Source organism: Arcobacter sp. ISO1 (genome assembly GCF_058105185.1).
This window is the reverse complement of the sequence record NZ_CM176573.1, coordinates 2,537,417-2,595,087: the sequence shown is the minus strand read 5'-3', so window position 1 is coordinate 2,595,087 and position 57,671 is coordinate 2,537,417. Positions and strand designations below refer to the sequence as shown.

Sequence of the window (57,671 nt, the reverse complement as noted above, 5' to 3'; positions counted from 1 at the left end):
GAGGTTTTTGAAAAAAGATTAGACTTAGAAGAGATAGAAAACAAAGAGTTTAAAGAGCAATTATCACAAACTTTTAATGAAGTAGTTTCAAATCTTCATGAAGAGCCAAAAAGTGAGCAGGTCTAATGAAGATACTAAAAGTAAAACTACTAAATATAAACTCCCTAAAAGGTGAGTTTGAAATAGACTTTCAAGCATTTTTAAAAGATGAATCTCTTTTTGCCATAACAGGACCAACAGGAGCAGGGAAAAGTACAATCCTAGATGTAATCACTTGTGCTTTATATGGAAGAACAGCCAGACTAACAAACCCAAATGATCTGATGAGTAGACACACAGGTGAGTGTTTATGTGAAGTGGAGTTTGAAATAAAAGGCAAAGTTTACAGAAGCTCTTGGGCGCAAAAAAGAGCAAGAAAAAATCCAAATGGAAACTTCCAATCTGCAAAGATGGAGATAGTAGAACTAGACACAAACAAAATACTAGAATCATATCTTTCAAAAGTGCCAAAGGTAGTAGAAGAGATATCAGGGCTTGATTTTGATAGATTTGTTCAATCTATGATGTTAGCCCAAGGAAGTTTTGATGCCTTTTTAAAAGCCAAAGAAAACGAGCGTTCAAACCTACTAGAAAAGATTACGGGAACATATATCTATAAACAGATCTCACAAAGTATCTATGAGACATACTCACACAAGAAAAAAGAGATAGAAGCAGATGAGATAGCACTAGGAAGTATAGAACTACTAGAGCCAAACATAGTAGAAGAAAAAACAAAACAACTAGAAACAAACAAAAAAGAAAAACAAGAATTAGATAAAAAAGAGAGTGAACTAAAAAAACTATCAAACTACCTAGAAACTCTAACTAAACTAGAAGCAGATAGCCAAAAATACAACCAAGAGTTTGAGCAAATAAGCAAAGAAAAAGAGGACAACAAAGAGCAGTTTACAAAACTAGAACTTGCAAACAAAGCCATAAGAATACAAGCCCTAAACCAAGAGAAAAACCAACTAACAAATACAATCACAAATGATAAACAAAGCTTAGAATCTTTGCAAAAAGAAGACAAAGAGTTAAAAGAACAAATCCAAACAAAAGAGCAAGAATTCAAACTCGCTAAACAAAGCCTTGAAAAAGAGCAAACAACATACAACGAAAACTACAAAAAACTAAAAGAGTTAAGAACTATAAAAACACAAAGTGATGGTAAAAACTCTTTATATGTAGAAAAAAGTAAAAAAATCTCACAACACCTACAAGAGTTGGCAAAGTATTTTGAGATAGCTTTTGAAACACTAATAAATGACGAATCACAGATAGACAATCTATACAAAAACTTCTCATCAAATCTAGACACAAAAAAAGAGCAGTTAGAAACACTAATAGAACAATACAAAGTACTAGAAACCCAAACAAAAGATATAACCCAAAAAGAGCAAAACACAAGAGCAAAACTAAAAGAGATAGAAGCTCTTCTAAAAGCCCTAAGTGATTATGAAACACTACAAGAGCAAATAACACAAGAGCAAAACAAGATAAAAGAATACAATACACAAATAGAAACACAAACAAAACTAAACCAAGAAAAAACAAAACTAATAAACCAAATAAACGAAACTCTAAACTCACTAAAACAAACAAGAGAAAAAGAGCTTCTTATCAAAAACTACGAGCAAGACAGAGCCAAACTAAAAGATGGACAAGAGTGCTTTTTATGTGGCTCGAAAGAGCATCCATATATAAACCACTCTTTAAATATAGATACAGAGATAAGCCAAACACTAGCCAAAATAAAAGAGCAAGAAAGCTATTTACAAGAGCAAAATAGCGAACTACACAACTCTCAAATAAACCTAGCCAAACTCAGCTCAAAACTTGAAAGCTCAAACCTAGAAATACAAAAACAACAAACTACAAAAGAGCAAATAGAAGAGTTCTTTAAAACAAGTGATTTCAAAGTACAAGAAGACTCAAAAGCCACACTACAAGAGCAAATGCAATTTTGCGAAAATGAGTTAAAAGAGTATGTAACTTTAAGAGAGCAAAAAGAGTCTTTACAAGCAAAAAAAGAGTCTCTACAATCATCTGTAAATATAGAGCTGCAAAAGCAACAGCAGATAAACACAAGCATAAAAACAATAAAAGAGTTAAAAGAGGAACAATCAAAACTAAAAGAAGAGATAACAAAGCTTCAAACCCAAAGTAAAAATATCTTAGATATAGAAGATTTAGACCTTTTTGAGAAAAATATCCAAGAGAGTTTAGACACTGTTTCAAAGCACTTTAATAGTTTGCAAAACCATCTTTCAAGCCTAAAATCAAAAGATGAGTCCCTATCAAAACAGATAATCCAACTAAACAAAAAACAAGAAGATGACAAACAAAACCTAGAACTCATAAAAGAGAAGTTTGAAAAAGCTTTAGTAGAGTATGGCTTTAGTTCACAAGAGGAGTTTGAAAAAGCAAACTTACCAAAAGAAGAGTTTGAAAGCTTAACAAATCTATGCAAAACCATAGAAGAGAAATACACACAAATACAAACTCTAAAAGCAGACACAAACAAAAAACTAAAGGAACACAAACTCTTAGAAAAAGAGATAAACCCTACAAATCAAAACAAAGATGATATAAACAAAGAGTTACAAAACCTACAAAGCACAATAGACCAACTTCAAGAAACCATAGGAAGTATCTCAAAAGAGTTAGAGATAAATACCCAAAATATAAAAAAATCAGAAGACAAAATCAAACAACTTGAAAAGAAAAAACAAGCCTTCCAAGTATGGGTAAAACTAAATGATATGATAGGTTCAAGCCAAGGGGACAAGTTCGCCAAATTTGCCCAAGGTATCACACTAGACCAACTAATCTACCTAGCAAACAAGCACTTAGAAATACTAAGCCCAAGATACGAACTACAAAGAAACACAGAATCAAACAAACTCTTAGATATAGAGATAATAGATGGCTTCCAAGGTGATGCAATAAGAGGTGTAAACACACTATCAGGGGGAGAAAGCTTCATAGTAAGTCTCTCTTTAGCCTTAGGACTTTCAAGTCTAGCAAGCCAAAAGATAAGTATAGACTCACTTTTCCTAGATGAAGGGTTTGGAACTCTAGATAGTGATAGCCTAGAACTAGCACTAAATGCACTAAATCAGTTACAAAGTTCAGGAAAAATGGTAGGTGTGATTTCTCATGTGGAAGCACTAAAAGAGAGAATTCCATTGCAGATAAAGGTTGAGCCTAAGGGTGATGGGACTAGTGGTTTGGATTTAAATTAAAAGGAAAATAATGTGGGCAGATAATGAAACAACAGAAGATTTTTTAAATTATGATATTCATTGTAATTTAATAAAAGAGTATGTAACAAGTCCAAAGCTTTTACCCCTTACAATTGGTGTATTTGGTGACTGGGGAAGTGGTAAATCAAGTATTATGAAAATGCTTGAACTAAAACTAAAAGACGAACCAAAAATATTAACAATATATTTCAACAGTTGGTTATTTGAGAGTTATGAAGATGCAAAAATTTCTTTACTTGAAAATATATTATTGGAACTATCTAAAAATGAAACTTTAAGTGAAACTGCTAAGAAAAAAGTTTTAAGTTTAATTTCAAGAGTAGACTATATGAAACTTGCAAAAGATGGTATTAGTAAATACGGTAAAAATATTTTTGATATTGTATCAACAGGTGGAGTAGGTACTGCAATTGAAATTGGTATAAATTCATTGACGACTAAATTATCTCAAATATCAACGGCTGATGTCTCTGGATTAAATGATTATATAAAAAAAGAGCAGAATGATGTAACAAAAAATTCAATTAAAACATTTAGAAAAGATTTTCAAGAATTAATTACGGCAACTGATTATGATAGTGTGGTTATATTTGTAGATGATTTAGATAGATGTATGCCTGAAAGAGTGATTGAAACTCTTGAGGCAATAAAACTATTTCTATCAGTACCAAATACTGCGTTTATAATTGGTGCTGATGAGAGAATAATTAAACATTCAATTTCAATGCATTTACAGTTACAAACATTTAATAAAGATTCTGACTATTTGCAAGATACTCAACAAATAGTAACAGATTATATTGAGAAACTTATTCAAATACCATATAGAATACCTAAGTTATCACCCTCTGAAATAGAAAGTTATAATAACCTTCTATTTAGTTCTAGTTCATTAAATGAAGAAGATTTTAAAAAAGTATATGAGAAATATTTAGAGTTTAGAATTTCTGATTTTTATAGTCCATTTTCATTTGGGAATATTCAAGATATTGTATCTTTAGATGAGAAACCAGAATTAAATAATCTATTAAATATTTCACATTTTATGAGTCAAATGATTACAAATGTTTTAAAAGGTAATCCTAGACAAACAAAAAGATTTCTAAATACTTTTATTCTAAGACAAAAATTGGCAAAAGTTGCAAATCTAAATATTGATATTTTTATACTTGTCAAATTAATGTTATTAGAATATCTAAATCCTATATTATTTAAAAAATTAAATGAATTGCAATCACCTGATACAGGATTAATTAATGAATTAATGTTATTAGAATCTATTTTTATTGATGATAAAGAAAATACATTAGGAGATACTTTCCAAGAATGGCAAACTCCACAAATTCAGAATTGGGTAAAAATTAATCCAAGAATTGGTGAAATTGACTTAAGAAATTATTTTTGGTTAGTACGAGATAAAACAGACTCAACATTATCTAATATTCATATGGTTAGTCCTATAGTTCAAAAAATATATGCGTCAATTATAGATAATGATAAACACAAGCGTTCTTTAGGTTTTGTAGAATTAAATAAACTTGATGAAGAAATTCATCTTGAAGTATTTAATTTGTTAAAGACTGAGCTTTATAATAATCCATCAAAAACAAGCGATTTGATTATTTCTATATTTGAATTTGTGGAAAAAATTGAAAATGAATATTTTGCAAATGAAACAATTACTATATTTAGTGAGATTAATTTTTCTTTAATTAAAGGAGAGCGAGTAGTTATTAGTATTTTAAAATATATAAAAACAAAATATAAAAAATATTTATCTGCTGTTGATTCTTTAATATTAAGCTTTTCCGAAAAACAAGCTTCTATACTTCAAAAAACAGCAAAAAAAGAAATAAAGGATTAATATGGGAACCTCAAAAGGACAAATACCACCATCAAATGGAGATTGGAGCCCCCTAAAATCAGATATAACTGATTTAGCAAATAATATTGATATTAGTGACCAAGAAAAGAAACAAGAATTAACAAGCAAAGTTGTTAGTGATTTTGTAACAGCAATAGGTGGTTCGAGGGGATTCTCCAGTGCATCTAGATCTAGTAAAAGTGGTGGACGAACAACATTTAGTTCAAAAGTAGGAAGATTAACCGCTTCAAAACTTGGAGGTTTTTTTTGGTCTGTAGGCACAAGTGGCTTACAATCAAGTTTCGAAAAACTCGAAATTGACTTTTCTAATCTAACAATAGATGAGATTGAAGATAAGTTAATTGAAATATTTTCTGAAACTACTAATAGTGATGATGCAAATGCTGCAAATAAAGCAATGTCTGAAGTTATAGATGACTTATTTTTAGGAGTTGAAAATATTGAAGATTTAGAAAGTAAAATATTAACTTCAATTGAGACAGAAAATATTTTATGTAGCTTTTATGAAAAATATATTTTTAAAAGATTTGAACGTAATCTAGATGAATATGATATTCAACGTTATGATAATGATATAGCTCTTAAAATAATGAGAGATATTGAAAATTATATAAATATAAGACTTAAGACTTACCAATGTGATAATAAGCTTACCGATATTGATTTTAATTCTAGTGCAGGAGAAGATTTTGTTCAAGCCATTTTACAAGAAATACTTGAACAACTGGAGGTTTATAATGACTAATTTAGAAGTTTACATAAAAAACGGTTCTAGAGATATAAATGGTTTATTAAATATGGCAATTAAAGATGTTGATACAAATGTATCAAGTGACGTAATAATAAACACTAAACAGCTATTTAAAAGTTTAAAACTAATACCAGAACAAAAAAGTTTAGATATATGGTTTTTTTCTGTATATATTCATTTAGTTGATAATTTATTACCTAGAAATGAAATTGCAGTTGACAATTGGTTAAGAGAAATAAATGTTAAAATCCCAGTATCGGATCCCTTAGTTTGGAATAGTAATAGCAATGCAATTATTGATGCTTTAAATTTTTTAACAGGAGATGAATGGAATATAGAATTTTATCAATTAGGGAATAAGTATTTTTGTAATGATGAACTTGAATTAGAAGAAGATATAAATATTGAAAAAGTATGTTTGCTTTCTGGTGGATTAGATTCATTAGCTGGTGCAATTAATTTAATTAATAGTGACAATGATATTTTATTTGTTTCTCACTTTGATGGTGCAGGAGCTATTGATGGTGAACAGGAAAATATTTTTGAAGAACTAGAAACAAGTGTAAATGACAAAAAATTATATTTATCACAATTTCATGTATATCCATCAAAAAATTTATTTTATAGTGCAGATTCCAATCAAAGAGCAAGGTCTATATTGTTTTTAGGTTTTGCTTTATTTCATGCAATAAATTTTAATGTAAATAAAATAGTTTTACCCGAAAATGGATTAATTAGTATAAACCTTCCTTTAAATGAATCAAGAACATCATCAAATAGTACTAGAACAACTCATCCCTATTTTATTAAAAAGTTAGAACAATTCATTTTTCAAATTGGTATTAATATTAGTATTGTAAATCCATATCAATATAAAACAAAAGGTGAGATGTTAGATGAATGTCTTGATAAAAACTTATTAAATCTTTTAATAAACAAAACTATATCATGCTCTCATTATAAAAGAAGAGGACCTTGGACTAGGAAAGTTGGAATAAACAATTGTGGCTATTGTATACCTTGTTTAATAAGACGAGCTTCTATATATCGTTATAATAATTTAGCTATAATAGAGAGATATGGTGTTGATTTAAATGCTATAGAATTGAAACTAGATACTACGAGTAAAATAGCTACAGACATATTTGCACTTATTAATTTTTTAAATAAAAAATATGATATCAAAAAATATGAAAGAGAAATATTACTTGTTGCAAGTACTGAAAATAAAAAGGAAATTGCTCAAATGTTATATCGTGGATATAATGAACTTAGAAAATATATTGAAGATAATGCTTCAACGGAAATAAAAAGACTTTTAACTTGATTAATAATTTAATAGACACACATTGTCATATAAATTTTTTTAAAAATGCAGGAGATATTGCATTAGAATGTGAAAAAACAAGAACACATACAATTTATGTGACAACTTTACCTTCACAATTTAATGAAACTTTTGAGTATGTTAAACAACTTAAATATATATATCCATCTTTAGGTTTTCATTGTTTAGAAAGTGATTATGATTTAAAAAAAGAAAAAAAACTTTTTTTGAGAAATATTGATAAAACAAAATTTATTGGAGAAGTTGGTTTAGATTTTTCTAAAAGAGCTAGCAAATCAAAAGAAGAACAGATTGAAGTCTTTGAATTTATTTTAGAAAATGTAAGAAATCAAAATAAAATCCTGAATTTACATAGTGCTCAAGCAGAAGATGAAGTTCTTAAGATGCTAATTCAATATGATATTAAAAAAGCTATTTTTCATTGGTATAGTGGAAAAATTGGTACACTAAATAAAATCTTAGATAATGGATATTATTTTTCGATTAATAGTAATATGTGTAAAAGTAAAAAGGGACAAAATATTATTTTAAAACTCCCTAAAAATAAAATATTAGTTGAAACAGATGCACCTTTTATTAATGATTTACCCTATAAAAATTTAAATGTTTATTATTATTTAAGTGAATTATGGAATCTATCATTAGATGAAGTAAGAAATATTATATTAAGAAACTTTTTTAATTTACAAAATTCTTATGATAAATTATTTTAAAATGTCTCTCTCAAAATCCCTCTACACAAAAGGCATCCAATGCCCCAAAGCACTTTGGCTTAAAAAATACAAGCCAAGTGTTTTAACACCACCAGATGAACAAGCATAGGTTACATTTAAATAGGAGTATGTAAAAAAAATAATGAATGATATATTGAGAAATAATGGATAAAAACAGATATTTAATACTTATAGATAATAAAGATAAAACAGAAGATATAGAGCAACTAGATTTTCAAAGTGATTATGTAAATATTAAATTTATAACTAATGATACAGTTTATAAATATAAAAAAGATAGAGTATTACAACTTGAATTATTAGAAGAATTAAACCCATCTGATTATATATTGCATTTAGATGGGAAACTCCTTTCAAATATAATTAAAATTCAAAGTTTCAAGCTATATTTTAGGATTTTTTATCAAAATGGAAGAAAAAATACTTATAAATCTTCTCGTTTAACTTTTGAAAAAAATTGCTTGACAAATAAAAATTCAAAAAACATTTTAGAGTATCTAAAAGAATTATCAAAAAGTGTTGATGAAGAAAATGATTTTTTATTTAATAGCTATGATAAAATGACATTTATTAGTGAAAAAAGTGTTTTATCTAAATATCTAAATGCTTCAGAAATAGATACTAATGAAAATAAAGAAAGTGTAATATTTCCTTTTGGTTTTAATCTAAGTCAAGAAAAAGCTGTTCAAAAAGCTTTGTTAAATCAAATAAGTGTGATAGAAGGTCCACCTGGTACAGGAAAGACTCAAACTATCCTTAATATTATTGCAAATCTTATTATGAGAAATAAAACTATAGCAATAGTATCGAATAATAATGCCGCTACGAAAAATGTATTTGAAAAATTAGAAAAATATGATTTGTCTTTTATCTCTGCTTTTTTAGGAAATAAAGATAATAAAGAAGAATTTTTTTCAAATCAAAATACAAAATATCCAGAGTTTATAAAAAATAAAAAAGATATAGATTTAAATAATGTTGCAGAAACAATAATTGATGAAATAGAATCTTTAAAAGTGATGTTAGAACAGAATAATGAATTATCAAAATTAAAACAGCTTCAAATGGAACTTGAAGTAGAAAAAAACCATTTTTTAGATTTATATGAAAAAAGAGAAGATAAAATAGATAGTTATCATAAATTTAATAGATTTAATACAGAAAATATTTTGTCATTGTGGGCTGATTTTGAGAAAAGACAAAAATTAAATAAGAAAATATCATTTTTATTTAAATTTAAAATTTTAATAAAATATCGAATTCTTTTAACTTCATTATATAAGAACTCCATAGATTCTATTATTTTACTTTTACAAAGGTATTTTTATATACAAAAAGAAAAAGAGGTATTAAAACAGATAAAAAAACTAGAAGCTAATTTAAAAGACTTTGATTTTGATAATAGTATGAAATCATTTAGTGAAAAATCAATGCTTTTATTTAAAGCTTTCTTATCAAATAAATATGGTTTTAAAACCCAAAGAGATAACTTTAAAGATGATATTTTATGGAAAAGTGATAAGTTTGATAACTTTATTGAAGAGTATCCTGTTGTTTTAAGTACAACACACTCCTTAAGAAACTGTATAGCCAATGGAAAGTTATATGATTATTTGATTATTGATGAAGCTTCACAAGTAGATATTGTAGCTGGTTCATTAGCATTGTCTTGTGCAAAAAATGTTGTAGTTGTTGGAGATTTAAAGCAATTACCTCATGTAATAAAAGATGAGACAAAAGAAATCGTTAATAATATATATAATAACTACAAAGTTGGCAATCCTTATAATTATGAAGAAAGTTTATTATCTTCTATTTCAAAAATTTATAAAGATATTCCTAAAACATTGTTAAGAGAGCATTATAGGTGTCATCCTAGAATTATAGGGTTTTGTAATAAAAAGTTTTATAATAATGAGTTAATAGTTCTAACAAAACAAAATGATGAAGATATTCCTCTTACTTTATATAATACAGTTGAAGGTAATCATGCAAGAGGGACATATAATCAACGTCAGATAGATGTAATTGAAAAAGAGATATTACCAAATATAGACAGAATAAATATAGGGATTGCATCACCTTTTAGAAAACAAGTTTCTAAATTAAATGATTTATTTGAAAATGATGAAGAGATTGTTATAGATACAGTTCATAAATATCAAGGCAGAGAAAAAAATATAATGATTTTATCAACTGTCGTAGATAAAGAAAATGACTTTGTTGATAATGAAAATCTTCTAAATGTCGCTATTTCAAGAGCAATTGATAAGCTTTTTGTTGTTGTCTCTGATAGAGAAAAAAATAAAAATATGAAAGATTTAGTAAATTATATTAAATATAACAACTTAGATATAAAAGAAAGTAAAATATATTCAATTTTTGATTTATTATATCAAAGTTATTCCCCATACTTAGAAAAATATTTACTAAAATATAAAAGTTTGAGCGAGCATAAATCAGAAAATTTAATGAATATTGTTATTGAACAAATATTAAGTGAAGAGATATTCTCTCACTTAACTAGAGTTATTCATATACCATTAAATAGAATAATTAGAAATTTAAATATACTGACTGAAAGAGAACAGAAATTTGTTCTTAATCCTAACTCACACATTGACTTTGTAATTTATAATAAGATTAATAATAGCATTGTACTAGCTATAGAAGTTGATGGGTATGAATATCATGAAAATAATCATGAACAATTAGAAAGAGATAGAATAAAAGACTCTATTCTAAATAAAAGTGAAATAGCCATTATGAGGTTTAAAACCAATGATAGTGAAGAAGAAAAAAGATTAAAAAAATGTTTGATTAATTTGTTATGAATAGATAGAAAGATAATTACAAAATGCAATATTTTAAAACAAAAATATTTTTTAATGTTATCATTTTAATGATTTTTTAGGCATAAAAAAACCCAAGCTTAAACTCAAAGGTTTAAGTCTTACTGGGCGCCGTGACAAGATTATATAAAAATCATTAAAATAAGTCAAATGAGGACTATAAGATGAATGAATTAGTAATTGATGAGGATATAAAAAATAAAATATACACCGTCAGAGATATGCAAGTTATGTTTGATAGAGACTTAGCTAAACTTTATGGTATAGAAACAAAAGTATTTAATCAAGCAGTAAAAAGAAATATTGCAAGATTTCCTGAAAACTTTAGATTTCAATTAACAGAGATAGAAAAAGATGAACTGGTCACAATTTGTGACCGGTTCAATACCTTGAAGCACTCTAGTTCGAATCCCTATGCATTCACAGAACAAGGTGTTTCTATGTTAAGTGCTGTTTTAAAAAGTAAAGTTGCTATAGATATAAGTATAAAAATCATAAATAGTTTTGTAAATATGAGAAAAGTCATTTCAACTAATAATTTACTTTACCAAAGATTGGATAATCTAGAAAAGAAACAGATGTCAAATGATGAAAGGTTTGAAGAACTTTTTGATGCTCTTGAGAATAAATCTCTAAAACCAAAGCAAGGAATATTTTACGATGGACAAATGTTTGCTGCTTATACTTTTGTATCTGATTTGATAAGAAGTGCAAAAAGTAAAATAATACTTATAGACAATTATGTGGATGATAGTGTTTTAACATTATTTTCAAAAAATCAAAATGTAGATGTAATCATACATACAAAAAGCATATCAAAACAACTAAGCTTAGACCTTAAAAAATACAATTCACAATATAAAAAAATAGAGATAAAAAAGTTTGAAAATTCACATGATAGATTTTTGATAATTGATGATAAAGAGTTTTACCATATAGGAGCTAGTTTGAAAGACTTGGGTAAAAAGTGGTTTGCTTTTTCAAAGATGGATTTAAAAAGTTTTGATGTTTTAGAAAAGTTGGATAACTGTCGTTCAGTAGGAATTTAAAGTATGATTATAACACAAATTATAAAAAACTAAAGGTAAAAGACAATGAACCTATCCAAATCCCTCTACACAAAAGGCATCCAATGTCCCAAAGCACTTTGGCTTAAAAAATACAAGCCAAGTGTTTTAACACCACCAGATGAACAAGCACAGGTTATATTTGAAACGGGAAATATAGTGGGGGACTTAGCTTGCGAGCTTTTCCCTAGAGGTAGGGAAGTACCATACACTACAAACTATGATGAGATGATAACTACTACAAAAGAGTGGATAAAAGAGGGTGTATCAAATATCTACGAAGCTACTTTTAACTGTGAGGGGATACTTATTATGGTAGATATTTTAACTGTAGATAGTGATGGTGTATCTATCTATGAAGTTAAAAGCTCGTCTTCGGTAAAAGATATATATCTTCATGATGTATCTATTCAGTATTATGTTTTAGAAAACTTAGGCTTTAGTATAAAAAGTGCAAGTGTAGTACATATAAACAATGAGTATGTAAGAGGTGAGAGTTTAGAGCTAGACAAACTATTTAAAATAGTTGATGTCACAAGTGAAGTACAAAACCTACAGTCAAATATCCCAAGCATATTAAAAGAGTTTGAAAGCTATTTAGAAGATAAAGTAAATGAGCCAGATATAGATATAGGAAAACATTGTAACAAACCTTATGAATGTGATGCTAAAAACTATTGTTGGAAAGTACAAAGAGAGATACCTGAGTACTCTATCTTTAATATTTTCAATCTAGGAAGTAAAAAGCAAGTAGAACTATACAATCAAGGTATCATAGATATAGAAGATATCCCAGAAGATTTTGATATGACGGCAAATCAAAAGCAAGCAGTAGAAAACTACAAATCAAAAGTAAGCTACATAGACAAAGAAAATATCAAAACCTTTTTAGAAAACCTTACATACCCAATCTATCACTTAGACTTTGAAACCTACCAACAAGCCATACCACAATACAAAGGAATAAAACCCTTCGAGCAAATCCCTTTTCAATACTCACTTCATATAGAGTATGAAGATGGAACATTAATTCATAAAGAGTATTTGGCACAAGATGGAGTTGATAGTAGATATGAGTTAGCATTAAAACTATGTGCAGATATCCCAAGTGATGTTACAGTATTAGCTTACAATATGAGTTTTGAAAAAGGTGTGATAAAAAGGCTAGCAAATCTTTTCCTTGACCTAAGTAATCACTTGTTATCCATAAATGAAAATATGCAAGACCTAATGGTACCTTTCCAAAAGAAATGGTATGTAACACCAAGTATGAGAGGAAGCTACTCTATTAAATATGTATTGCCAGCACTTGTCCCAGAGTTTGAAAAAGCATACAAAGAGTTAGATGGTGTACAAAATGGAAGCCAAGCTATGAATACCTTTGCAAATCTTAGTAAACTTGATGAGGTGAGTAAAGAGAAAATGAGAACTTCACTTTTAGAGTATTGTAAACTTGATACTTTGGCTATGGTGAAGATATTGGAAAAGTTAAAGGGTATAAAGTGATATTAAAAGAGATTGATAAACAAAAAGAAGAAGATATTAAACTTTTAAAAGAAAAGCTAAATTTATCAAAAAATGAAAAGCAAAAATATTTAATAAAACAAGAACTATCCAAATTAGAAACTGGTTTAATTGGAGAGAAAGAGACAGCTTATTTTATAGATTTTAATTTAAAAGATAGTGAAAATTATATAATTATTCATGATTTAAGACTTGAAATAGATGGTTTAACTGCACAAATTGATCATTTACTTATAAATAAAGCAATAGGAATAATACTACTTGAAACTAAAAATACTAAAGCAGAAGTTATGATAAATGACGATGGAACTATGTTATATGAGTATGGAAAAAATAAGAGTTTCAATCAAGCAAATCCTTTAGAACAATCTAAAAGGCATGAATTAGTTGTAGAAAAGATACTAGATAAATACAATATGAAATTAAACATTTTATCTTATGTAGTATTTTTACCAAATGTAATTATAAAAAATAAAACTCTTCCAAAGAACTTTTTAAGATCAGATACTTTTTATGATTCTATTTATAATGAATTTTCACATAGTCCTAAAAAGGTATTAACTGTTGCTGCAAAGTTAATTATGAATAAAATACCATCTACAAAAGAGATTAAAAATATAGGGAATATCTTAATATCAGAACATAAGCCTGTAAATATTGATTATAACACTAAGTATAAAATAAAAAATGATATAGAACAAAAAGTAGAAGAAGTTATTATTGAAAATAGTATTTACAATGAAAAAAATATGAAAAAATTTAAAAATATTAAAAACTCAAAAAAATATATGGGAAATGAAATGTTAAGTTTTGTTTGTATTAGTTGTGGAAAAGAACAACGAAAAGGATTGAAAACTTTTAGTGAGAAAGAGGTTTTTTGTAATCATTGTAAAATGTAATTATTTACTATATAAATGAAAAGGAGAAATTTAAATTGGAAGAAAAAGAAGAAGAGAATAAAAATATTTTAGAAATAGAATGTCCTCATTGTAGTGAGGAAAATACAATAAAACTGTCAAATGAAATTAAATGTAAAAAATGTGATAAAATATTACAAGGATTCAAATATAAAAGTATTATATTAAGTGGATTAACAACTTTAATTATAGGATCAGGAATAGGGATCACAGCAGATGCTTATCTAAATATAAATAGAGCATCAGTTAAAACTGAATATAAGATGATGAAAACATGTATTAGTAATCATGGAAATTATAAAAGTGTAAGAGATAATTGTGCTTGTGCAGTTGAATCAATGCTTGGAGTTATAGATGCACAAAAAGCTAGACTTTATTCAGGTGAATGGTTAGAAGATATTTTAAATGAAAAATATAAAGATTGTAGAGATTAATCAAACCAATGTTCTGGTTTTTCATCATCTAAAAGTTCTTGAAGAAAATATGTTTCATTTAAGAACTTATATAAATCATTAAGTTGATTTATTGTTTCTCTTTGGAAATTTCTATTTTCTTTTATACCTTCTTTCCAACGTTCGATTTTTCTTTTTAAATTTTTTACTGTTGTATCTTCTTCTGGATGGATACTTAAATAAAATTTTGCAAAACCATATATATTTTTTGGTTCAAATTTATCTGTTTCTTGTATCTCTTTTTCAAATAAATTCCATAGATTTACAAACTCTTCATAATTAGAATTTTTTGTCCCCATTTTTGTCCCCATAATAATTGTTAATATTCTAAATAGTTATTTAAATAATAACTAAAAAATCAAAAGGAGAAGATTATGTCAAACAATAATCATAAAGCAAATCAAGGAAATTCAAACAAAGGTACAAGTGGAACCAATAATGCTAATGCTAAAGTTCATGGAAATAGAGGTGCTCAAATGAACCCAAATAATACAAAGGTTCAAGGGGTAAATAATGGACTTAAATAAAGAGTTAGAAACATTATTTGAAAAGTTTAAAAGAATCGAACAAGAATCATTAAAAATTGATATGGTTCCAGATAATAAATTTTTAGTTGTAAGGCTTGATGGATTTAAAGTTACAAAAAATTATTTAAAAGATGTTATTGTAAATGAAAAACTTACGAATGCAATGAATTGTTCAATTAATGAACTTTTTAAAAGATTTAGAACTTATTTTACTAATGAGTATTCTTCTTCAATAATAGGGACATTTTATGCAAATGATGAAGTTTCAATAGTCCTCTCTAACAAAATGAATTTATCAAAAGATACATATGGCAGAAACTTAGAAATAAAAAGAGTTATGAAAATATGCACAATATTTGCAGGAGCAATATCATCATTTATTACAAAAAACATGGATGAACCTTTATACTTTGATGGAAGACCAATAATATTAAGTCAAAATGAACTTGGAGAATATATTTATTCAAGACAATTAGTAGCTATTAGATATGCTTATTGGAAAATATTAAGATTAAATAATATAAAAGGATGGGAAAAAGATTTTTATAAAAAAAATTTATTGAATTCTAAAAATAAAGTTAAAGATATAGGTAAATTCCTTGATGCGAATGAAATTATTAATTCATATTCTTATAATTTGATTGATAATAATATTAAACCTTCTTTAGTTTCATATCATCTATTCAACAAGTATAACAATAGTGATGAAATTCAGAAATCAATTGATGAAAAAATTAATCAAATTATAATATCAAGAGATAAGATAATTAAAACTTGATACTTTGGCTATGGTAAAGATATTGGATAGATTGAAAAGTATTATATAAAAGTTTGAATTTAGTTTTTTTAGTCCTTTATAGAAAAAGGGAGATTGTTCTTTCTCCCTTAGTCTTGTAGTTGATTTGTAAAATTCTAAATACTGATTATTTTACTTGAAATGATAAAGTTGTTTTATCACCAATATGTTCGCAATCTTGATTTCCACTTTTTTGTTTGTATGAAGATTTTAAGTACCAAAGACCACTTTTCAAAGGTTTAAATGTAAATTCACCTCTTAAGTCAGTTTTTGCATAAAATGCCATGCTCATATCATTTTCAGAATAGTTTTCTAAAGTTCCATAAACATCAATCAATTTTGCAGGTTTACCATTACGAGTAACTTTGAATTTTGCAGGTTTATCTTTTTTAATTTCTGTTGCTTTAACCAAAGGAGTGATTTCGAAACCTTTTCCAACTACTTTTGTGGCAAGTGCTCCATCACTTTTTCCTACAACCATAATATATTTTGCAAACATAGAATAAAAACCACAATGTTTTACCTTTTTTTGAGTATCTTTTCTAGTTTTATTCATTTCCCATTTTCCATCTTCCGTTTCAATCCATGGAGTTTGTTTATAAGTGGCCTTTATAATATATGTCCCCTCTTTCAAAGCCTCTTTACCAACATATCTATAGCTTTCACCTTTTTGAGAAAGAACAATATTGTTTGTTTCTCCAACGATTTCGACAGGTTCAAAAATCGATTGACGCTCTTGTGCAATTGGTTCAGGGGTTGGAAAATGATGACCATAAATCATATCTGCTTTTATAACATTATTGTTAGATGCCTTCACCCAAAGATTATGTGCGAATGCTGATGAACCAATTAAGGCGACAAATACTAATGTTGAAATTTTTTTCATTTCATACTCCTATTTAAAATTTGAACGAATTATATCAATAATGATAATAAATGTCAATATTAATTATAGAGTTGAAAATCAAGCTTAGAAAATAACGATAACTACATTTTTTTAATTAGCATAATAAAAGTTATACTATCAAAATAACTGAAATTTTCAATTTATATTTTTAGGTAATGTTTGATAGAGACTTAGCTAAACTTTATGGTATAGAAACAAAAGTATTAATCAAGCAGTAAAAAGAAATATAGAAAGGTTTCCAGAAGAGTTTCGTTTTCAACTTACTGAAGAAGAATATCAAAACTTGAGGTCGCAAATTGCTACCTCAAGTTCAAATGATCCTTTAAGGTCGCAAATTGCGACCTTAGAAAATATGAGAGGAAAGCATATGAAATATTTACCATATGTATTTACAGAGCAGGGCGTTTCTATGCTTTCAGCAGTACTTAAAAGTGATAAAGCTATTGAGATAAGTATACATATCATAAATAGTTTTGTAAAGATGAGAAAGTTTTTATCTCAAAATGGTGATGTATTTAAAAGACTTGATTTAGTTGAAAAAAGACAAATATCTTATGAGATAAAAACAGATGAAAAGTTTGAAAAACTTTTTGATGCATTAGAAGATAAAACAATCAAACCAAAACAAGGGATATTTTACGACGGACAAATGTTTGATGCTTATACTTTTGTATCTGATTTAATAAGAAGTGCAAAAGATAAAATAATACTTATAGATAATTATGTTGATGATAGTGTCTTAACTCTATTTTCAAAAAATCAAAATATAGATGTAATCATATATACAAAAAATATCTCAAAACAATTGAACCTAGACTTAAAAAAATACAATTCACAATATAAAAAAATAGAGATAAAAAAGTTTAAATAAGACTTTTATGTAATTAAGTAAAATTATTCTAAAACTTTCTCAAATTTATATTTTAAGTCTTCATTTTTATTTTATTATTATAATAAGATGCAGAGAAAATGAAACTTAGGACTGCACTTTTAGAGTATTGAAAACTTGATAATTTGGCTTGGTCAAAGTGTTGGAGAGATTGATTTCATATTTTATGTGAAACTCTTAGGTCAGAAAATTTATTTAAAAACTGAAGAGAACATTATCTTGGATAATTGTTTGGTTGATTCTTTCTTATAATTAAGAAAAAAAGATTATTATAATGCCACTAAATGAACACTAAAAATCAATAAAATAAATAGAAATACAAAGGGTTAAAAATATGTTAAAAGGGATTACCACCTTATTGATATTTCAATTTATAGGTGAGTGTATAAGTAAACTATTTTCACTACTTGTTCCTGGAGCTGTGATAGGAATGATTTTGTTGTTGGTATTTTTAATTATTAGAAAGAAAAGTTTTCATAGCTTGGATACAACTGTGTCATTTTTTCTTAAATACTTGCCACTTCTTTTTATTCCTGCTGCGATGGGGATTATTACGCAAGTTGACACTATATCAAAAGAGTTTCTTGCTATTAGTATCTCTTTGTTTATTGGAACTGTCTTATCTTTGGCTCTTAGTGCGAAGATTTTAGATTATTTTGCAAATAAAGAAAGTGTTAAAAATGAATTTTGAATCACTAATACAATATATACATACTACACCCTTGACTTGGTTGATAGTTACTCTTAGTTCTTTTAAACTTGGAATTATTATTTATAATAAGTTTAATAAAAATACACTTTTACAACCTATAATTGTAGCTTATATTATCATTCTTGCCCTTGTATATATTACAAATACTTCTTATGAAGAGTACTTCAAAGGTGTAGAAATCATTCACTTCTTTTTAGGTGCGGCTACTGTAGCTTTGGCACTGCCTTTATATAAAAATCTAGTCTATATCAAGTCTTTATTTTTTCCTATATTTATAACTTTATTTATTGGAAGTTTTTCTACTGTAATTATTACGATAACTATATTGTGGCTTTTTGATGCGAATATACTTACAATCTTATCTATGACTATCAAATCTATAACTGCACCGATTGCTATTATCACATCAAAAGAGATTGGAGCAATACCATCTTTGGCAATAGGTTTTGTAATTATCACAGGTATTATTGGAGCAGTATTTGGTACAACTGTTTTCAAAATGATTAAAGTCAAAAATGATACTTCTCAAGGCTTTGCACTTGGGTTAATTTCCCATGGAATAGGTACAGCAAAAGCTGTAGAGATATCAGAAAAAGCAGCTGCATTTTTCAGCACTTGCTATGGGATTAAATGGGATATTTACGGCTATTCTTTTACCGATTATTTTGAGTTTTTTCAAATAAGAAGAGAGAATATCTCTTCTTATTTACTTAAGTTTACTTCATTTAGATACTCTTTAAATGAAGATTTATTTAAATTATCAGTTTTATATGAAGTAATTAAATCACCAATAAAACCTACTAAATTATCAGCTGTCACTTTTACACCAGTTTTATGTGCAAATCTACTTCCTTCTACTCCACATACTTGTCCACCAAGAATTACATCATAACCTTCAACTCTATTGTTATTTTCATCTCTTACTTTTGTTCCTACAAAACCTATATCAGAGATTTGAGGGTGAGAACATGAATTTCCACATCCAGATATTGCAATAGTCACATTTTCTTTAAAATCAGGATGATTCTCTTCCAATTGTCTTACTACAACTTTTGAGAATTCTTTTGTTTCTGTGATACCAAATTTACAAAACTCATTACCTGTACATGATTGTAGCCTTGCTCTAAATGGCGTAGGAGAATAAGGGTATCCTAGTGCATCTATTTCATCTGCAACTGTTTTGGCATCTTGTGTTTTTACTCCATATAAGATAAAGTTTTGAGTTGGAGTAAGTGCTATACCTTTTGCACCATATTTTTTACATATATTACTTATACTTTGGAAATCTTCTCCTGCGATTCTTCCTGAGTTTGTTGCAAATCCTATAAATGATTCACCCTCTTGTTTTGCTTTATAAATACCAAAATGATTTCTATTTTCATGGGGTGTGATTTGTGGCTCTTCAAAACCATCTTGTAGTTTATAGCCAAGTCTAGTCTCTATCTCTTCTACAAACTTTTCTAAGCCCCAGTCATTTACCAAGTGTCTTACTCTTGCTTTGTTTCTGTTTTCTCTATTCCCATGGTCTCTGAAAATCTCAGCACATACTGCAGCTACATCTTTTACTTGTTCTTCTTTTACATATTTGTTTGTTCTATATGCTATTTGCTTAGATTTTGATAATCCGCCTGCGATTGTAAAATCAAATAATATATCGCCATCTTCTGTTTTAAATGCAGTAAATGCTACATCTTGAACTTCATGATTTGCAGTATGTCTTCCACACCCTGAGATTCCTAATTTATATTTTCTACCAAAATTAGAAAATCTATCATCATTTTTATCAAAGTATGAGTCAACTTCTTTTACTAAGTGTGATACATCATAAATCTCTTCTGGATCTATTCCTGCTATTGGTGAAGTCATAATTGGTCTTGGTCCATCACCTGATGCCATTCTTGATGTCAAACCTACCGAATCCAATAACTTAAATATCTCTGGTAAATCTTTTATCTCAATATAATGAAATTGAACATTTTGTCTAGTAGTAAAATCCACCAATCCTTTTGCATATTTTTGTCCGATTTTTGCTAATACTTCTAGTTGTTCTAAATTTATCTTTGCATCAACTATTTTGATTCTTTTCATAAAGTATTTTTTATCTTCTAAATTCTGTGAATTGATATGAGGATACATACCATACCATTTTAATAATCCAATATATTCCTCACTTAAAGGAATGCCTTCTTGTGCTTCTTTATATATATCGTCTATAACTCTTAATGGATTTCTAGATGCTTTTAATTTTTCTAATGGTGATAACTCTTTTTTATTATTCAAATTTTTTCCTTAGCTATTTAGTTTAATTCTATTTTATCAAAGTTTAGTGTTTATTTAGTGGCATTTTATTAATCTTATTGAATAGGCGAAACTAATAGTTTTTTGATATTATTATAATTTATCGTTTTAGCAATATCAGGAAAATGATAATCTATTTATTTCAAATAAGGGATATATATATGAATGATATAATTATTTATAATGAGGGTGAAATTGAAATTAATGTATCTGTAGATAAAGAAACAATTTGGCTTACTCAAAAACAAATATCGGAACTTTTTGAAGTTTCAATACCTAATATTAATATGCATATTAAAACAATATATAAAGATGAAGAACTTTTTGAAAATCGAACTATTCAGAAATACTTAATAGTTCAACAAGAGGGGAAAAGAAAAGTAAAAAGAGAAGTTGACCATTATAATCTAGATGTAGTTATATCTGTGGGATATAGAGTTAACTCAAAAAAAGCCACAAAGTTTAGACAATGGGCGAGTTCTATTTTGAAAGACTATATACTAAATGGCTATTCTATAAACTCAGAAAAAATAACATATAAGCGTTTCATGGAGTTAAAAAATGATGTATCTAGTTTAAAACTACAAGTGAAATCTATTTCAGAAGGTTTAGAAGATAAATCTATACAAGAAAAGCAAGGAATCTTTTATGACGGACAAATGTTTGATGATTATACTTTTGTATCTGATTTAATAAGAAGTGCAAAAAGTAAAATTATTTTGATAGATAATTATGTGGATGATAGTGTCTTAACTCTATTTTCAAAAAATCAAAATGTAGATGTAGTCATACATACAAAAAGCATATCAAAACAACTAAGCTTAGACCTTAAAAAATACAATTCACAATATAAAAAAATAGAGATAAAAAAGTTTGAAAATTCACATGATAGATTTTTGATAATTGATGATATAGAGCTTTACCATATAGGAGCTAGTTTGAAAGACTTGGGTAAAAAGTGGTTTGCTTTTTCAAAGATGGATTTAAAAAGTTTTGATGTTTTAGAAAGGTTGGAAAAATAAGGTTAGGTATGACTTCCTCTATTGAATTTCAAGGGCGTTAGAACGAGTAATGATGTATCACTTTTAGTGTATTGTAAACTTGATACTTTGGCTATGGTGAAGGTATTGGAGAAGTTGAAAATTGAAATTTTCAACTTACATTTTTAGGTAATGTTATTATAATCTTCTTTTACTATAGTGCAAATATTATATTATGCTTTATATGGAGAAAAAAATGAATAATAAGAAAATACCATTATCTGTATTAGATTTAATTCCAGTAGGTGAGGGCTTTACTATACCACAAGCTATTGAAAACAGCACAAAATTAGCCCAAGGGGTTGAAGAGTTTGGATTTACTCGTTATTGGGTGGCTGAACATCACAATTTCGCAGGAATTGCTAGTGCTGCTACTTCTGTAGTATTGAGTTATATTGGGGCAAAAACAAAAAAGATAAGAATAGGTTCAGGTGGAATCATGTTGCCAAATCACTCCCCTTTAGTTATTGCAGAGCAATTTGGTACTTTAGAGTCTTTATATCCAAATAGAATAGATTTAGGACTAGGTAGAGCACCTGGTACTGATAGACAGACAATGATGGCATTAAGACGAGATACCAATAATGACGATTTTCCTTCTATGCTTAAATACTTACAATACTATTTATCTGATGAAGCAGGGAAAAAAGGGATAAAAGCAATACCCGGATTCGGATTAGATATTCCTATTTGGTTGCTTGGTTCTAGTACCTTTAGTGCACAATTATCTGCGCAAAAAGGTTTACCTTTTGTTTTTGCTTCACACTTTGCACCTGATTTGATGGATGATGCCATAAGAATATATCACGAAAACTTTAAACCATCTGCTCAGCTAAAAGAGCCTTATGTAGTGGTTTGTATCAATATTGTATGTGCGAATACAAATGAAGAAGCTCAATATTTAGCCACAACAGAACTTCAAAAATTTCTTTATCTTCATAGAGGAGATAACAAACAATTATCAAAACCAACAGAAGATATGAATAGCTTATGGGAAGATTGGGAAGAACGAGGTATAAGACACAAAACAAGAGAATCTATTTGGGGAACACCTGATTATGTTAAAGAAAGACTTGAACGTCTTATTGAAAGAACAGATGCAAATGAAATCATGATAAACTCAATGATACATGACCCAGATAAAAGAATAAAATCCTATGAACTCATCTCAAAAGTTTGGTTTGACTAATCTATTTAAAGTTTATTTGAAACTTTTTTTATAGATATTTAAAACTGTATCTAAAAGTGCGGCTATTACTGGACCTAGGATAATACCCACAGGACCAAAGGTTATTATCCCTCCAAGTATTGATACAAGTATCACAAGGTCAGGTAGTTTTGCGTCATTTCCTACAATCCATGGTCTAAGAATATTATCTACTAATCCTACCACTACAAGTCCCCATATAGCAAGAGCAATTCCCCATCCAATACTGCCAGTTATCATCAAGTATATAACGGCTGGTACCCAAACTATAGGAGCTCCCAATCCAGGTACGGCAGAAAGAATAAAAACCACACTTCCCCAAAATACTGGTCCATTAAGTCCTATAAGCCAAAAACTCAAAGAAATTAATAAACCTTGAATAAAGCCAATTATTACAATACCTTTTAGGGATGCCTTAGTTACCATAAGCCCACGATTCATAAGTTCTTCATAATCTTTTTTTGAAAGAGGGACTAAAGAAGAGAAAGAATCGAGTAATTTTTGTCCATTTATCAAAAAATAAAACATAGCATAAAGCATAATAAACAAACTCATTAAAAAACCAGCGGTTCCTTTTGTAGCACTAGATAAACTTGATACTAGCCAACTACCTATTGCACTAGTTGCATCAGAGGCTTTTTTAAGAAGAGTTTCATTTATAGAACTAAACTTATCTTGTAATGGCAACCAACTAGGTAATTGTTCTTTCAATGAAATTTTTTCATCTAAAATCTCTTTTACTATAGGAGTTGTTTTTTCACTAAATTGTATTGCTTCATTTGTTACCATACCTGTAAGTATTGTCAATGGTAAACCTACAGCTAAAATTGATATCATTAGAACACTAAAGGCTGCTAGAACTGATTTGTTTTTTAGATATAAAAGAATTTTGATATAAAGAGGGTGCAATATACCTGCAAATATTGCCGCAAGTACAAGAGCTATCAGAAACTCTTTAATCATTCCAATAAAACCTATAAGAGCCGTAAACAATAATATTAATATAAAGGCTTGTTGAAATTTATCGTTTTTTTTGCCGTCCATTGCTAGGCTCCTTAGATATAACTGTTAAAATAGAAAAACTATATCTATTTTCTAATTAAATTCTATAATAAATAGATAATAAAAAATATTTTATTTTTACCCAATTATCTTTTTTTTCATAAGCTTATTCTACTTAGATAAAATATTTATTTAAATCTTGATTTAGCTGAATTTACCGCATCTCCAAGGGAATTCCAAGCACTATCAATACCTGATTTTAAATCTTCCCATGCCTCATCACTTGAATTTTGTAGTTCAGTTAGTTTTTCATTTGCACTTGCTTTCATAGATTTTAATTTATCTATTTGCTCATAGTATTCAATTTTTTTATCAGCTTTTTCACCTTCAGCTTGTGCTTTTAATTTATCTATCTCTGCACTCCATTCGTCTAGTTGTGCTTGTAGTTTTTTTTCATATTCTTTTTTCATACTCATAATTTTCTCCTTTAGGTTTATTTAGTGTTCACATAAAATGTCTTTAATCTTTTTATTTGACTATTCTCTTGAATAAAATAAATTTATAGATATAAGTTTAAAAGTATTACTATTAATATATAGTTTTATAGACTTATATTTCATAATAACCCTCCTTATTTGTCTAAACAATAACAAAAGCTATTGAAATGATTCTTAAATCCTATTAGTAAAATTGTTATAAAAGTAAGAGTAATAAAAAGTTTAAATCTCTATAAGTACCAAAATTTATATGTTTAAAACTAATTATAATATACTTCCATAAAAAAGGATTTAGATGGCAAAAGCGACAGCTAGACATATCTTATTAAACAACGAAAAACTAGCCAGAAAGCTAAAAAAAGAGATTATCAAAAATGAAATCACTTTTGAAAAAGCTGCTAAAAAATTCTCAAAATGCCCTTCAAAAAAAAGTGGTGGAAACTTAGGTACTTTTTCAAAAGGTGAGATGGTAAAAGAGTTTGACACTATAGTTTTTAAAGAGGATTTACACAGAGTTCATGGACCTATCAAAACAGAGTTTGGGTTTCACTTGATTGAGATTTTAGCTAGATACTAATCATAAAATATAGTATATTTTAGATAAGATACAAAAAAATTTAGGAGCATTTTATGGCAAAATTTATAAAACTAAAACTTGAAGAGACTTATCAAATCCCAGATGAATGGGAACTTGTTACAAATGAAGAAGGAATAACTAAAATAAAAGTATCAGAAAATGAATATTATGACTTTGGAACTATTCCTTATTGTTCACCTTCTTTAGAATCTGAAGAAGAGATGATGTTATTACCAGACGAATACCTTGAGTTTCAAAGTAAAGGTTTAGATTTGATTATGGCTGATGGTAATGTATCTGTAATTGAAGATGAAAATGAAATAAAAGAGATACTTGATTCTGATGATGAAGAGCTTTAATATTTAGAAAATAGATAAAGAAGAAAACATAAAATAGGAAAATCCTATTTTATCTCTTTTGAGTTTGTGCTTCTTTTCGTAGTTTTTTTAACTTTACCAACGTGCTTTTTGTTTTTTACTAGGAATTAGATATGGAAGTATTAATCCAAAAATAAGACCAGCTCCTGCAACAATACCACCATATGTGAACCAACGCATCAATAGTTCATTTTGTTCTTTATCTAGCTTCTCATTTAACTTTTCATTTTTTTGTTGAACTTGTTTTAGTTCTTTGCTCAAAGATGAATTTAACTTTTTTAATTCTTGCACTTGGTTGATATTAGTGGCTAACTCTTTTTCTAAAGTTATTTTATTTTTATCCATTTTTGAATATGAGATTTTTAGTTCTTCTAACTGTTTTTTTAATCCTGGTTGCTTCGAAATATATTTTGAGTCCATCCAAACCTTACGACCTTTTGAATCTATTATTTGAGTATATTCTGCATTTTCACTTGTACTTACTATTTTGATTTTTTCACCTGCATTTACTATTCCTACAATTTTATATTTTGTTCCTGGCCCTGAATGGGTATATGTAAATAATTCGTCTGAAACATAATAGTTCGCTGCAAATGCTGATGTGCTTAGACAGACAGTGGTAAATAGTATTGAAAATCTTTTTTTGATCATTTTTAACCTTTATAGTAAATAATTATTTTTAAATTTTACAATTATAACCTATAAAGTTATTAATATTCCTTAGTGATATTATTGGTATAATAATTTTATGAATATTAGATTTTGAAACAAACACAATGAATTCCCAAGACCTTATTGAAGTAGCTCCTAAAAGTTCTCAAAATGTACTTCTAAAAAAAGTGGTGGTAACTTAGGTACTTTTTCAAAAGGTTAGATGGTAAAAGAATTTGACACTATTGTATTCAAAGAGGATTTAAATAGAGTTCATTGACCCATCAAAACAGAATTTGGTTTTCATCTAATTGAGATTTTAGCTAGATATTAATCACAAAAGTTATTTGTGAATTTAATCTTAATTTTAGTACATTACTTTTTATTTAATTTTACATGAAGATAAATCACTAATAAGAAAGGAGTTTTATGACTCTATATAAAATCGATGATTATGGAATAAAAGAATGGCACCCAGTAAGTAAAATAGTATTGGGATTTGTGATTCTTTATACTTATATCTCAATAGCTTCTATCCCTTTATATTATGCAGAGATAGAATCAAACAATGCAAATATTTCATCATATAGAGATGCTTTTTGGTTATTACAAATGGCAGCTAGTACAATAGGTTTTGGAGATGTTTATCCTACTACTGAAATAGGAAGAGCAATTGTGGCTTTTTCATTTTATGTTGGTGTTGGAATAGCAGGTTTCATTGGTGCGACTATTGCTGGTTTTTTTACAGATTTTACAGATAAATCAGTTCAAAATAGAGAGTTAAGAAGACAAAATGAACAAATAATTGAATTATTAAAGAAGCAAGAAAAAAGCTTTGGCTATAAAGAAGTATAAAAAATATAAGGAATCAAAAATGAAAATTGGATTCATAGGATTAGGTATTATGGGAAAACCTATGGCAAAAAACCTATTAAAAGCAGGGCATGACCTAGTTGTTACAAATAGAAGTAAAAATTCTGTTGAGGAGTTAGTATCTGCTGGTGCTATTGGGGCAAATAGTGCTAAAGAAGTTGCTCAATCTTGTGATATGATTATTACTATGCTTCCAAACTCTCCACAAGTAAAAGAGGTGATTTTAGGTGAAGATGGTGTTATTGACGGGATAAAAGCTGGTAGTATAGTTATAGATATGAGCTCTATTGCTCCTTTATCTTCACAAGAGATTGCTCAAGAATTAGCAAAAAAAGATGTAGAGTTGTTAGATGCTCCTGTAAGTGGTGGTGAGCCTAAGGCTATTGAAGGAACTCTTTCTGTTATGGTTGGTGGCAAAAAAGAGGTCTTTGATAAGTGTTATGATATTTTAATGGCTGTGGCAAGTTCAGTAGTCTACACTGGTAAAGTTGGCGCTGGGAACACTACAAAACTAGCAAATCAAATTATTGTTGCACTTAATATTGCTGGTATGTGTGAAGCTTTGGTGTTAGCTACAAAAGCAGGAGTTGAACCTGAGTTAGTTTATGAGGCGATTAGGGGAGGGTTAGCTGGAAGTACTGTTTTAGATGCAAAAGCTCCTTTAGCAATGGATAGAAAATTTGATCCAGGATTCAAAATAAACTTACATATAAAAGATTTACAAAATGCACTTGATACAGCCCATGAAATTGGAGCTCCTGTTCATTTAACAGCAAGTGTTATGGAGATTATGCAAGCAATGAAAGCTGAAGGAGAAGACCATTTAGACCATGGTGCTTTAATTAGATATTATGAAAGATTAGCAAAAGTAGAAGTAAGAAGATAACTTCAATTTAACTAAAAATTAATTACATAGGATGATGATTATGAACAAAATAGTTCTAAAACCAAAAAAACAAAAAAAATTTAGTTTATATTGCCCATTTACAAATGAAAAATTATATAACGATGATAGTTCATTTGAAATATACGAAGGTGCTGGAAATTATCTTTTCTCTATATGTGAAGATTGTCTTTTTGTTGATGCAGGAAACAATGAAGAGATTGAAAACTATTGGAAAAATACTGCTATTGAAGCAATTGAAAAGTTTGTTGGAAATCATAAAGAAGATAATATTTTAGTTATTGAAGTTCAAGATGATGAAGATACTTATTGGTTTGGTTTTTTAAATGAAGAAAATATTGAATTAGAAGCAGAAGAGATAGAAAAAAGATTTATCAAATAGCTGAAACTGAACATAAAATAGGAAAATCCTATTTTATGACATTTAATTTTGTGTAGATCTTTCGTAGTTTTCTATAACTTCTAAGTTTTGAAGTTGAATTACTTTATGTAAATTTATTGCATCTATAATCCACCAGATAAATAATCCCAATAAAATAATATAACCTATAAGTATAAAAAGAGTAATAGCCCCAATTAAACCTAATACTGGATATAGCCACCATTTTGACATTCCAGCATATAATCTATGAATACCTAACCAACCAAGAAACCACCAAAATAAATAAGCAAGCAGAACACTTTTTTGTTGTGTTTTTGCTTTCTCTAATCCAAAGTCTGTTGCCACTTTTTTTATCCTTTATTTTTCAATAAATCAAATTATTAATTATGGAAATTATATCGAATAATTTATTATTATTTCTTTTGAGTCAAATAATCAGTAGTAATCAAATCTTAATTATGTTAGAATTTAAATTCCAAAAAGAAATACTTCTCAAGGGATTATTAATATGGAATATCAAATCTCCAACAATTTTATTACTGCATGTGTAAACGACCATGGTGCTGAACTTTTCAGTTTAAAAAGAAATGGTGTAGACCTTGAATATATGTGGCAAGCTGATGAAAGTTATTGGGGCAGACACTCTCCTATTTTATTTCCAATAGTTGGAAAACTTTTGGATGATGAGTATGTTTATAAAGGCAAAACTTACAATATGAGCCAACATGGTTTTGCAAGAGATTGTAAGTTTGAACTTTTTGAAGGCAAGAAAAATTATCTATGTTTTAAACTCAAATCCAACGAACAAACCCTTGAAAAATATCCCTTTGAATTTGAACTTTTTATCTCCTATGTACTTCTTGAAAACAAATTAAAAATCATTTACAAAGTTGTTAATTTATCAGAAAATACAATGCCTTTTTCTATTGGGGCACATCCAGCTTTTAATTGGCCTTTAGATGATGAAAGAAGAAGTGAATGTTATTTTAGATTTGATGAAACCAATGAACTTGAAAGACTACCTTTAACAAAAGATGGTATCTCATCAAGGAAAGAGTATATTGAGCTTTTTGATGAAAGATTATATTTAAACAAAAAAATATTCAAACATGATGCTTTAGTTATAGAAAATTTAAAAAATAAATCAGTTATTTATAAAAATTGCATAAACGACAAGTTTGTTCAACTTGATTTTGAAGGTTTTGAATACCTAGGATTATGGTCAAAACCATGTGGTGCGCCATTTATTTGTATTGAGCCTTGGCATGGAATTGCAGACTTTACAGATCATAATAAAAATATTGAAGAAAAAAAAGGTATAAAATTTTTAGAAAAAAATGAATTCTTTGAAAGTTTTTACACAATTGAAATTTAAAAACTAATCTATAAACCCCATTATAAGGCTTTTTTTAGCTGTTATTTGATATTTTATTAAATAATTTTAATTTATGGATTTTTTATGATTGTAAACATTACTTTACCCGACAATACTTCTTACGATATTACAATAGATACTTTAAAGAATATGACCTTTGATAGAAAAGTTGTAGTAGTAACCAACCCAACTATTAGTGCCTTGCATTTAGATTATTTAACTTCTAAAATCGATGCAAAAGAGCTTTCTATTGTTACAATTCCTGATGGGGAAGAGTACAAAAGAATGAACACACTAGAAACTATACTTGAACACTGTTTTGAACAAAAACTAAATAGAAGCTCACTATTAATTGCATTTGGTGGTGGAGTTATTGGTGATATGACAGGTTTTGCTGCTTCGATTTACCAAAGAGGAATTGATTTTATTCAAATTCCAACTACTTTACTTTCACAAGTTGATGCAAGTGTTGGTGGTAAAACTGGGATAAATAACAAATATGGAAAAAATTTACTTGGTGCCTTTTATCAACCAATTGCTGTAAATATTGACCCACATTTTTTAACAACTTTACCAAAAAGAGAGTTTGGTGCAGGGGTTGCAGAGATAGTTAAGATGGCAGTAACTTTTAACAGTGACTTTTTTAAATGGCTTGAAGAAAATGATTTAAATGATAAAGAAAATATCAAAGTTGCCATTGCAAAATCAGTTGAGACAAAAGCTTGGGTTGTTTCTCAAGATGAAAAAGAAAGAGGATTAAGGGCAGCTTTAAATTATGGACACACCTTTGGTCATGTAATTGAAAATGAAACAAATTATGATACTTATTTACATGGTGAAGCTGTGGGGATTGGTATGTGTATGGCAAATGCACTTGCAGTTAAAATTGGATATATGTCACAAGAAGATTCAAATAGAGTTACAGCATTGCTTGAAAAATATGATATTCCAACAACATACAATATCAAAGATGTAGAAGATTTTTATGAACATTTTTTCTTAGATAAAAAATCTTTAGATAATAAAATCAAATTTATAGTTCCAAAAGGAATCGGTGATTGTGAAATTACTGCAAAAATATCAAAAGATGATGTAATAGATATTCTAAAAGGGTTTAACTCGTGAAAATTTTAAAAACTCTTTTTATCTCTTCATTATTTGCTATTAGTTTATATTCTCAAGAAAATGAAAATATCATTGAGAAAGCAGGGAATTTAGTTAATAGTGTAGTTAATGATGCAAAAGAGATTGTAGTAAATAATCTTGATGATATTAAAAAAATCGAAGAAGAAAAAAAGCTACAAGAAGAAGCCGAACGAATCAAAAAAGAGGAAGAGGAAAAGAGATTATTAAAAGAGGTTAAAATCAATGATATACAAAAAAGAATTGCCTTAATTGATGAAAAATTAAAAGATAATATCTTACTAAAAAGATACAACAACTATGATGCATATAGAAAAATCTCTGAAGAATTAATTCAGTTAAAAAAGAGTTTAACTAGTTTAGATGATAGAAGTGCAGATCAGATTTATCACCTGAAAAATAAAATTAGAATTAAAAAAAATGAATTAGAGCTTATCTCAGAATACAAGGGTTCTCCAATTGGTTCTTTAATTGACCCTCCTGAAATCGATAATTATGAAGTTATTTCAAATCCATTTGGGATATTAAATGCCTTATCTTATATCAAAAAATTAGAAAACAACAAAAAAGACTTTTTATCTGTTGAAACTAGGGTTAAAGAGCTTACAAACCTTTTAGAGGAAAAGGTTTTTGCATATTTAGACTTATATAATATTGATCCAAAACCAGAATATAAAGAAGAGTTAGAGTTTTTAGAAAAAGAGAAAAAAGACTTTAATATGGTTTTAGAAATTGTATCAACAACTGAAGAGGTTTATACAAGAAAGATAGAACAAGTTATTTTAGAAACAAAAGGTCAAATTTCAGAACAAATTGAAAAAATATTTAATCTTGGACTGATAATAGTAATTTTATTTTTTACTGCTTTTTTAATCAAACTTGCACTAAAAAAATATTTTTCTCAAAATGAAAACTATTATATGACAAACAAAATTATTAACTTCACAGTTGTCTTTTTTGTTTTGATGGTTCTACTTTTTTCTTATATCGATAATGTTTCATATATCGTTACAATTCTTGGATTTGCATCTGCTGGTATTGCTATTGCCTTAAAAGACTGGTTTATGTCTATTTTTGGATGGCTTGTTATTGTAACTTCTGGTTCAATTTCAGTAGGTGATAGAATCAAAGTAACAAGAGATGGGCAACAAGTTGTAGGTGATGTACTTGATATTTCATTATTTAAGATGACTATTAGAGAAGATATTACTTATACTTCATATAGAGTAAATAGAAGAACAGGAAGAATTTTCTTTATACCAAATAACTATATTTTTTCTGAGATGATTGCAAACTATACACACTCAGGATTAAGAACCGTTTGGGACGGAATTGATATTGCTATTACTTTTGATTCAAATCATAAAAAAGCACAAAATATTGTAAAAAATATCTTAAAACACTATTCAAAAGGTTATACAGACATAACAAGAAAACAGCTTTCAAAAATGAGAAGTAAATATCAGTTAAGAGCAACAGGGGTAGAACCTAGGGTTTACACCTTTGCAGAACCATACGGTATAGTTATTTCAGGATGGTATTTAACAAACTCATATTCTGCATTAGTTTTAAGAAGTACAATGTCTCCTGAGATTATTGAAGCATTTTTAAAAGAAGATGATATAACAATTGCATACCCAACTCAAACAGTAAATACTTCAGGTGGTAATCAAAATTTTAGAGTTCCACCTGCTGACTTTCCAGAGGCACCATAAATGAATTTTTCAACAGAAATAAAAACAAACAAACAAAAGGTTTTTTTTAAAACCTTCGGATGTAGAACAAATGTATTTGATACTCAAGTTATGATGAGTAATCTAAAAGATTTTGAAGTAACACAAGATGAAAAAGAAGCTGATATAGTTGTAATTAACTCTTGTACTGTAACAAATAGTGCAGATAGTACTGCCCGTGGTTATATCAACTCATTAAACAAATCTAACAAAGCCCCAAGGGTTGTTTTTACAGGATGTGGAGTTTGGACAAAAGGTGAAGGACTTTTTAAAGAAAACAAAGTTGATTCACTTTTTGGACACTCTGAAAAAGAAAAAATCAATGACTTATTGAAAAATGAAGAAAGATTTTTTGATGCCGGTGATTTAGAACATATTGATGATACTATTGTTGAAGAGTTTATTGGAAAAAGTAGGGCATTTATTAAAATCCAAGAGGGATGTGATTTTAGATGTTCATATTGTATTATTCCTTATGTAAGAGGTGATGCAAGAAGTTATAAAGAGGATAAAATACTTGAACAAATTGAAAAATTAGCTTCAAATGGTTTTGGTGAATTTATCTTAACAGGAACAAATGTAGGAAGTTATGGTAAAAAACAACACACATCATTAGCCAAACTTCTTAAAAAAATGTCACAAATTAAGGGTGTTAGAAGAATTAGAATGGGAAGTATTGAACCTATTCAAATAGATGATGAATTTAAAGAAATTATTAATGAGCCATTTATGGCAAAACATCTTCACATAGCACTTCAACATACTTCAAAAGAGATGTTAAAAATCATGAATAGAAGAAATAAAGTTTTATCTGACTTAGAACTTTTTGAGTTTTTAAGGGATAATGGCTATGCCTTAGGAACTGATTTTATTGTTGGACATCCAGGGGAAACAGACAAGTTATGGAAAGAAGCAGTTGAAAATCTCCATAGATTTCCTTTAACCCATGTTCATGCCTTTACTTACTCAAAAAGAGATGGAACTCCTAGTGCAACTATGAAAGATATTGTAAGGGGAGATATTGCAAAAGAGCGATACAATGAATTAGTATCTATAATTGATGAAAAAAACTATCAGTTTAGAAAGAATAATAAAGCCACTTTAGAAGTTTTAATTGAATCACAAAAAAATGGTAAATATGTAGGCTTAGATCAACATTTCAATCAAATAGAAGTAGAATCATCTGCTGATTTAGTAGGGGATTGGATTTTTATTGATGACTATGAAGCAAGGCAGGATAAAAATGTCGCAGAATTTAGATAAAAACAAACTTGATAAAAATATAAAACTAATGGGAATTTCAGCCGTAGTTTTATTGGTACTTTTTTTATATACACTTTATAAAAGTAGTGAACATATCCAACAAAGTTCTTACTACTTTGGAATAATCTTTTTGCTATTTCTTTTGGCCTTTGCAATATTTGCAAGACTAAAACAAGATAAAATTCAAAAATTTTTAAATAAAACAAAAACAAATAACAATACTTTTTCAACACAACTTGAAACTGCCCAAGAATCAAAAGAGGAGTTTAGCTCAACTATAAGTGCAGTTAGTTCAAATACAACGTTCAAGGATGTAGCTGGAATTTCTGAGGTTAAAGGTGAGCTTGAAGAGATTGTTGATTTTTTAAATAATCCAAGTAAATATATGCAATTTGGAGTAAAGTTACCAAAGGGTGTTTTATTGGTTGGACCTCCAGGTGTTGGTAAAACACTTATAGCAAGAGCAGTTGCAGGGGAAGCTGATGTTCCATTTTTTTATCAAAGTGGTGCTTCTTTTGTACAAATTTATGTTGGGATGGGTGCAAAAAAGGTAAGAGAACTTTTCATGAAAGCAAAAGCTTCTGCTCCTGCAATTATATTTATTGATGAGATTGATGCTATTGGTAAACAAAGAGGTGGTAAATCAAATGATGAAAGGGAATCTACATTAAATGAACTTCTAACTCAAATGGATGGTTTTGATGGAGAGTCTGGAGTTATTGTAATTGCTGCAACAAATAAAATAGAAGTATTAGATGAAGCTCTTTTAAGAGCAGGTAGATTTGATAGACGAGTTTTTATTAACCTACCAAATAAAAACGATAGAAAAAAGATTTTAGAGCTATATTTAAAAAATAAACACTATGAATTTGATTTAGAAAAACTTGCTATAGATACTGCTGGATTTAATTCTGCTGCACTTTCAACACTTATAAATGAAGCCCTTTTAAATATGATAAAAAGAGATTCAAAAAACTTAGAATTAGAAGATATTGAAATTGCAAAAAGAAAAATTGAGTTTGGTAAAAAAGAGACTCTACTTTTAGATGAAAAACAAAAAGAGATTTTAGCTATTTATCAAGCTAGTAAAGCCTTTGTTTCTAAATCAAAAATTGCATTATTTGAAGAGGGGATTTCTAAAATTGACTCAGTTTATCCTTCTTATAATGAACTACTAGAAAACATAAAAAGATATCTTGCTGGAACAATTGGTGTTGAAGTTATAAAAAAACAAAGATATGCAATTAATGATGAAGATATTAAAAGTGCTTACTCTTTAGCTGATTCAATCGTTACAAACCATAAAATGGCAAAAGATGCAAATGCTTTAATAGAAAAAGTTAGCAATGAACTAAGAACAAATCTATCTGAAAATATTCAAGAGATAAATAGATTGAAAGAGATTATTCTTAAAAACGAGGTTATAACTCAAGATGACCTTTAAGTATTTTAGTGGTTTTTCTTTAGAAAAAGAAAGTGAACTTTTTAAAGAATATATAAATGAAAATGATTTTACAGTTTGTGGTTTTTCTTATGGAGCTATAAAAGCTTTTGAGGAAGTTTATAACAATAATATAAGAGTTGATACCTTACAACTTTTTTCACCTGCATTTTTTCAAACAGAAGATAAAAGGTTCAAAAGAACACAGCTAATGTTTTTTAAAAAAGATGAAAATGCCTATTGTGATAATTTTTTAGAAAATATCTCTTTCCCTTCAAACTTTAATATGAAACAATTTTTTAAAAAAGGTTCATATGAAGAGTTAGAAGAGCTTTTAAACTATGAATGGGATGACACAAAACTCTATGAACTTATAAATAGAGGTGTTAAAATAGAAGTTTATTTAGGTGAAGAGGATAAAATATTTGATTCTTTAAAAGCTTGTGAATTTTTTAGAAATTATGCAACAGTTTATTTTATAAAAAATGTTGGACATATATTAAAAGAAAAGGAATAATATTGATAGCAAAAATTGGAATTATAACAGCAAGTGATAGAGCAAGTAGAGGAGAATATGAAGATATCTCTGGACAAGCAATAATTGACACTATGAATGATTATTTAACATCTCCTTGGGAAAGTGTATACAGATGTATTGAAGATGATCAAAAAACAATTGAAGATACTATGAAAGACTTAGTTGATAATGAAGGGTGTTGTTTAGTTGTAACAACAGGTGGAACTGGACCTGCTGCAAGGGATGTTACTCCTGAAGCTACAGAAGCTGTATGTGATAGAATGATGCCAGGTTTTGGAGAGCTTATGAGAGCAGAATCTCTTAAGTTTGTACCAACTGCAATTCTATCAAGACAAACAGCAGGACTTAGAGGAAGTTCTTTAATTGTAAACCTTCCTGGAAAACCAAAATCAATAAGAGAATGTCTTGATGCAGTTTTCCCTGCAATACCTTATTGTATTGATTTAATGGAAGGACCATTTTTAGAATGTAATGAAGAGGTTATAAAACCTTTTAGACCAAAGAAAAAATAATTAATACGAAGTGTACAAAGCATGTACATTTCGTGTAAAAAGAATGTAAAAATTAATAAAAAATAGAATATTTTGTTAATTTTTTAAGATTTACTAAAAAAAAATATTTATTTTATCTTTTTTGGTTTATAGTTATATATATACTATAAAAAGAGGTTAAAATGAAAGGTATTTTTTTCGCATTAGTGATGGCTGTTGCAACTTTTTTAATTGCAGGTTTTGCTTTTAACACACAACATGCAACACTATTTGGAATAATTGTATTCCTTGTGGCTTTATGGACAAATGAAGCCTTACCATTAGGAGTTGTATCTTTACTCCCTATAATACTATTTCCAAGTTTAGATATTATTAGTACGAATGCAACTGTAGCAAACTACTCAAAATCTACTATATTTTTATTTTTAGGTGGGTTTATGTTAGCTATTGCAACTCAAAAAACTGAACTTCATAAGTTTATTTCAAATAAACTTTTAACACTTTTCCCAAATACACCAAGGGGTGTTTTATTTTCATTGTCAATTACAAGTGCTTTTCTAAGTTCACTTATTTCAAATACTACAACTGCTCTTTTATTAATACCAATTGCAATGTTCTTAACTGAGGATATAAAGTTAAAAATGAGATTAGTTTTAGCTATTGCCTATGGAGCAAGTATAGGGGGAATAGTTACACCAATTGGAACGCCACCAAACTTAATATTATTAGGGTTTATGGAGCAACATTCAATTGAGGCAATTCCATTTATTAAATGGATGATTCTAACTGGACCTTTAGCATTAGCGATGCTAGTTGTTGTACCTTTTGTGTTATCTTTAGGTGTTCAAGATTTATCTTTTGAAAAAGAGTTGTCAGATAATCAAAAGTTGACAGGTGAGCAAAAAAGATTAATGTATATTTTGGGCTCTTTAGTTGTTTTACTTTTAGTAAATTCAAAAATTGAACCATACTATTCGGGATTAGGTTTAAATGAAAAAGGAATTCTTCTTGGATATGGACTTTTAATGTTTATACCAAAAATTGGTTTTTTAACATGGGAAGACTCAAAGAAAATTCCATATGAAATCATTTTCCTTTTTGGTGCAGGATTTTCAATTGCAGCAGCATTTTCTCAAACGGGACTTGCTTCCCAAATCGCAAATTATCTGTTAGGTATAACTGATTTGCCAGCAATATTATTGATTTTGATAGTTGCTTCTTTGATTACATTTACAACTGAGATTACTTCAAATACAGCTTTGATCTCAATTGCTTTACCAATAATCTATTCTTTAAATGAGGTGGCAAATGTTGATATTACACTTATTTTAATGGTTGCAACAATTTGTGCTTCATATGCATTTATGCTTCCAATTGCTACACCACCAAATGCAATTGCAATGAGTAGTGGTGCAGTAAAAGTAAAAGATATGTCAAGATACGGAATCCTATTTAACATCGTAGGAATTATATTTGTTACAATAACTGCTCTTGTTTATTGGCAGTATGCTCTGTAATAAATTTAAAAAATTAAAAAGAGGTGGTAGTAAAAACTCTTTTATTACCATCTTTTTTAATTTGAGAGAAGTTATCTAAATAATCTAAATATGTAACTATATATTTTCTACTAAGTGGGAACTTCTCTTTAAAGTTTTGAATATCAATATATCCTTCTGTTGTGATTATATTTTTCATGACTTTTATAATATCGGTTAAAACTCTACTATGAATGAAAAGATTATGTTGTAATCTTACAACAGCTTTTTTTGCACATAAAGATTTTAAAATATCATCTCCAATTTTTCTATCTAAATCCATTTCATCATAGATATTATATGGTGCAGTAGGAGTTAACCCTTCTTCTTCAAGTCTATGCAAAATGATATCTTCTAAAGAGGTTTTAATATCTACTTTTATATTTTTATTTTTATATAGATTCCCCTGTTTTTCTAAGAAATTTTCTTCTAATAACTGATTTAATGCTAAATCAATAAAACTTTCACTTGCCCATTTCATTCTTAATGCTAATGATGAGTTTGAAAGTAGGGCAAATTGATTTTTTCTATAAATTTGTTTTATTATTTCAATTATTGTTTGTTTTGTTTCAATTGGATAGATAACTAAAGCTTTTTCATCAATAAAGCAATTATCTAAATCTTTTGCATACTCTAAAGCCTTTTCATGACTTAGTGCAAATCTTTGAGCAGAAGATACTAATCCTAAACCTTTTTTATGGGCATTTAGTAAAACTTTATATGCCTCATTGATATCCTCTTTTTCTAGTACTTCTAAAAGCTCTAGTTTTTGAGATTTCTTCATTGGGTCAATTATTGGATTTAAAATCTTTCCACCAGCTATTGTATGATTTCCTTCTCTTATAATGATTTTTTCTTTATATATTGAGAATATTTCTTCATTAAGCTTTAATATTGCAAAACCATTTTCTGCATCACTTTGGGTATTAAATAAAAGAGACTTACCTTCAACTTTTTTAGAGCCTATAAAAATTGAATAGCTTTGATTGTGTTTAAGTTTTTTACCCTTTAAAGCTTTAAAAGAGATATCAACACTATTAAATCCTCTTAAATATCCTTTTTTAGAGATTAAAAAACCTTTTTTTATCTCGTTAGTTTTAACACCTGCAAGATTTATTGCTGTTCTATTTGAGATATTTGAAACTTCTGTATCTTCTCCATGGACTTGAAGGTTTTTGATTTTTACATCTTTTTTTATATCACAAATAAAAACTTTCTCATTTACTTCGATTGGTTTACCTAAGACAGTTCCTGTTACAATTGTCCCAGCACCTTGTGCAGAGAAAATTCTATCAACATAGTATCTAAAGAAGTTTTCTTCAACTTTTGTATTTGCATTTAGTGTAAAAAGCTTCTCTTTTAATTCATTTATTGAATTTTCATCATAAATTGATACAGCACTAGAAAATAAAATATCAAAGTCAAACTCTTTTACAAATGCTTCAATCTCTTCAATAATTTTTGGAAGTTCATTTTCTTCAACTAAATCTTTTTTTGTAATAGTTAATATGGCATTTTTTACACCCAAAAGATTTAAAATCTCCAAATGCTCAATAGTTTGAGGCATAATTTTTTCAGAAGCACTAACTACAATCATAACGCAGTCAAAAGAGAATGCTCCAGCAATCATATTTTTAACAAGTTTTTCATGCCCAGGAACATCAATAAACGCAATATTTTGTGTTTCATTACTTAGATTTGAAAAACTTAAATCAATAGTTATTCCCCTTTGTTTTTCTTCATTAGTACTATCACCTTCATAACCATTTAAAGCTTTGATTAAAGCTGTTTTACCATGGTCAATATGTCCGCAAGTTCCAATTATGTAATTATTCATTTATCATCTCTTTTAAAATATTTTCTATTTGTGTAATCTCATCTTTTGCAATTGTTCTAAAATCCAATAGGAATTGTTCATTTTCAATTCTTCCTATAATATTTCTTGACCTTAATAATCTTTCTATTTTGTTAGGTTTATAGTTTTTAAAACTTACTGATAGTGCAATTGTTGGTATTTTTTTGTTTGGAGTTGTTCCTCCACCAATTACTGTTTTTGTTTCTATAACTTCTGTTTTACAAATCTCTTTTATTTTTTCTTGTAGACAAATTGCATTTTCTTTTAATTCGTCAAGTGATTTAAAAAGCATATTCAGTGTAGGAATATCTTCAAGTTTACCCAATAAAATCGATTTCATATTCTCTTCAAGTAAAGCAAGGGTTAATTTATCAACCCTTAACATTCTAAGAAGTTGATTTTTCTTTAATTGGTCAATATATTTTTTCTTTCCAACTATAATTCCAGCTTGAACACTTCCTAAGAGCTTATCGCCAGAAAAGCTCATTAGTGAAGGATTAGCTTCCATATATTTTAAAACAGATGGTTCACTTTGGTCAAGGCCATAGGGTAAATCAATTATATGCCCACTTCCCATATCATAGTAATCAATTACATCATTTTGTTTTGCTACTTCTATAATCTCTTTGAATGAAACCTCTGAAGTGAAGCCCTCAATTGAATAATTTGATTTATGTACTTTCATTAACATAGAAGTGTTTTCATTTATTGCATTTGTATAGTCTCTTAGATGAGTTTTATTTGTAGTACCTATCTCTTTTAGTGTTGCTCCACTGCTACTCATCACATCAGGAACTCTAAAGCTTCCACCTATCTCAACAAGCTCACCGCGACTAACAACAACCTCTTTATTTTTTGCAAAGGTGTTAAGTATCAAGAAGACTGCACTTGCATTGTTATTTACAATTAAAACATCTTCACATCCAAGTAGTTTTTTCACAACAGTTGAGATATGAGAATACCTTTCTCCTCTTTTCCCTAGTTCTAAGTTATACTCTAAGTTATTATAAGAAGTTGCAATCTGCTTTACTGCATCAAAAGTTTTACTATCAATCAAACTTCTACCTAAGTTTGTATGAACAATAACTCCTGTTGCATTGATTACTTTTTGAAGTGAAGGTTTTGTAATCTCTTCATATTTACTTATTACTTCTTGAATAAGTTTAGTTTCATCTATTTCTTGAATAGTTTCTTTTAAGATATTTTCTCTTAAATTATTGATAACATTTTTTGCAATTGATAATATTAGAGGTTTTGACATCTCTTCAAAAGCTTTGTTTGAGACAAACTTGTCTACCTTTGGAATTGATTTCAGTAAATCCATTTTTAACCTTTTGGAAATTTTAAATAAAGATGTTGTATAATTTCAATCTTGATTTGGGGGGTATGTGACCCTGGTGGGCACCACAGGCTTCAACCCTGATTGGCGGTTTATGTGTATACGCCGCGGTAGGTTCGATTCCTACACCTTCTCGCCATTCCTCAAATCTATACAAATTCTTCAAATGTAAAATAAAATATCATGCCTAGTTTCACTTAATTTTAGCTATTTTAAGGCTTTATAAGTATTAATTATAACTAATTTAAAATCAGTAAAGTCTTAATTTGTAAAATTTTTTTTACTAAAATATTCTAAATTTAAGGTATAATTGAATACTTGTTCACTAAAATAATATAAATTTTTTATTTATTTTATAGAAGGAAAAAGCTATGAAAAAAATTATGATTGTTGATTATGATAAAAATATCTCTTCGTATGACTTTTTAGATAAATTAATAACTTATAAAATTGACTATACAAACTCTTATACAGATTTCAAATTAAAATTTGAAAATGAAAAGTATGATTTATGTATTTTAAGTATTGAAAATAATATAGAAAGAGATTTTATTTTATATGATATTTTAGCTTTGGATAAGTCTCAAAATATTTTGCAATTAGTATGGCCTGACTCACAATGTTTTTTTGATAAAGATTGCAAAAATTGTGAGAAATACAATATTAAAAGTATATTTTGTGATAAGAAAGAAAAAATTATAGAGTATATAACAAATTTTGAAACTTCAATATGTGAGTTTACAAAGCTTAATATTTAAAACTCTTTTATAATAACTTTATTTCTGCCTGCGCTTTTCGCATTGTATAAAGCTTCATCTGCTCTTTTTATAGTTTCTTTTATATTTTCATTTAAAGAGTGAATAGTTCCCCCACAAGAACAAGTAAGTTTTATATCATTAGTAAAATTTGAATTCTCGATATTTTTTCTTAATTTCTCAAGGATTATTTCCAAATCAGTATAGTTTTTTATCTTTATAATAAATATAAACTCTTCTCCACCCCATCTAATAATATAATCATCCATTCTAGAGTATTTTTTTATTATTTTTACAAAATCGATTAAAACATCATCTCCCACATCATGGCCATAGGTATCATTGATATTTTTGAAATAGTCAATATCTAAAATAGCAATACCAAAATTGTAGGTTTCATCCACAAATTTTGATATAAGTTTTCCATAATTATCCTCAAAGTATTCCCTATTAAATGCTCCAGTTAATTTGTCATGGATAGTTTTATTTTTAAGTTGAAGCTGTTTTAAAATAGTTTCACTAATATCAGTAAAAGTTAATAATATCATCTCTTCATGCTGTGCAATGGTGATTTTAAAAGCTTTTATCTTCATAGTTTTATGGCATAACATAGATACTATCTTTTCAGATGCATTTAATTTCTCTAAACTTTCTATCCAATTTTCATTTTCATTTACTTTTCCTAGATAGAAGTAGTTATCATTTTCTATAAAGGTTTTTTCAATAGAATGGTATTCTTTTTTTAATTCATCTAATTTTTCACATGAAAAAAAGTCTAATAATGTTTTATTAGCAAAGGTTAGTTCCAAGTCTTTATTATATAAAGCAATCATTGTTGCTTGTGTATTTAAAATCATATGTAAAAAATCATTTTGTTTTGAAAGTTTTTCTTGAAGTTTTTCTACTTTTCTTCTTATATTTAAAACCTCAAGAGTTTTTTCTAAAACATCTTCTAATATATCTAAATCAATTGGTTTAATGATATATCTATCAACTTTATACTGAATTGATTCTAATAAGTATTGAGTATCATTATGTGCAGAACAAACAATTATAGGGATAGTGCTACTTTTTTTTCTAATTGTTTTAATTAATTCCATACCATCAAGATTTGGCATTCGAATATCAGTTAAAATTATATCAATTTCTTTTTTTTCGTATATTTCTAATGCTTCTTGACCATCTTTAGCTACATAAACATTCTTAAAATAATCTTCTAATACTGAACTTATCATCTGTGATACAAGTTGGTCATCTTCTGCGTATAAAATTGAATACTCTGTTTGACTCATTTCTCATCCTTATTTTCAAGAGGAATTTCAATTGTAAAAATTGTGATCTCATCTTGTGTTGTAACACTTATTTTTCCTGATACAGAATCTTCTATAATTAACTTTGTCATATATAATCCTAATCCTGTACCATTTTTTTCCTCTTTTGTTGAAAAATAAGGGTCAAAAATATTTTCTAGTATATCTTTAGGTATCCCACCTGCATTATCTTCAATTTTAATTATTAGTTTTTCATTCTCTAATAAATTATATATTTTTATATAAAAGTTTGGATTTTCTTTATTTAATGCTTCTAAACTATTATTAATCATAGTTAAAAAAACTTGTAATAGTTCATTTTTAAAAGTATATATTTTTAATTTTTCTAAATTATTATATTCGATAAAGAGATTTTCAACTCTATTACTTGTAAGAACTTTCAAGCTTCTATAAAACTCTTCTAAGAAAAAAATCTCTTTTTTCTTATCAGGTTTATAAAAATTACAAAAGTCATCTATAGTTTGTGATAGGTGTTTAATAATATCATTTGTTGTATTTTTATAAAAAATAAACTCATTTTTTTGAGCTACATTTGGTTCTACTTTTCTAATAAACATTTGAGTTAAAACAGATAATTGATTTAAAGGTTGTCTCCATTGGTGTGCTATCATATTTAACATTTCACCTTGAAGAGCCAATTTACTTTGTTTTTGTAGTAAAAATGTCTGTTGTAATCTCTCTTTTTCATTTAAAACTTTTTCAGTAATATCTTGGACTGTTGCTATTGTTTTAATTGCTTCATTGTTTTTGTTATGAATCATTTTCCAATAAAGTAGCATATATTTAACTTTTTTAGCTGGCGTTATAATTCTTAATTCAGTATTTTGCTCTTCATGAGAATTATAAGAATTTTGAAGTTTCTCCTTAAACTCTAGTATATCATCTGGATGAATAAATTTAACTAAAATATCTCTGTTGATTTTTGGATAATCTTTTGGTGAAATTTCAAAAATGTCATAAATAGAATCATCTATCTCTTCATAATAATCTTTTGACAAATCATTAACAAAGGAACTAATCTTTGCCATTTTTCGAGCTTGTTTTAGACTATCTATTAGCTTTTTTTCTTTTTTTCTTTTTTTATCAAGTATTTTTATATATCTAAATTGAAGAAGGGCAATAATAATCAATAATATAAATAAAACATACCATAGCCATTCATAATTTTTTTCAATTACATATTTAGATATTCTATAGTTTGATGCGAAATTATTCAACTCTTCTTTAGAAAAATTATTAATTACTTTATTAATAGAAGAGTGTAAAAGAGGATATTTGTTATTTACCAAAATAGCACCATTTGCTTTTAAGCTATCAAAAATATCATCAATTTTAAACTTATGAGGTCCATATTTTCTTATTATTTCATCAGCAGTATATGTTGTAAGAATAAAATGAGATTTTGAATCTTTTTGTATTATATTTATAATTTCATCGATATTTGAATTAACAATTACATTTGTATGAGGGTATTCTTCTAAAAATTCATCTTTAAATATTTTATCTTTTGCATAAAAAGTATGATTATCTAGCTGGCTTAAGTTTGAAATATATGGATTATTTATAGAACCAATTGAAACATAAAGTTGATTAAGTATTGGTTTTGTAAATTTAAAATCTTTAAATCCATTATATGTGTCTTTTACAATTGTAATCAGATCACATTTGTCTTTATTTATATTTTCTTCAAACTCTTTTAGGCTATTTGAGGCTATTGGTATAAACTTAATATTCAGTTTTTTTGATATGTCATCATAAATTTGACCAGATATACCAATAAGTTTTCCATTTTCAACTGAATCTATTGGATAATGTTTATATCTTGAACATACTGTAAACTCATTTTTTATTTTTAAAAAATTAATTTCTTCCTTTGTTATCTCATTCTCTTCATCTTTTTTAGAGTCATCTCCCAACCATTTTTTCAAAATTGCATTTTTTTCTTCTAAGCTTAAAGAATTCATACTTTTATTTATGATTGATTGAAGTATTTTGTCATTTGGTTTAATAGCAGCAATTGTATTTGGTTGAAACTCTTTTAGTGTATGCTTTGAATGGATATCTTTAATTTCATACTTTGCTAGAAGATGTTTGTCTCTATGAAAAGTAATTACTGCATCAACCTTTTTATTTTCAAGTAGAAAAAAAGTTTCTAAAGTTGTCTTTTGCCCTCTAATTTTTATTTTATCTTCGTATTTTTTAAGGGAATTTTTTAAAGCTAAAATATTTTGGTTATAAGCAACTTTTTTACCGTATAAGTCTTTTAATGAATTAATTTCAAGGGAATTTGAATCTTTCATAAAAACACTATAAGAAGATCTTGATATAGGTTCTGATTCAAGTAGGTTTTCTCTTTGAGCAATATTTTTATTTATTGCAGGTATTACATCTATCTTTCCATTTTTTAAATCATTTATTGTCTCTTTCCATGATTTATCAATAAACTCAACTTCAAAACCAAGATTTTTTCCTAAGAGCTTATATGTATCTATGATTATTCCATTTAAATTGCCACTACTATCTTTAAAAAAAAGTGGTTCAAATACAGAAGAATGGCCAACTTTTATTATAGGATTTTGTTTTAAATATTCTTGTTCCTCTTGTGTAAAAATATCTTGTGAAAGTTGTGTTAATCTTTTATTATTCAATTTAATATCATTTGCAAACATTGAAAAAATAAGTATAGATAAAATAAAAAATAATCTCAAAAATAGTCCTTTTAGAAAATTATTTTATTATATCTAAAAAAGTAAAAAACTTCTTTTCAATAAATTATAATAGGGCTTGCAGCTCTAGGAATAACTTCACCTATAATAGAAGCATATCCAAAAGTTAACTCTTCAACAACTTTTATATACTCTTTTGCATCATCTTCATTCATGGCTATTAATAAGCCCCCTGATGTTTGAGCATCACAATATTGCAGATAACAATCATCTGTTGAACACATAATTGTAGTTTTATCTTTTAGATATTGCATATTCTTTTTTGTTCTATCTGGGTAAATTCCTTGATTAGCAAACTCCATAGCATCATTTATAATTGGAACTTCTCCACAATGAATTGCAAATGAGTTAAAGTTATTTGTAGACTCTAAAGCATGACCCAAAAGACCAAATCCAGTGATATCTGTAACTGAACTTACATCATAATCCCTTAAAATCTTTGAAGGCAAATAGTTTAAAGTCTCTAATATTTTCATAGTTTCATTTTTTGTAGTTTCATCTAATAAATCTTTTTTTATTGCTGTTGTTAAAATACCCATACCAAGGGGTTTTGTTAGAACTAGTACATGACCAATTTTTGCTGTATTATTTTTATATATTTTTTTTGGATGAACCATCCCTGTTACAGAAAGACCATAAAACATCTCTGGAACTTCAATCGTGTGACCACCTAGTAAAAGTCCGCCACATTCCTGAATTTTTTCATTTCCACCTCTAAGCATCTCTTTTAATACTTCTGTTCCGTAGTTTTTTCTATCAAAACCAACAATATTTAATGCTGTTTTAACACTCGCACCCATTGCAAAAACTTCTGAAAGTGAATTTGCTGCAGCAATTTTTCCATAAATATAAGGATCATCAACTATAGGAGTAATAAAATCTAAAGTTTGTACAATTGCTTCTTCATCATTAATTTTATATACAGAAGCATCGTCATTGTTTTCAAATCCAACAAGAACTCGACCATCACAAGGAGCTAAGCTAATTATTGATTGTTTTAGATCCTCCGGACCTATTTTAGAGGCTCAACCTGCGGTGCGAACAAATTTTGTTAGTTTATATTCTTCATTCATAAGTTCTCTTTCAACTTGTTATTATAAGTTCAAATTATAATATATTAAAATATTTTTAATTAAATTAATATTTGATTAAATTTTACAATTAATGTTGTTAAATTTAGATTAATATATTAGTTTTATATATTAGCATGTCAGTTTATTTAAGAGGATTTTAATAAAAAAATAAATATAGTTTCATATTATAAGCATTGCCTAAGGTTTAGGTTAGACATAAAAAAATCTTTTTTACTTGACTACTTATGCTGTTTATCGTCTAAGGTTTAGACACACATGATTTAAAGACAGTACTTTCAAAAAATATTCTTCTTTTTCTCATGTATTACAAAAAATTATACTAAAGGAAAATAAAATGGGTGTTGCAGAACATAAAAAATTACTTTCAGATATTGGTGTTGATGTTGATAGACATGCTCAAATGATGAGCATGGGATTAGAATCTTATGAGGCACAATTTAAGTCTCAAAATAATAGACCAAAGGGTATGGAATATTTTGATTGGTTTATGAGTGAGATTCAAGGTCAAAGAATTGCAGAGATTAATAAATTAAGAGCAGAAAATAAGCCTGCAGTTGGTACATTTTGTATTTTTGTTCCTGAAGAGATTATAGTTGGAGCTGGTGGAGCATGTTTTGGATTATGTGGTGGAAGTCCAGCTACAATTGCTGATGCAGAAACAGAACTTCCTAGAAATATTTGTCCATTAATTAAATCAGCCCATGGGTTTAAACTTCAAAGAACATGTGCATACACTCAAAGTTCAGATTTTATTTATGGTGAGACAACATGTGAAGCTAAGAAAAAAACTTGGGAAATTTTAGATAAACATCATCCTGTTCATGTTATGAATATTCCACATATGAAAAGAGAAAAAGATCTTAAAATGTGGCAAGAAGAGATTGTTGAATTTAAAGAGCATATAGAAGAAGTTGCAGGGAAAAAACTAAGTTTAGAAGAGATGATTGAAGGAACAAAAATCATCAATGAAAAAAGAAAAGCGATGCAAAGACTTGATGCTTTAAGGGGAATGAACCCAGATGTTGTTCCAATTTCTGGTAAAGATGCACTTTTTATTAATCAAATGGGCTTTTTAGATGACCCAAAAAGATATACTCAAAAAGTAAATGAATTATGTGATGAATTAGAAAAAAGAGTTGAAGAGAAAAATTCTGTATTTGAAGAAAGTACTCCAAGACTTATGGTTTTAGGAACTCCTATTGCTCCACCAAATTGGAAACTTCATACAGCTGTTGAAGGTTCAGGTGGTGCTATTATTAATGAAGAATCATGTATTGGTCACAGATACTACAAAGACAATGTTGATTTAGATAGTGTAGAAACTGAAGAGGATTTAATGAAACAATTGATGCAAAGATATAGTGCAGTTGATTGTGCTTGCTTCACACCAAATACACCAAGAATTGATAAGATTTTAAAAATGTATAAAGACAGATGTGCAGATGGCGTTATTTACTATACTTTATCTTTTTGTCATACATATAATGTTGAATCTCACCTCGTAACAGAAGCCCTTGAAACTGCTGGAATTCCATGTTTAGTTATTGAATCAGATTATTCACCTGAAGATGCAGGTCAAATTAAAACTAGAGTTGAAGCATTTTTAGAGTCTATTTCTTTTAAGAAAAAAGCAAAAAACTTTAAAAATAAAGACTAAATATGTTTTGGGGAGTTGACGTTGGTTCCACATATACTAAAATATGTGGAATTGATGAAGAAAAGAAGATTATAGATACAAAAGTTATTCCAACAATTGTAAATCAAGATGAGATAGTAAAAGATTACTTAAGTAATAAAAATGTTGAGATGTTAGTTTCAACTGGATATGGAAGACATATGATTGAAGATACTTTTTCATGTCCTGTTATCTCAGAAATAAAAGCCCATGCAAAAGGTGCATACTACTTTGCAAAAGAATCCCAAATGGTAATTGATTTGGGTGGGCAAGATAGTAAAGTTATTATGTTAGATGGAAATGGTGGCTTTGTAGATTTTAAGATGAATGATAAATGTGCAGCAGGAACTGGAAAGTTTTTAGAGATAGCTTCAAGTAGAATGGGACTTGAACTTGAGGAGTTTTCAAAAGTTGGTTTTGAAGCCAATAAAGAGTTAAGTATCTCAAGTATGTGTGCAGTTTTTGCAGAATCAGAAGTTATATCTTTAATTGCAAAAAAAGAAAGTGCTGCAAATATTTGTTATGCAGTTCATGATTCAATTGCCTCAAGACTTGCATCTATGGCAAGAAAATTTGCCATCAAAAGTGATGTGATTTTATTTACAGGTGGTGGGGCATTAAATGGTTTTTTACTTCATCTTCTTTCAAAAAAATTAGAAAAGAATGTAATTTGTGTTGGTTATCCTCAATTAACAGGGGCTATAGGTGCTGCATTAAGTGGTTATGAAGTTTGCAAAGAATTTTAAGGGATTAAATAATCGATGTTAAAAAGATCTCAGTCTATTCCAATCTAATATTTTATATTTGTGAAATCCGATTTTTTCAATTATTTTTTCAGAAATCAATTCATTAAATACAGTAGATACAGTTTGTCTTTTTGCTCCAATAAACGTTGAAAACTCTTGCATTGAAAAGTCAAGGTTAATTATAACATCTTCTTTTTTGTCTAAATACCTTTGCATTAATGCAACTTCAACTAAGAAATATGAAATTCTAGTTCTACAGTTTTTAAAAACAAGCATTTGAATGATTTTTCTTTCAATTTCAGCTCTTAATTTAAGTGAAGCTAATACAGCTGTCGCAAAACTTGGAGTTTGAAAAAAATCTTCAAATTGAATTGCATCTATCACATATACTTCACTTTCTTCTAAAAATTCAATAACACAAGTTTCAACAGGAATAATAATATTGTTCTTCTCTAAGTGATAAAGAACAAATTCTTGTTCATCTCCATATATACAAACTTTTGCTTTCCCTTTTTTAAATACAAATAAATTTAATTTATCATCAGAATATTCTATGTTGTTTTTAGAAAACTTTTTTACGGGAATAGAATTGAATTGATCTTCTGAAAGGACAGAAGATAAATCAACTGAATCAATATTTATTCTGCTAAATGGCATAAGACAATCCCTTTTAAATGGAATAATAAATTATATTAACCTAATATATTATATTTAGTTTAAAAAAATAAACTTGGTTTAAATCTTATCAAAAAAAAGTCTACCTATCTGTCACTTGTCTGACAGATAGTTCTTAAATTTATCTATCATGATAAATGATTTAAATGGAATGAAAAAAATAAAATTTACTTAAAAAATACTACAAATTTTATTTTACTAAAAAGAAAAATAAAAGTAAATAAAATTTTACCTAATATTGACTGAACTGTCATTCATATGACAGACAGAAAAAAAATAAACTATTAAAATTCTACTTGAATATTAAATATAGCTTATTAAATTAAGAATATTTTAAGTATTACATTATGAAGAGAGGTAGATATGAAAAAGTTTCAAACTACATGTCCTTATTGTGGAACAGGCTGTAATATCGACTTATTCGTAGAGAATAATAAGATAATAAAAGCTGAACCTACAAAAGAACATCATGTCAATGACGGTGAACTCTGTCTAAAAGGACTTTATGGTTGGGAATACGTACATTCCCCAAGAAGACTTACTAAACCAATGATAAGAAAGAAAAATGGCGAATTTTCTAAAGAGGGTGATTTAGTAGAGGTTAGTTTTGACGAAGCATATGATTTTGTTGCTCAAAGAATGAAATCAACAGTTGAAACATATGGTGCAGATAGTTTGATGGGATTCTCATCGGCAAGATGCACAAATGAAGATAATTATACATTTCAAAAACTATTTAGAACACAAGGAACTAATAATATAGATCACTGTGCAAGGTTATGACACGGTCCTACAGTAGTCGGGTTGACTAAAACATTAGGAAACGGGACCATGACAAATGACTTAACAGAGTTTGCAACTCATTCAGATGTATTGTTTTTAATAGGTACAAATACAAGTGAATGCCATCCCATCATCGCTATGCAAATGCTAAGAGGTGTTGAACGTGGAGCTAAGATGATCGTAATTGATCCAAAAGAGACTGACATGGCGAAAAAAGCAGACATCTTTTTACAAATTCCAGTTGGTTACAACATTCCATTACTAAATGCATTCATCAATTATATCATAGAAAACAATTTATATGATAAAAACTTTGTGAAAAAATACACTCAAGGTTTTGAATATGTAAAAGAAGCAGTAAAAGGTTTTACTCCTCAAAAGGTTGAGGAAGAAACAGGAATACCTGCACAAAAAGTAATTGAAGTAGCTGAATTATATGCAAAAGCAGGAACTGCAGCTATTTGTTACACAATGGGAATGACTCAATTTATTGATGGAACATCAAATATTTTCTCATTATCAAATCTTGCTTTATTAACAGGTAACTTAGGTAAAAAAGGTGGAGGAGTAAATCCTCTAAGAGGTCAAAACAATGTACAAGGTGCTTGTGATATGGGTGCTTTACCACATGTTGTACCAAATGGTTTGGTTACAAGTGAAGAAGTAAGAGCTCATATAAAAGAGATTTGGGGTTATGATATTAGTCCTAAACCAGGATACTCATTAACAGCAGCACCACATAAAATAGAAGAGGGAAAAGTTAAATTCCTTTATGTCTTTGGTGAAAATCCAGTAATGAGTGACCCTTGGACAGAACACTTTATTCATGTAACTGAGATTGTAGAAACTTTAGTTGTTCAAGATATATTTTTTACTGAAACTGCTCAAAAAGCAGATGTTATTTTACCATCTGCATGTTGGGGAGAAAAAGATGGAACTTTTATAAACACTTCAAGAAGAGTTCAATTAGTTTCAAAAGCAGTGGAACCAGCTCCTGGATTAGAACCAGATTGGAAAGTTGTTTGTAATATTGCAAATAGAATTGGGTTAAAAGGATTTGACTTTTATAAAGCTAAAGAGATTTGGGAAGAGATTAGAAAAGTAAATCCAAGTTTCTTTGGTGGAATATCTTATGAAAGATTAGAAAAACTAGATGGAATATCTTGGCCTTGCCCTACAGAAGATCATAATGGAACACCTGTTTTATATGAAGATAATAAATCAATGCTTCCTGATGGTAAATTTAAATTTGCCCCAGTTGTCTATGCAGATGAAAAAGAAAATAGAGCTGCATTAGAAAAAGAGATTATTGAAAAAATGAATATACCAGAAGGCTATCCAGTTGGTTCAGGAGCTTTAAGTGAAAAAGTAAATGAACTTTATCCTTGTTTATTTACAACAGGAAGAAAAGTTTATCACTATCATACAGGAACAATGACAAGAGAATGTAAACCTCTAGAATTAGGTTCAGACATTATGGGACCAGCAATAGAAGTTAGCCCTGATATTGCTAAAACAAGAGATTTACAAGATAACTGTTATGCAGTTGTTGAAAATAAAAGAGGAAAAATTGCAGCAAAAGTTAGAATAAATCCAGACTTAAGACATGGAACAATTTTTACTACATTTCACTATGCAGAAGCAGATGGAAATGAACTAGCTAATGCGGAAGAAACTGATCCCTTATCAGGTATGAATCCACTTAAAATGACTATTGCTGCTATTAAAAAAATATCGGAAGAGGAGTTCGTTAAGATTCGTCATGAATCTGATATGCAAATGCATCCTTCTGAGCAATATCGTACAGTAAGGAGATAATTATGAGTTTACATTCAAAAGTAAATCAATTTGTAATTGCTAATCCTAAAGTTTGTATTGGGTGTGCAACATGTATGGCAGGTTGCTATGAATCTTCTTACAAAAGAGGAAAACTTGCAGTTTCAAGGTTAATAGTAACAAGAACTGCAAGTGGAACAATGCCTAATCAATGTAGACAATGTGATGATGCACCTTGTGCAAATGTTTGTCCTACAGGTGCATTAAGAATTGGTGAAAAAAGTATTGAATTATATGAAGAAATATGTATTGGATGCAAAATGTGTACCCTTGCATGTCCATTTGGAGCAATAAAAGCAGAAGCTGAAATTATGCCATCTGTAAATTATTCAATGGAACCAAAATATAATTTAGGTTTAGAGTCTGAATCAGGTGCAAAAAGTATTGCAATTAAGTGCGATTTATGTGCAGGCTCTGAAAGTGGTCCAACTTGTGTTCAAGTTTGTCCTACAGGAGCATTAATGTTTGTAAATGGCAAAGATGGTCAGAGTAATTTAGTAAATAAGAAATCGGAAGAAGCGGTATCATCATTTATTGAAGCACTTTCTAAAAATTCGTAAAGGATTATAAATGACACAAGTATATATGATATATTTAGTTGGTTGTGTTGTTTCTCTTTTATTATATAAAAAAAATAATCTAGCTGCAAAGGTTGGTTTTTCAATTTCTGCACTTGCATCATTTGTTGGTGTTCTTTATTTTTTAATAAATATAGGGGAGACAAGCACTTATATCTTTAGTGAACAACTATTATATAGTCCGGATTTTACATTAGAACCCGTAGGAAACTTCTTTTCTTTTGTAATTTCATTAATTGCTCTGGCTTCTTCAATATATGCAATTCAGTATTCACAGGAGTATGAAAAAAAAGGAAGTTTAGCTGTAATGGCTTGTCTTTTTAATGCATTTATTTTATCAATGCTATTGGTGGTTTCTGCATCAGATGTATTCTGGTTTATGATTTATTGGGAGATTATGACTGTAGTTTCTGCATTTTTAATCTGTTTTAATGATTCAAAAAGTTCATTAAAAGCAATAATGATTTATTTAGGAGTTGCACACTTTGGGGGAATGTGTATTTTATCAGCATTCTTATTATTGGCATCACAATCTGGTTCTTTAGAATTTGCATCTTTTGCAAGTGTAGAGATGTCACCATTATTTGCTAGTGTAATTTTTATACTAGCTTTAGTAGGCTTTGGTTCAAAAGCAGGAATGTTTCCATTTCATGTTTGGCTTCCAAAAGCTCACCCAGCAGCACCTTCAAATATCTCTGCACTAATGAGTGGAGTAATGATTAAATTAGGTTTATTTGGGATTATAAAATTTTGTTTATGGCTTCCTGTACAAGAATGGTGGGGCTTATTAATAGTTGTATTAGGAGCATTGTCTTCACTTTTAGGTGTTTTATATGCATTAATTCAACATGACTATAAAGCATTGCTTGCATATCACTCAGTTGAAAATATAGGAATTATTTTATTAGGAATAGGAACTGGGGTTTATGGAATAGCAACAAATTCACCTATCTTAGCAACAATTGGTTTTCTAGCAGGATTATACCATGTAGTAAACCACGCTATTTTTAAAGGCTTACTCTTTTTAGCTGCAGGTAGTGTTTTATTTAGAACACATACAAGAGAAATTGAAGTATTAGGTGGTTTAGCAAAAAAAATGCCATTTACTGCAATTGGTATGTTTGTAGGGGTAATGGGTATTGCGGCACTTCCTCCTTTAAATGGATTTGTAAGTGAATGGTTTACTTATCATGGAATGATTCAAGGGGCATTAAGTGAAGGCGTTCTTCCAAGAACAGTATTTACATTATCTGTTATAGCTTTAGCCCTTACAGGTGTTTTAGTTGTAATTCACTTAAAATTATATGCAGTTATTTTTGCAGGGACTCCAAGGGATAAAAAAATCTGGGATAATGCAAAAGAAGCACCCCTTTCAATGCTTGTTGGAATGTTTATTCTAATAATTGGATGTTTTGCCTTTGGTATAGGTGCTAGTGTTGTAACTGAAAATATTATGACAGTTGTTACATCATTTAGTGGTGCATACGAAGCAACACCAGATGGTGGATATATTGCTTCAACCTTAGGAAATAAAATCTCACTTCCATTAATTACAATGATACTAGTTGGAGCTATGACTTTACCTTTCCTTTTAGTAGTTATTTTTAAAGCTAATAAAACAAAACCAAGAGAGACAGATCCTTGGGCATGTGGGTTTAAATATAGTTCTAGAATGCAAATGGTAGCAGGTCCATTTACTGGTGACTTAAGAAGATTGATGGAATGGCTGTTTAGAAGTAAACCAACTGTAGAAGATAGAGGTTACTTTGAACCAGTAGTTTATACAGATAAACCAAAAGATATTTGGTGGAATATATTTTATGCACCAATAATAAATCTAACTATGTATTGTGTTAAAAAAATTGGTCTTTTACAAAATGGTAGTACTTCTGCTTATTCTGTATATATATTATTAGGCTTATGTCTGTTTTTAGTCATAAGTTATATGTTGTAGGAGCATGTTATGAGTATATTTTTTATGTTATTACAAGTAATAGTAATTATCATGCTTGCACCTTTATTTGATGGAATGGCTAGAGTATTAAGAGCAAGATTACAATCAAGAAGAGGTCCTTCTGATTTTTTCCAAACCTATAGAGATATTAAAAAATTATTTAAAAGAGGAAGAACAGTACCCCAATGCTCTCACTGGGTATTTAGGTATGGACCTTATACATTATTTGGAAGTGGAGCTGCAATACTTGCAGTTATTCCTATTTCATATGATGCTGGATCAATAGCTTCATATGCTTCTGATATTTTTGTTGTTCTTTATATTGGTGCAATGTTAAGATTTATTTTTGGTGCAGCTTCAATTGACTCAGGTAATCCTTTTGCAGGAGTTGGTGGAAGTAGGGAACAGATGTTAGCAGTTTTTGTTGAACCTGTAATGATGACAAGTTTATTAGTAGTAATGCTTTTAGCTAAAACTTCAAATTTAGCAGAAATACAAATGATGGTTCAAAATGGTGATATAGGTTATCATATGCCTGCATTTGCAGTTGCTTCAATATCTTTTCTTTGGGCAATGTACGTAGAATGCGGAAGAAATCCTTATGATTTAGCAGAAGCAGAGCAAGAGATACAAGAGGGTGTTTTAGGAGAATATGCAGGTGCAGATTTTGGTATAGCTCATGCTGGGCTTATTTTAAAACAGTTTGCAATGATTGGTATGTTTTTAACTATATTCGAACCTTGGACTTTTGAAAACTCATTTCTTGCATTAATTGTTTTTGTTTTAAAAGCTGGAATTTTTTATGTTGCTGCTGTATTTATTGATAACTTTGGACCTAGATATAAATTACTAACAAGTTTTAAATCAAATGCTATAGTCGCACTTTGCGTCTCTTCAGTTGCTTTGATTTTATATATAGTAGGAGTTTAAAATGTTGAATTTATTAAGTATTTTATCAATAGCAATTATTATAACTTCATTGGGTGTATTTTCACTTAGAAATTACAAGCTTTCAATTTATACCTATGCAGTACAAACATTCATACTTGTTACAATATTTTTTACACTTGCATTTAGATTTGATGCAGAACAATTAAGTATTTGGGGAATGATTGCCTTTTTTACAAAAGTTGTTTTTATTCCAATGTTTTTATTGAAGTTAGTAAAAAAATTAGATGTTAAAAGTGAAGATGAACCAGTTGCAGGATTTTTTGTAAGTCCTATCATTGCAATGGGCTTTTCACTGGCAATAGCAATGGCAATTTATCCAATTTATTTAGAGTTTTCTCTAATTAAAGAGTCAATTCCATTAATGGCATCAATTACAGTATTCATGATGGGAATTTTTGGTTTTATTTTAAGAAATTCTGCAATAAAACAGATTCTAGCTTATTGTATGTTTGAGAATGGAATACATTTATCTCTTGCCTTAATGGCTTATAACTCTCCAGAAATTGCAGAGTTAGGGATATTAACTGATGCGATTTTTGCAGTGGTGATTATGTCTATTTTAGCTCAAAGATTTTTTAAATATTTTGGATCTTTAGATGTATCTAAAGCTAATGAGTTGAAAGGATAAAGTATGAGTATTGAATTATTATTATTTCTTATATTGATTGTTCCTTTAATTATCTCAGGTCTAATTTGGTTTTTAAAAAAAGACTTGAAAACTTTAACTTCTATTCATTTAGGAGGAGCAATTATTGAAGCAATTTTAGGATTAGCAGCTGTTGCTAGTGTTGTAAATGGCAAAACATATTTTATTCTTGATCAGATGCTATTTTTAGACGCAATTGGTGGAGTTTTTGTCACACTAATTGCAGTTACAGGAGTTCTTGTAAATATTTATTCTATTAAATATATGCAATGGCAAGTTGAAGATGGTCATTTAACACAAAAAGATGTGAAGCTATTTTTTAGTTTATCTCACCTATTTATTTTTACAATGACATTTTCAGTATTAGCAAACAATATTGTACTAATGTGGGTAGCAATTGAAGCAACTACATTATCTTCAGTATTTATGGTTGCTTTAAATAAAGGTAAAAAATCAACTGAAAGTGGTTGGAAGTATATAGTTATATGTAGTATTGGTTTAGCATTTGCTTTATATGCAACTGTTCTCTTATATAGTGCAGGTTTCTCAGTAATCAATGATAGTCATAGCACTATGTTATGGACTACATTAATGAGTCATGCAAAAGAGATTAATCCAGATGCATTAAAATTAATTTTTGTTTTTGTATTAATAGGTTTTGGTACAAAAGCAGGATTTGCTCCAACGCATACTTGGTTACCAGATGTTCACTCAGAAGGTCCAGCTCCTGC

At 28.3% G+C, this 57,671-nt stretch carries 52 protein-coding genes, 1 tRNA gene and 2 pseudogenes (2 of these 55 running past the window's edge); 42 read left to right on the top strand and 13 right to left on the bottom strand.

The window, feature by feature from the left end; translation table 11 throughout:
* The 11 genes from AC2TY9_RS12820 to AC2TY9_RS12770 form a co-directional block, all read left to right on the top strand.
* A protein-coding gene (locus tag AC2TY9_RS12820) for an exonuclease SbcCD subunit D C-terminal domain-containing protein (protein ID WP_489777904.1) crosses the window boundary here: on the top strand, positions 1-126 show its end. It extends 1,074 nt beyond the left edge of the window; only the last 126 of its 1,200 coding nucleotides appear in the window; the start codon falls outside the window, past its left edge; its stop codon occupies positions 124-126.
* Positions 126-3,287, top strand: coding sequence for an AAA family ATPase (locus tag AC2TY9_RS12815; RefSeq protein WP_489777903.1), 3,162 nt, complete (start codon positions 126-128; stop codon positions 3,285-3,287). The genes AC2TY9_RS12820 and AC2TY9_RS12815 overlap by 1 nt, the downstream gene beginning before the upstream one ends.
* Positions 3,288-3,297: 10 nt before the next feature.
* Positions 3,298-5,172, top strand: a complete 1,875-nt coding sequence (locus AC2TY9_RS12810; RefSeq protein ID WP_489777902.1) for a KAP family P-loop NTPase fold protein — start codon at positions 3,298-3,300, stop codon at positions 5,170-5,172.
* Between the two features lies 1 nt (position 5,173).
* Positions 5,174-5,938 (top strand): hypothetical protein, encoded by a 765-nt coding sequence (locus AC2TY9_RS12805; RefSeq protein WP_489777901.1) that lies wholly within the window; start codon positions 5,174-5,176, stop codon positions 5,936-5,938.
* On the top strand, positions 5,931-7,271 hold the full coding sequence (qatC, locus tag AC2TY9_RS12800) for a Qat anti-phage system QueC-like protein QatC (protein WP_489777900.1): 1,341 nt from the start codon (positions 5,931-5,933) through the stop codon (positions 7,269-7,271). Before AC2TY9_RS12805 ends, qatC begins: the two co-directional genes overlap by 8 nt.
* Positions 7,268-8,005 (top strand): TatD family hydrolase, encoded by a 738-nt coding sequence (locus tag AC2TY9_RS12795; RefSeq protein ID WP_489777899.1) that lies wholly within the window; start codon positions 7,268-7,270, stop codon positions 8,003-8,005. The genes qatC and AC2TY9_RS12795 overlap by 4 nt, the downstream gene beginning before the upstream one ends.
* Positions 8,006-8,169: 164 nt before the next feature.
* A complete protein-coding gene (locus AC2TY9_RS12790; RefSeq protein WP_489777898.1) occupies positions 8,170-10,860 on the top strand; it encodes an AAA domain-containing protein in 2,691 nt (896 codons plus the stop codon).
* 182 nt (positions 10,861-11,042) lie between these two features.
* On the top strand, positions 11,043-11,927 hold the full coding sequence (locus AC2TY9_RS12785; RefSeq protein WP_489777897.1) for an ORF6N domain-containing protein: 885 nt from the start codon (positions 11,043-11,045) through the stop codon (positions 11,925-11,927).
* A 45-nt stretch (positions 11,928-11,972) separates the two neighbouring features.
* On the top strand, positions 11,973-13,451 hold the full coding sequence (locus AC2TY9_RS12780) for a DUF2779 domain-containing protein (protein ID WP_489777896.1): 1,479 nt from the start codon (positions 11,973-11,975) through the stop codon (positions 13,449-13,451).
* On the top strand, positions 13,448-14,368 hold the full coding sequence (locus AC2TY9_RS12775) for a nuclease-related domain-containing protein (RefSeq protein WP_489777895.1): 921 nt from the start codon (positions 13,448-13,450) through the stop codon (positions 14,366-14,368). Before AC2TY9_RS12780 ends, AC2TY9_RS12775 begins: the two co-directional genes overlap by 4 nt.
* Positions 14,369-14,403: 35 nt before the next feature.
* On the top strand, positions 14,404-14,820 hold the full coding sequence (locus tag AC2TY9_RS12770; RefSeq protein ID WP_489777894.1) for a hypothetical protein: 417 nt from the start codon (positions 14,404-14,406) through the stop codon (positions 14,818-14,820).
* Here the strand turns inward: AC2TY9_RS12770 and AC2TY9_RS12765 are convergent.
* Positions 14,817-15,137: a hypothetical protein gene (locus tag AC2TY9_RS12765; protein ID WP_489777893.1), complete on the bottom strand. Its 321-nt coding sequence runs from the start codon at positions 15,135-15,137 to the stop codon at positions 14,817-14,819. The two genes, AC2TY9_RS12770 and AC2TY9_RS12765, sit on opposite strands and share 4 nt — an antisense overlap.
* Positions 15,138-15,212: 75 nt before the next feature.
* Between AC2TY9_RS12765 and AC2TY9_RS12760 the strand changes: the two genes are divergently transcribed.
* Together AC2TY9_RS12760 and AC2TY9_RS12755 are read left to right on the top strand one after the other, a co-directional pair.
* On the top strand, positions 15,213-15,365 hold the full coding sequence (locus tag AC2TY9_RS12760; protein WP_489777892.1) for an alpha-amylase: 153 nt from the start codon (positions 15,213-15,215) through the stop codon (positions 15,363-15,365).
* Positions 15,352-16,143, top strand: a complete 792-nt coding sequence (locus AC2TY9_RS12755) for a hypothetical protein (RefSeq protein WP_489777891.1) — start codon at positions 15,352-15,354, stop codon at positions 16,141-16,143. The genes AC2TY9_RS12760 and AC2TY9_RS12755 overlap by 14 nt, the downstream gene beginning before the upstream one ends.
* A gap of 145 nt (positions 16,144-16,288) precedes the next feature.
* On the opposite strand, the gene AC2TY9_RS12750 is transcribed toward AC2TY9_RS12755, so the two are convergent.
* Positions 16,289-17,047, bottom strand: a complete 759-nt coding sequence (locus AC2TY9_RS12750; RefSeq protein WP_489777890.1) for a DUF4198 domain-containing protein — start codon at positions 17,045-17,047, stop codon at positions 16,289-16,291.
* 223 nt (positions 17,048-17,270) lie between these two features.
* Between AC2TY9_RS12750 and AC2TY9_RS12745 the strand changes: the two are divergent.
* The 4 genes and pseudogenes from AC2TY9_RS12745 to AC2TY9_RS12730 all read left to right on the top strand — a co-directional run.
* Positions 17,271-17,432, top strand: a pseudogene (locus AC2TY9_RS12745) (ORF6N domain-containing protein); the annotation flags it as partial.
* Positions 17,433-17,435: 3 nt separating this feature from the next.
* Positions 17,436-17,939 (top strand): hypothetical protein, encoded by a 504-nt coding sequence (locus AC2TY9_RS12740; RefSeq protein ID WP_489777889.1) that lies wholly within the window; start codon positions 17,436-17,438, stop codon positions 17,937-17,939.
* A gap of 352 nt (positions 17,940-18,291) precedes the next feature.
* Positions 18,292-18,648 carry a CidA/LrgA family protein gene (locus tag AC2TY9_RS12735; RefSeq protein WP_489777888.1) on the top strand — a complete coding sequence of 119 codons (357 nt, stop codon included), beginning with the start codon at positions 18,292-18,294 and terminating at the stop codon, positions 18,646-18,648.
* Positions 18,638-19,225 (top strand): annotated as a pseudogene (locus AC2TY9_RS12730) (LrgB family protein); the annotation flags it as partial. The gene AC2TY9_RS12735 and the pseudogene AC2TY9_RS12730, both read left to right, overlap by 11 nt.
* 146 nt (positions 19,226-19,371) lie before the next feature.
* Here the strand turns inward: AC2TY9_RS12730 and AC2TY9_RS12725 are convergent.
* Positions 19,372-20,949, bottom strand: a complete 1,578-nt coding sequence (locus AC2TY9_RS12725) for a nitrite/sulfite reductase (RefSeq protein WP_489777887.1) — start codon at positions 20,947-20,949, stop codon at positions 19,372-19,374.
* Positions 20,950-21,128: 179 nt separating this feature from the next.
* Here AC2TY9_RS12725 and AC2TY9_RS12720 point away from each other — a divergent pair, with 179 nt between their 5' ends.
* Both AC2TY9_RS12720 and AC2TY9_RS12715 read left to right on the top strand, forming a co-directional pair.
* Entirely contained in the window at positions 21,129-21,989 is an 861-nt protein-coding gene (locus tag AC2TY9_RS12720; protein ID WP_489777886.1) for a virulence RhuM family protein, read from the top strand.
* 214 nt (positions 21,990-22,203) lie between these two features.
* Entirely contained in the window at positions 22,204-23,196 is a 993-nt protein-coding gene (locus AC2TY9_RS12715) for an LLM class flavin-dependent oxidoreductase (protein ID WP_489777885.1), read from the top strand.
* Between the two features lie 12 nt (positions 23,197-23,208).
* On the opposite strand, the gene AC2TY9_RS12710 is transcribed toward AC2TY9_RS12715, so the two are convergent.
* Positions 23,209-24,258 carry an AI-2E family transporter gene (locus tag AC2TY9_RS12710; RefSeq protein ID WP_489777884.1) on the bottom strand — a complete coding sequence of 350 codons (1,050 nt, stop codon included), beginning with the start codon at positions 24,256-24,258 and terminating at the stop codon, positions 23,209-23,211.
* A gap of 146 nt (positions 24,259-24,404) precedes the next feature.
* Complete coding sequence (locus tag AC2TY9_RS12705) at positions 24,405-24,692, bottom strand: sll1863 family stress response protein (RefSeq protein WP_489777883.1); 288 nt, start codon at positions 24,690-24,692, stop codon at positions 24,405-24,407.
* A 316-nt stretch (positions 24,693-25,008) separates the two neighbouring features.
* Here AC2TY9_RS12705 and AC2TY9_RS12700 point away from each other — a divergent pair, with 316 nt between their 5' ends.
* Together AC2TY9_RS12700 and AC2TY9_RS12695 are read left to right on the top strand one after the other, a co-directional pair.
* On the top strand, positions 25,009-25,290 hold the full coding sequence (locus AC2TY9_RS12700) for a peptidylprolyl isomerase (protein WP_489777882.1): 282 nt from the start codon (positions 25,009-25,011) through the stop codon (positions 25,288-25,290).
* A gap of 53 nt (positions 25,291-25,343) precedes the next feature.
* On the top strand, positions 25,344-25,649 hold the full coding sequence (locus tag AC2TY9_RS12695; RefSeq protein WP_489777881.1) for a hypothetical protein: 306 nt from the start codon (positions 25,344-25,346) through the stop codon (positions 25,647-25,649).
* A 93-nt stretch (positions 25,650-25,742) separates the two neighbouring features.
* On the opposite strand, the gene AC2TY9_RS12690 is transcribed toward AC2TY9_RS12695, so the two are convergent.
* On the bottom strand, positions 25,743-26,318 hold the full coding sequence (locus AC2TY9_RS12690; RefSeq protein WP_489777880.1) for a TIGR04211 family SH3 domain-containing protein: 576 nt from the start codon (positions 26,316-26,318) through the stop codon (positions 25,743-25,745).
* A gap of 429 nt (positions 26,319-26,747) precedes the next feature.
* Between AC2TY9_RS12690 and AC2TY9_RS12685 the strand changes: the two genes are divergently transcribed.
* Genes AC2TY9_RS12685 through AC2TY9_RS12675 form a run of 3 tightly spaced genes read left to right on the top strand, consistent with a single transcriptional unit; the run spans position 26,748 to position 28,477 of the window.
* Entirely contained in the window at positions 26,748-27,173 is a 426-nt protein-coding gene (locus AC2TY9_RS12685; protein ID WP_489777879.1) for an ion channel, read from the top strand.
* Between the two features lie 19 nt (positions 27,174-27,192).
* Complete coding sequence (garR, locus tag AC2TY9_RS12680) at positions 27,193-28,077, top strand: 2-hydroxy-3-oxopropionate reductase (RefSeq protein WP_489777878.1); 885 nt, start codon at positions 27,193-27,195, stop codon at positions 28,075-28,077.
* A gap of 40 nt (positions 28,078-28,117) precedes the next feature.
* Positions 28,118-28,477, top strand: coding sequence for a hypothetical protein (locus tag AC2TY9_RS12675; RefSeq protein ID WP_489777877.1), 360 nt, complete (start codon positions 28,118-28,120; stop codon positions 28,475-28,477).
* Between the two features lie 42 nt (positions 28,478-28,519).
* On the opposite strand, the gene AC2TY9_RS12670 is transcribed toward AC2TY9_RS12675, so the two are convergent.
* Positions 28,520-28,822, bottom strand: coding sequence for a TM2 domain-containing protein (locus tag AC2TY9_RS12670; RefSeq protein WP_489777876.1), 303 nt, complete (start codon positions 28,820-28,822; stop codon positions 28,520-28,522).
* Between the two features lie 163 nt (positions 28,823-28,985).
* Between AC2TY9_RS12670 and AC2TY9_RS12665 the strand changes: the two genes are divergently transcribed.
* From AC2TY9_RS12665 to AC2TY9_RS12630, 8 genes are all read left to right on the top strand, one after another.
* Entirely contained in the window at positions 28,986-29,852 is an 867-nt protein-coding gene (locus AC2TY9_RS12665) for an aldose 1-epimerase family protein (protein WP_489777875.1), read from the top strand.
* A gap of 84 nt (positions 29,853-29,936) precedes the next feature.
* Positions 29,937-30,977 carry a 3-dehydroquinate synthase gene (gene aroB, locus AC2TY9_RS12660; protein ID WP_489777874.1) on the top strand — a complete coding sequence of 347 codons (1,041 nt, stop codon included), beginning with the start codon at positions 29,937-29,939 and terminating at the stop codon, positions 30,975-30,977.
* A complete protein-coding gene (locus tag AC2TY9_RS12655) occupies positions 30,974-32,710 on the top strand; it encodes a mechanosensitive ion channel family protein (protein ID WP_489777873.1) in 1,737 nt (578 codons plus the stop codon). The genes aroB and AC2TY9_RS12655 overlap by 4 nt, the downstream gene beginning before the upstream one ends.
* Complete coding sequence (gene mtaB / locus AC2TY9_RS12650) at positions 32,711-33,991, top strand: tRNA (N(6)-L-threonylcarbamoyladenosine(37)-C(2))-methylthiotransferase MtaB (RefSeq protein WP_489777872.1); 1,281 nt, start codon at positions 32,711-32,713, stop codon at positions 33,989-33,991.
* Positions 33,972-35,435: an AAA family ATPase gene (locus AC2TY9_RS12645; protein WP_489777871.1), complete on the top strand. Its 1,464-nt coding sequence runs from the start codon at positions 33,972-33,974 to the stop codon at positions 35,433-35,435. The genes mtaB and AC2TY9_RS12645 overlap by 20 nt, the downstream gene beginning before the upstream one ends.
* Positions 35,425-35,949: a pimelyl-ACP methyl ester esterase BioV gene (gene bioV / locus AC2TY9_RS12640; RefSeq protein WP_489777870.1), complete on the top strand. Its 525-nt coding sequence runs from the start codon at positions 35,425-35,427 to the stop codon at positions 35,947-35,949. Before AC2TY9_RS12645 ends, bioV begins: the two co-directional genes overlap by 11 nt.
* 2 nt (positions 35,950-35,951) lie before the next feature.
* On the top strand, positions 35,952-36,482 hold the full coding sequence (mog, locus tag AC2TY9_RS12635) for a molybdopterin adenylyltransferase (protein ID WP_489777869.1): 531 nt from the start codon (positions 35,952-35,954) through the stop codon (positions 36,480-36,482).
* A 161-nt stretch (positions 36,483-36,643) separates the two neighbouring features.
* A complete protein-coding gene (locus AC2TY9_RS12630) occupies positions 36,644-37,978 on the top strand; it encodes an SLC13 family permease (protein WP_489777868.1) in 1,335 nt (444 codons plus the stop codon).
* Between the two features lie 13 nt (positions 37,979-37,991).
* On the opposite strand, the gene selB is transcribed toward AC2TY9_RS12630, so the two are convergent.
* Both selB and selA read right to left on the bottom strand, forming a co-directional pair.
* Positions 37,992-39,833, bottom strand: a complete 1,842-nt coding sequence (gene selB, locus AC2TY9_RS12625; RefSeq protein ID WP_489777867.1) for a selenocysteine-specific translation elongation factor — start codon at positions 39,831-39,833, stop codon at positions 37,992-37,994.
* Positions 39,826-41,175 (bottom strand): L-seryl-tRNA(Sec) selenium transferase, encoded by a 1,350-nt coding sequence (gene selA, locus AC2TY9_RS12620; RefSeq protein WP_489777866.1) that lies wholly within the window; start codon positions 41,173-41,175, stop codon positions 39,826-39,828. Before selA ends, selB begins: the two co-directional genes overlap by 8 nt.
* Positions 41,176-41,230: 55 nt before the next feature.
* Between selA and AC2TY9_RS12615 the strand changes: the two genes are divergently transcribed.
* Both AC2TY9_RS12615 and AC2TY9_RS12610 read left to right on the top strand, forming a co-directional pair.
* A tRNA-Sec gene (locus AC2TY9_RS12615) sits at positions 41,231-41,329 on the top strand.
* A 232-nt stretch (positions 41,330-41,561) separates the two neighbouring features.
* On the top strand, positions 41,562-41,948 hold the full coding sequence (locus AC2TY9_RS12610; protein WP_489777865.1) for a hypothetical protein: 387 nt from the start codon (positions 41,562-41,564) through the stop codon (positions 41,946-41,948).
* Here AC2TY9_RS12610 and AC2TY9_RS12605 read toward each other — a convergent pair.
* From AC2TY9_RS12605 to selD, 3 genes are read right to left on the bottom strand one after another with little or no spacing between them, the layout of a single operon-like run.
* Positions 41,945-43,237, bottom strand: coding sequence for a GGDEF domain-containing response regulator (locus AC2TY9_RS12605; protein ID WP_489777863.1), 1,293 nt, complete (start codon positions 43,235-43,237; stop codon positions 41,945-41,947). The two genes, AC2TY9_RS12610 and AC2TY9_RS12605, sit on opposite strands and share 4 nt — an antisense overlap.
* The gene (locus tag AC2TY9_RS12600; protein ID WP_489777862.1) at positions 43,234-45,984 is read right to left on the bottom strand and encodes a transporter substrate-binding domain-containing protein; all 2,751 of its coding nucleotides are present in this window, start codon (positions 45,982-45,984) and stop codon (positions 43,234-43,236) included. The genes AC2TY9_RS12605 and AC2TY9_RS12600 overlap by 4 nt, the downstream gene beginning before the upstream one ends.
* A 56-nt stretch (positions 45,985-46,040) precedes the next feature.
* The gene (gene selD / locus AC2TY9_RS12595) at positions 46,041-47,075 is read right to left on the bottom strand and encodes a selenide, water dikinase SelD (protein WP_489777861.1); all 1,035 of its coding nucleotides are present in this window, start codon (positions 47,073-47,075) and stop codon (positions 46,041-46,043) included.
* A gap of 355 nt (positions 47,076-47,430) precedes the next feature.
* On the opposite strand from selD, the gene AC2TY9_RS12590 reads away from it, so the two are divergent.
* The gene (locus AC2TY9_RS12590) at positions 47,431-48,753 is read left to right on the top strand and encodes a double-cubane-cluster-containing anaerobic reductase (RefSeq protein ID WP_489777860.1); all 1,323 of its coding nucleotides are present in this window, start codon (positions 47,431-47,433) and stop codon (positions 48,751-48,753) included.
* A gap of 2 nt (positions 48,754-48,755) precedes the next feature.
* The gene (locus AC2TY9_RS12585; RefSeq protein WP_489777859.1) at positions 48,756-49,517 is read left to right on the top strand and encodes an acyl-CoA dehydratase activase; all 762 of its coding nucleotides are present in this window, start codon (positions 48,756-48,758) and stop codon (positions 49,515-49,517) included.
* An 18-nt stretch (positions 49,518-49,535) separates the two neighbouring features.
* Here AC2TY9_RS12585 and AC2TY9_RS12580 read toward each other — a convergent pair whose 3' ends face one another.
* The gene (locus tag AC2TY9_RS12580; protein WP_489777857.1) at positions 49,536-50,174 is read right to left on the bottom strand and encodes a Crp/Fnr family transcriptional regulator; all 639 of its coding nucleotides are present in this window, start codon (positions 50,172-50,174) and stop codon (positions 49,536-49,538) included.
* 381 nt (positions 50,175-50,555) lie between these two features.
* Between AC2TY9_RS12580 and fdhF the strand changes: the two genes are divergently transcribed.
* The 6 genes in view from fdhF to AC2TY9_RS12550 are tightly spaced (at most 10 nt apart) and all read left to right on the top strand, a layout consistent with a single transcriptional unit that may run on beyond the window.
* Complete coding sequence (fdhF, locus tag AC2TY9_RS12575; protein WP_489777856.1) at positions 50,556-52,793, top strand: formate dehydrogenase subunit alpha; 2,238 nt, start codon at positions 50,556-50,558, stop codon at positions 52,791-52,793.
* Between the two features lie 2 nt (positions 52,794-52,795).
* The gene (locus AC2TY9_RS12570) at positions 52,796-53,371 is read left to right on the top strand and encodes a 4Fe-4S dicluster domain-containing protein (RefSeq protein WP_489777855.1); all 576 of its coding nucleotides are present in this window, start codon (positions 52,796-52,798) and stop codon (positions 53,369-53,371) included.
* A gap of 10 nt (positions 53,372-53,381) precedes the next feature.
* Complete coding sequence (locus AC2TY9_RS12565; protein ID WP_489777854.1) at positions 53,382-55,343, top strand: proton-conducting transporter transmembrane domain-containing protein; 1,962 nt, start codon at positions 53,382-53,384, stop codon at positions 55,341-55,343.
* 9 nt (positions 55,344-55,352) lie between these two features.
* Positions 55,353-56,273, top strand: coding sequence for a respiratory chain complex I subunit 1 family protein (locus tag AC2TY9_RS12560; protein ID WP_489777853.1), 921 nt, complete (start codon positions 55,353-55,355; stop codon positions 56,271-56,273).
* Position 56,274: 1 nt separating this feature from the next.
* Entirely contained in the window at positions 56,275-56,922 is a 648-nt protein-coding gene (gene hyfE / locus AC2TY9_RS12555; protein ID WP_489777852.1) for a hydrogenase 4 membrane subunit, read from the top strand.
* 3 nt (positions 56,923-56,925) lie between these two features.
* A protein-coding gene (locus AC2TY9_RS12550) for a hydrogenase 4 subunit F (protein WP_489777851.1) crosses the window boundary here: on the top strand, positions 56,926-57,671 show its 5' portion. The gene runs 739 nt beyond the window's last position; 746 of the gene's 1,485 nt are visible here — the first part of the coding sequence; its start codon is at positions 56,926-56,928; its stop codon lies off the right edge, out of view.

What these genes read in the sequence shown, in the direction of transcription:
- AC2TY9_RS12815 (WP_489777903.1), top strand. Translation starts at nt 126, where the DNA reads ATGAAGATACTAAAAGTAAAACTACTAAATATAAACTCCCTAAAAGGT.
- AC2TY9_RS12810 (WP_489777902.1), top strand. Translation starts at nt 3,298, where the DNA reads ATGTGGGCAGATAATGAAACAACAGAAGATTTTTTAAATTATGATATT.
- AC2TY9_RS12805 (WP_489777901.1), top strand. Translation starts at nt 5,174, where the DNA reads ATGGGAACCTCAAAAGGACAAATACCACCATCAAATGGAGATTGGAGC.
- qatC (WP_489777900.1), top strand. Translation starts at nt 5,931, where the DNA reads ATGACTAATTTAGAAGTTTACATAAAAAACGGTTCTAGAGATATAAAT.
- AC2TY9_RS12790 (WP_489777898.1), top strand. Translation starts at nt 8,170, where the DNA reads ATGGATAAAAACAGATATTTAATACTTATAGATAATAAAGATAAAACA.
- AC2TY9_RS12785 (WP_489777897.1), top strand. Translation starts at nt 11,043, where the DNA reads ATGAATGAATTAGTAATTGATGAGGATATAAAAAATAAAATATACACC.
- AC2TY9_RS12780 (WP_489777896.1), top strand. Translation starts at nt 11,973, where the DNA reads ATGAACCTATCCAAATCCCTCTACACAAAAGGCATCCAATGTCCCAAA.
- AC2TY9_RS12765 (WP_489777893.1), bottom strand. Translation starts at nt 15,137, where the DNA reads ATGGGGACAAAAAATTCTAATTATGAAGAGTTTGTAAATCTATGGAAT.
- AC2TY9_RS12760 (WP_489777892.1), top strand. Translation starts at nt 15,213, where the DNA reads ATGTCAAACAATAATCATAAAGCAAATCAAGGAAATTCAAACAAAGGT.
- AC2TY9_RS12755 (WP_489777891.1), top strand. Translation starts at nt 15,352, where the DNA reads ATGGACTTAAATAAAGAGTTAGAAACATTATTTGAAAAGTTTAAAAGA.
- AC2TY9_RS12750 (WP_489777890.1), bottom strand. Translation starts at nt 17,047, where the DNA reads ATGAAAAAAATTTCAACATTAGTATTTGTCGCCTTAATTGGTTCATCA.
- AC2TY9_RS12740 (WP_489777889.1), top strand. Translation starts at nt 17,436, where the DNA reads ATGAAATATTTACCATATGTATTTACAGAGCAGGGCGTTTCTATGCTT.
- AC2TY9_RS12735 (WP_489777888.1), top strand. Translation starts at nt 18,292, where the DNA reads ATGTTAAAAGGGATTACCACCTTATTGATATTTCAATTTATAGGTGAG.
- AC2TY9_RS12720 (WP_489777886.1), top strand. Translation starts at nt 21,129, where the DNA reads ATGAATGATATAATTATTTATAATGAGGGTGAAATTGAAATTAATGTA.
- AC2TY9_RS12715 (WP_489777885.1), top strand. Translation starts at nt 22,204, where the DNA reads ATGAATAATAAGAAAATACCATTATCTGTATTAGATTTAATTCCAGTA.
- AC2TY9_RS12710 (WP_489777884.1), bottom strand. Translation starts at nt 24,258, where the DNA reads ATGGACGGCAAAAAAAACGATAAATTTCAACAAGCCTTTATATTAATA.
- AC2TY9_RS12705 (WP_489777883.1), bottom strand. Translation starts at nt 24,692, where the DNA reads ATGAGTATGAAAAAAGAATATGAAAAAAAACTACAAGCACAACTAGAC.
- AC2TY9_RS12700 (WP_489777882.1), top strand. Translation starts at nt 25,009, where the DNA reads ATGGCAAAAGCGACAGCTAGACATATCTTATTAAACAACGAAAAACTA.
- AC2TY9_RS12695 (WP_489777881.1), top strand. Translation starts at nt 25,344, where the DNA reads ATGGCAAAATTTATAAAACTAAAACTTGAAGAGACTTATCAAATCCCA.
- AC2TY9_RS12690 (WP_489777880.1), bottom strand. Translation starts at nt 26,318, where the DNA reads ATGATCAAAAAAAGATTTTCAATACTATTTACCACTGTCTGTCTAAGC.
- AC2TY9_RS12685 (WP_489777879.1), top strand. Translation starts at nt 26,748, where the DNA reads ATGACTCTATATAAAATCGATGATTATGGAATAAAAGAATGGCACCCA.
- garR (WP_489777878.1), top strand. Translation starts at nt 27,193, where the DNA reads ATGAAAATTGGATTCATAGGATTAGGTATTATGGGAAAACCTATGGCA.
- AC2TY9_RS12675 (WP_489777877.1), top strand. Translation starts at nt 28,118, where the DNA reads ATGAACAAAATAGTTCTAAAACCAAAAAAACAAAAAAAATTTAGTTTA.
- AC2TY9_RS12665 (WP_489777875.1), top strand. Translation starts at nt 28,986, where the DNA reads ATGGAATATCAAATCTCCAACAATTTTATTACTGCATGTGTAAACGAC.
- aroB (WP_489777874.1), top strand. Translation starts at nt 29,937, where the DNA reads ATGATTGTAAACATTACTTTACCCGACAATACTTCTTACGATATTACA.
- mtaB (WP_489777872.1), top strand. Translation starts at nt 32,711, where the DNA reads ATGAATTTTTCAACAGAAATAAAAACAAACAAACAAAAGGTTTTTTTT.
- AC2TY9_RS12645 (WP_489777871.1), top strand. Translation starts at nt 33,972, where the DNA reads ATGTCGCAGAATTTAGATAAAAACAAACTTGATAAAAATATAAAACTA.
- bioV (WP_489777870.1), top strand. Translation starts at nt 35,425, where the DNA reads ATGACCTTTAAGTATTTTAGTGGTTTTTCTTTAGAAAAAGAAAGTGAA.
- AC2TY9_RS12630 (WP_489777868.1), top strand. Translation starts at nt 36,644, where the DNA reads ATGAAAGGTATTTTTTTCGCATTAGTGATGGCTGTTGCAACTTTTTTA.
- selB (WP_489777867.1), bottom strand. Translation starts at nt 39,833, where the DNA reads ATGAATAATTACATAATTGGAACTTGCGGACATATTGACCATGGTAAA.
- selA (WP_489777866.1), bottom strand. Translation starts at nt 41,175, where the DNA reads ATGGATTTACTGAAATCAATTCCAAAGGTAGACAAGTTTGTCTCAAAC.
- AC2TY9_RS12610 (WP_489777865.1), top strand. Translation starts at nt 41,562, where the DNA reads ATGAAAAAAATTATGATTGTTGATTATGATAAAAATATCTCTTCGTAT.
- AC2TY9_RS12605 (WP_489777863.1), bottom strand. Translation starts at nt 43,237, where the DNA reads ATGAGTCAAACAGAGTATTCAATTTTATACGCAGAAGATGACCAACTT.
- AC2TY9_RS12590 (WP_489777860.1), top strand. Translation starts at nt 47,431, where the DNA reads ATGGGTGTTGCAGAACATAAAAAATTACTTTCAGATATTGGTGTTGAT.
- AC2TY9_RS12585 (WP_489777859.1), top strand. Translation starts at nt 48,756, where the DNA reads ATGTTTTGGGGAGTTGACGTTGGTTCCACATATACTAAAATATGTGGA.
- AC2TY9_RS12580 (WP_489777857.1), bottom strand. Translation starts at nt 50,174, where the DNA reads ATGCCATTTAGCAGAATAAATATTGATTCAGTTGATTTATCTTCTGTC.
- AC2TY9_RS12570 (WP_489777855.1), top strand. Translation starts at nt 52,796, where the DNA reads ATGAGTTTACATTCAAAAGTAAATCAATTTGTAATTGCTAATCCTAAA.
- AC2TY9_RS12565 (WP_489777854.1), top strand. Translation starts at nt 53,382, where the DNA reads ATGACACAAGTATATATGATATATTTAGTTGGTTGTGTTGTTTCTCTT.
- AC2TY9_RS12560 (WP_489777853.1), top strand. Translation starts at nt 55,353, where the DNA reads ATGAGTATATTTTTTATGTTATTACAAGTAATAGTAATTATCATGCTT.
- hyfE (WP_489777852.1), top strand. Translation starts at nt 56,275, where the DNA reads ATGTTGAATTTATTAAGTATTTTATCAATAGCAATTATTATAACTTCA.